This is a genomic window from Streptomyces sp. NPDC043427 (assembly GCF_056436655.1).
This window is the reverse complement of record NZ_JBWKCC010000018.1, coordinates 57672-115342: the sequence shown is the minus strand read 5'-3', so window position 1 is coordinate 115342 and position 57671 is coordinate 57672. Positions and strand designations below refer to the sequence as shown.

General features: G+C 70.5%; 41 protein-coding genes and 8 pseudogenes (2 of these 49 cut by a window edge). 23 read left to right on the top strand and 26 right to left on the bottom strand.

Annotated elements, in window-relative coordinates; all coding sequences use genetic code 11:
* From AC067M_RS26700 to AC067M_RS26675, 6 genes are all read left to right on the top strand, one after another.
* Nucleotides 1-1265, top strand: the 3' portion of a protein-coding gene (locus tag AC067M_RS26700) for an arabinofuranosidase catalytic domain-containing protein (protein WP_478699560.1). 163 nt of this gene lie to the left of the window's left edge; only the last 1265 of its 1428 coding nucleotides appear in the window; its start codon lies off the left edge, out of view; it ends in the stop codon at nt 1263-1265.
* A 111-nt stretch (nt 1266-1376) separates the two neighbouring features.
* Nucleotides 1377-1556: an RICIN domain-containing protein gene (locus AC067M_RS26695; RefSeq protein ID WP_478699559.1), complete on the top strand. Its 180-nt coding sequence runs from the start codon at nt 1377-1379 to the stop codon at nt 1554-1556.
* A 129-nt stretch (nt 1557-1685) separates the two neighbouring features.
* Nucleotides 1686-3515 carry an RICIN domain-containing protein gene (locus tag AC067M_RS26690; RefSeq protein ID WP_478699558.1) on the top strand — a complete coding sequence of 610 codons (1830 nt, stop codon included), beginning with the start codon at nt 1686-1688 and terminating at the stop codon, nt 3513-3515.
* 142 nt (nt 3516-3657) lie between these two features.
* A complete protein-coding gene (locus tag AC067M_RS26685) occupies nt 3658-6066 on the top strand; it encodes a ricin-type beta-trefoil lectin domain protein (RefSeq protein ID WP_478699557.1) in 2409 nt (802 codons plus the stop codon).
* 69 nt (nt 6067-6135) lie between these two features.
* Nucleotides 6136-8118 carry an alpha-L-fucosidase gene (locus AC067M_RS26680; RefSeq protein ID WP_478699556.1) on the top strand — a complete coding sequence of 661 codons (1983 nt, stop codon included), beginning with the start codon at nt 6136-6138 and terminating at the stop codon, nt 8116-8118.
* Between the two features lie 146 nt (nt 8119-8264).
* Nucleotides 8265-9584 carry an RICIN domain-containing protein gene (locus tag AC067M_RS26675; RefSeq protein ID WP_478699555.1) on the top strand — a complete coding sequence of 440 codons (1320 nt, stop codon included), beginning with the start codon at nt 8265-8267 and terminating at the stop codon, nt 9582-9584.
* Nucleotides 9585-9715: 131 nt separating this feature from the next.
* Here the strand turns inward: AC067M_RS26675 and AC067M_RS26670 are convergent, their stop codons facing one another.
* From AC067M_RS26670 to AC067M_RS26660, 3 genes and pseudogenes are all read right to left on the bottom strand, one after another.
* Complete coding sequence (locus tag AC067M_RS26670; protein ID WP_478699554.1) at nt 9716-10534, bottom strand: alpha/beta fold hydrolase; 819 nt, start codon at nt 10532-10534, stop codon at nt 9716-9718.
* A gap of 34 nt (nt 10535-10568) precedes the next feature.
* Complete coding sequence (locus AC067M_RS26665) at nt 10569-11021, bottom strand: LysR substrate-binding domain-containing protein (protein ID WP_478699553.1); 453 nt, start codon at nt 11019-11021, stop codon at nt 10569-10571.
* A 98-nt stretch (nt 11022-11119) separates the two neighbouring features.
* Nucleotides 11120-11641, bottom strand: a pseudogene (locus tag AC067M_RS26660) (fumarylacetoacetate hydrolase family protein); the annotation flags it as partial.
* Between AC067M_RS26660 and AC067M_RS26655 the strand changes: the two are divergent.
* From AC067M_RS26655 to AC067M_RS26635, 5 genes are all read left to right on the top strand, one after another.
* Nucleotides 11583-12101, top strand: coding sequence for a hypothetical protein (locus AC067M_RS26655; RefSeq protein WP_478699636.1), 519 nt, complete (start codon nt 11583-11585; stop codon nt 12099-12101). The pseudogene AC067M_RS26660 and the gene AC067M_RS26655 sit on opposite strands and share 59 nt — an antisense overlap.
* On the top strand, nt 12098-13096 hold the full coding sequence (locus AC067M_RS26650; protein ID WP_478699552.1) for an ABC transporter permease: 999 nt from the start codon (nt 12098-12100) through the stop codon (nt 13094-13096). The genes AC067M_RS26655 and AC067M_RS26650 overlap by 4 nt, the downstream gene beginning before the upstream one ends.
* 23 nt (nt 13097-13119) lie before the next feature.
* Entirely contained in the window at nt 13120-14817 is a 1698-nt protein-coding gene (locus tag AC067M_RS26645) for an amidohydrolase (RefSeq protein WP_478699551.1), read from the top strand.
* Nucleotides 14818-14906: 89 nt separating this feature from the next.
* Entirely contained in the window at nt 14907-15848 is a 942-nt protein-coding gene (locus tag AC067M_RS26640; protein ID WP_478699550.1) for an LLM class flavin-dependent oxidoreductase, read from the top strand.
* Nucleotides 15849-15958: 110 nt separating this feature from the next.
* The gene (locus AC067M_RS26635; protein ID WP_478699549.1) at nt 15959-16531 is read left to right on the top strand and encodes a MarR family winged helix-turn-helix transcriptional regulator; all 573 of its coding nucleotides are present in this window, start codon (nt 15959-15961) and stop codon (nt 16529-16531) included.
* A gap of 57 nt (nt 16532-16588) precedes the next feature.
* On the opposite strand, the gene AC067M_RS26630 is transcribed toward AC067M_RS26635, so the two are convergent.
* Entirely contained in the window at nt 16589-17302 is a 714-nt protein-coding gene (locus tag AC067M_RS26630) for a gamma-glutamyl-gamma-aminobutyrate hydrolase family protein (RefSeq protein WP_478699548.1), read from the bottom strand.
* Complete coding sequence (locus tag AC067M_RS26625; protein ID WP_478699547.1) at nt 17299-18789, bottom strand: aldehyde dehydrogenase; 1491 nt, start codon at nt 18787-18789, stop codon at nt 17299-17301. The genes AC067M_RS26630 and AC067M_RS26625 overlap by 4 nt, the downstream gene beginning before the upstream one ends.
* Before the next feature lie 115 nt (nt 18790-18904).
* Between AC067M_RS26625 and AC067M_RS26620 the strand changes: the two genes are divergently transcribed.
* A complete protein-coding gene (locus tag AC067M_RS26620) occupies nt 18905-19615 on the top strand; it encodes a type 1 glutamine amidotransferase (RefSeq protein WP_478699546.1) in 711 nt (236 codons plus the stop codon).
* A gap of 82 nt (nt 19616-19697) precedes the next feature.
* Here the strand turns inward: AC067M_RS26620 and AC067M_RS26615 are convergent, their stop codons facing one another.
* From AC067M_RS26615 to AC067M_RS26580, 8 genes are all read right to left on the bottom strand, one after another.
* Complete coding sequence (locus AC067M_RS26615) at nt 19698-21155, bottom strand: APC family permease (RefSeq protein ID WP_478699545.1); 1458 nt, start codon at nt 21153-21155, stop codon at nt 19698-19700.
* 178 nt (nt 21156-21333) lie between these two features.
* Nucleotides 21334-21972, bottom strand: a complete 639-nt coding sequence (locus tag AC067M_RS26610; protein WP_478699544.1) for a TetR/AcrR family transcriptional regulator — start codon at nt 21970-21972, stop codon at nt 21334-21336.
* Between the two features lie 103 nt (nt 21973-22075).
* On the bottom strand, nt 22076-22921 hold the full coding sequence (locus tag AC067M_RS26605; RefSeq protein ID WP_478699543.1) for a fumarylacetoacetate hydrolase family protein: 846 nt from the start codon (nt 22919-22921) through the stop codon (nt 22076-22078).
* A 22-nt stretch (nt 22922-22943) separates the two neighbouring features.
* The gene (locus tag AC067M_RS26600; RefSeq protein ID WP_478699542.1) at nt 22944-23888 is read right to left on the bottom strand and encodes a 3,4-dihydroxyphenylacetate 2,3-dioxygenase; all 945 of its coding nucleotides are present in this window, start codon (nt 23886-23888) and stop codon (nt 22944-22946) included.
* Nucleotides 23881-25341: an aldehyde dehydrogenase gene (locus AC067M_RS26595; RefSeq protein WP_478699541.1), complete on the bottom strand. Its 1461-nt coding sequence runs from the start codon at nt 25339-25341 to the stop codon at nt 23881-23883. Before AC067M_RS26595 ends, AC067M_RS26600 begins: the two co-directional genes overlap by 8 nt.
* Nucleotides 25342-25463: 122 nt before the next feature.
* Complete coding sequence (locus tag AC067M_RS26590) at nt 25464-26276, bottom strand: acetoacetate decarboxylase family protein (RefSeq protein WP_478699540.1); 813 nt, start codon at nt 26274-26276, stop codon at nt 25464-25466.
* A gap of 12 nt (nt 26277-26288) precedes the next feature.
* Nucleotides 26289-27497, bottom strand: a complete 1209-nt coding sequence (locus tag AC067M_RS26585; RefSeq protein WP_478699539.1) for an NAD(P)/FAD-dependent oxidoreductase — start codon at nt 27495-27497, stop codon at nt 26289-26291.
* Between the two features lie 5 nt (nt 27498-27502).
* Entirely contained in the window at nt 27503-27691 is a 189-nt protein-coding gene (locus tag AC067M_RS26580; protein WP_478699538.1) for a ferredoxin, read from the bottom strand.
* 361 nt (nt 27692-28052) lie between these two features.
* Between AC067M_RS26580 and AC067M_RS26575 the strand changes: the two genes are divergently transcribed.
* From AC067M_RS26575 to AC067M_RS26565, 3 genes and pseudogenes are all read left to right on the top strand, one after another.
* Nucleotides 28053-29366 carry a glutamine synthetase family protein gene (locus AC067M_RS26575; RefSeq protein ID WP_478699630.1) on the top strand — a complete coding sequence of 438 codons (1314 nt, stop codon included), beginning with the start codon at nt 28053-28055 and terminating at the stop codon, nt 29364-29366.
* Between the two features lie 67 nt (nt 29367-29433).
* Nucleotides 29434-30762 carry a cytochrome P450 gene (locus AC067M_RS26570; protein WP_478699537.1) on the top strand — a complete coding sequence of 443 codons (1329 nt, stop codon included), beginning with the start codon at nt 29434-29436 and terminating at the stop codon, nt 30760-30762.
* 195 nt (nt 30763-30957) lie between these two features.
* Nucleotides 30958-31269: pseudogene (locus AC067M_RS26565) on the top strand (transposase); the annotation flags it as partial.
* On the opposite strand, the pseudogene AC067M_RS26560 reads toward AC067M_RS26565, so the two are convergent.
* Both AC067M_RS26560 and AC067M_RS26555 read right to left on the bottom strand, forming a co-directional pair.
* Nucleotides 31264-31401, bottom strand: a pseudogene (locus AC067M_RS26560) (IS256 family transposase); the annotation flags it as partial. The pseudogenes AC067M_RS26565 and AC067M_RS26560 overlap by 6 nt on opposite strands.
* A 483-nt stretch (nt 31402-31884) precedes the next feature.
* Complete coding sequence (locus AC067M_RS26555) at nt 31885-33360, bottom strand: non-reducing end alpha-L-arabinofuranosidase family hydrolase (RefSeq protein WP_478699536.1); 1476 nt, start codon at nt 33358-33360, stop codon at nt 31885-31887.
* A 904-nt stretch (nt 33361-34264) separates the two neighbouring features.
* Here AC067M_RS26555 and AC067M_RS26550 point away from each other — a divergent pair.
* Both AC067M_RS26550 and AC067M_RS26545 read left to right on the top strand, forming a co-directional pair.
* Nucleotides 34265-35695: an endo-1,4-beta-xylanase gene (locus AC067M_RS26550; protein WP_478699535.1), complete on the top strand. Its 1431-nt coding sequence runs from the start codon at nt 34265-34267 to the stop codon at nt 35693-35695.
* 103 nt (nt 35696-35798) lie between these two features.
* A pseudogene (locus AC067M_RS26545) lies at nt 35799-35999 on the top strand (RICIN domain-containing protein); the annotation flags it as partial.
* Here AC067M_RS26545 and AC067M_RS26540 read toward each other — a convergent pair.
* From AC067M_RS26540 to AC067M_RS26530, 3 genes and pseudogenes are all read right to left on the bottom strand, one after another.
* Nucleotides 35976-36071, bottom strand: a pseudogene (locus AC067M_RS26540) (antibiotic acetyltransferase); the annotation flags it as partial. The pseudogenes AC067M_RS26545 and AC067M_RS26540 overlap by 24 nt on opposite strands.
* 52 nt (nt 36072-36123) lie before the next feature.
* Nucleotides 36124-36264 (bottom strand): annotated as a pseudogene (locus tag AC067M_RS26535) (IS630 family transposase); the annotation flags it as partial.
* 809 nt (nt 36265-37073) lie between these two features.
* Nucleotides 37074-38618: an MFS transporter gene (locus AC067M_RS26530; RefSeq protein WP_478699534.1), complete on the bottom strand. Its 1545-nt coding sequence runs from the start codon at nt 38616-38618 to the stop codon at nt 37074-37076.
* Nucleotides 38619-38769: 151 nt separating this feature from the next.
* Here AC067M_RS26530 and AC067M_RS26525 point away from each other — a divergent pair, with 151 nt between their 5' ends.
* Nucleotides 38770-39336 (top strand): TetR/AcrR family transcriptional regulator, encoded by a 567-nt coding sequence (locus AC067M_RS26525; protein WP_478699533.1) that lies wholly within the window; start codon nt 38770-38772, stop codon nt 39334-39336.
* A 332-nt stretch (nt 39337-39668) separates the two neighbouring features.
* On the opposite strand, the gene AC067M_RS26520 is transcribed toward AC067M_RS26525, so the two are convergent.
* From AC067M_RS26520 to xylB, 6 genes and pseudogenes are all read right to left on the bottom strand, one after another.
* Nucleotides 39669-40091, bottom strand: a complete 423-nt coding sequence (locus tag AC067M_RS26520; RefSeq protein ID WP_478699532.1) for a hypothetical protein — start codon at nt 40089-40091, stop codon at nt 39669-39671.
* A gap of 527 nt (nt 40092-40618) precedes the next feature.
* Complete coding sequence (gene exaC / locus AC067M_RS26515; RefSeq protein WP_478699531.1) at nt 40619-42142, bottom strand: acetaldehyde dehydrogenase ExaC; 1524 nt, start codon at nt 42140-42142, stop codon at nt 40619-40621.
* Between the two features lie 94 nt (nt 42143-42236).
* Complete coding sequence (locus tag AC067M_RS26510; protein ID WP_478699530.1) at nt 42237-43487, bottom strand: GAF domain-containing protein; 1251 nt, start codon at nt 43485-43487, stop codon at nt 42237-42239.
* 96 nt (nt 43488-43583) lie between these two features.
* Nucleotides 43584-44179, bottom strand: a pseudogene (locus AC067M_RS26505) (N-acetylmuramoyl-L-alanine amidase).
* 276 nt (nt 44180-44455) lie between these two features.
* Nucleotides 44456-45697: an ROK family protein gene (locus tag AC067M_RS26500; protein ID WP_478699529.1), complete on the bottom strand. Its 1242-nt coding sequence runs from the start codon at nt 45695-45697 to the stop codon at nt 44456-44458.
* Between the two features lie 13 nt (nt 45698-45710).
* Nucleotides 45711-47156 (bottom strand): xylulokinase, encoded by a 1446-nt coding sequence (gene xylB / locus AC067M_RS26495; protein WP_478699528.1) that lies wholly within the window; start codon nt 47154-47156, stop codon nt 45711-45713.
* 177 nt (nt 47157-47333) lie between these two features.
* On the opposite strand from xylB, the gene xylA reads away from it, so the two are divergent.
* The 3 genes and pseudogenes from xylA to AC067M_RS26480 all read left to right on the top strand — a co-directional run.
* Nucleotides 47334-48500 (top strand): xylose isomerase, encoded by a 1167-nt coding sequence (xylA, locus tag AC067M_RS26490; protein WP_478699527.1) that lies wholly within the window; start codon nt 47334-47336, stop codon nt 48498-48500.
* Nucleotides 48501-48650: 150 nt separating this feature from the next.
* Nucleotides 48651-49058, top strand: coding sequence for a hypothetical protein (locus tag AC067M_RS26485; protein WP_478699526.1), 408 nt, complete (start codon nt 48651-48653; stop codon nt 49056-49058).
* Nucleotides 49059-49096: 38 nt separating this feature from the next.
* Nucleotides 49097-49402 (top strand): annotated as a pseudogene (locus tag AC067M_RS26480) (maleylpyruvate isomerase N-terminal domain-containing protein); the annotation flags it as partial.
* A gap of 66 nt (nt 49403-49468) precedes the next feature.
* Here AC067M_RS26480 and AC067M_RS26475 read toward each other — a convergent pair.
* Both AC067M_RS26475 and AC067M_RS26470 read right to left on the bottom strand, forming a co-directional pair.
* On the bottom strand, nt 49469-50734 hold the full coding sequence (locus tag AC067M_RS26475; protein WP_478699525.1) for an SWF or SNF family helicase: 1266 nt from the start codon (nt 50732-50734) through the stop codon (nt 49469-49471).
* Complete coding sequence (locus AC067M_RS26470) at nt 50731-53742, bottom strand: SNF2-related protein (RefSeq protein WP_478699524.1); 3012 nt, start codon at nt 53740-53742, stop codon at nt 50731-50733. The genes AC067M_RS26475 and AC067M_RS26470 overlap by 4 nt, the downstream gene beginning before the upstream one ends.
* Nucleotides 53743-53967: 225 nt before the next feature.
* On the opposite strand from AC067M_RS26470, the gene AC067M_RS26465 reads away from it, so the two are divergent.
* A complete protein-coding gene (locus AC067M_RS26465) occupies nt 53968-54150 on the top strand; it encodes a hypothetical protein (RefSeq protein WP_478699523.1) in 183 nt (60 codons plus the stop codon).
* A 325-nt stretch (nt 54151-54475) separates the two neighbouring features.
* Nucleotides 54476-57671, top strand: the 5' portion of a protein-coding gene (locus tag AC067M_RS26460; RefSeq protein ID WP_478699522.1) for a hypothetical protein. 110 nt of this gene lie beyond the right edge of the window; the window shows 3196 of its 3306 coding nt (coding positions 1-3196); its start codon is at nt 54476-54478; the stop codon falls past the right edge of the window.

Sequence of the window (57671 nt, the reverse complement as noted above, 5' to 3'; positions counted from 1 at the left end):
ATCAGGCGTTCGAGTTCACGTCGTCGGGTGAGCTGAGGACGATGAGCGGCACCCGGTGTGTGGACGCCTACGACGACCGGACGGCTCCGGGAGCTTCGGCGGTCATCCGGTCGTGCGACGGACGGTCGACCCAGAGGTGGCGACAGAACTCCGACGGGTCCGTCACCGGTGTCGGGTCCGGCCTGTGCCTGGACGTCAACGGGGCGGGCACGGCCAACGGCACCGCGGTCATCCTGTGGACCTGCAACGGCCAGAGCAACCAGAAGTGGAGCACCCCGACACCTCCGCCTTCGCCCAGCGGGTCGGGCCCGTGCGACATCTACTCCGCGGGCGGTACGCCGTGCGTGGCCGCGCACAGCACGGTGCGGGCGCTCTACGGTTCGTACAACGGCGCCCTGTACCAGGTCAGGCGCTCCTCGGACAACGCCACCAGGGACATCGGCGTGCTGGCACCCGGTGGCTTCGCCGACGCGGCGGCACAGGACTCGTTCTGCGCGGGCACCTCGTGCGTGATCACGGCCGTCCGCGACCAGTCCGGGCACGGCAACGACCTGTGGTACCAGGGGTCGGCCCAGGTCCCGGGATCGACTCAGAGCAGCCCCGCGAAGGCGACCTCCGAGTCGCTGACCGCCGGGGGCACCAAGGCGTACTCGCTGTACATCAATCCCGGGAACAGCTACTGGCGGGACGGCCACCTGACGGGTGTGCCGACCGGTGCCGCACCCGAAGGGGCGTACATGGTCACCAGCGGCACCCACGTCAACAGTGGCTGCTGCTTCGACTACGGCAACAGCGAGACGACCAGGAAGGCCGACGCCGCCGGGGCGATGGACGCGATCAACTTCGGTACCCAGTGCTGGTTCGGCGGCTGCGCCGGCAGCGGTCCCTGGGTGCAGGCCGATCTCGAGTGGGGCCTGTACTCCGGCGGCAGCCAGTCCTGGAACACCAAACAGCGGGCTTTCCGCAGCAAGTTCGTCACCGCGATGCTGAAGAACAACGGGACGTCGAGGTTCGCCCTCAAGGGTGGCGACGCGCAGTCCGGTGGCCTGACCACCCTGTGGGACGGCGGGCTTCCCGGCGGATACAGCCCCATGAAGAAACAGGGAGCAATCATCCTGGGGAGCGGCGGCGACTGCTGCAAGCCGGGCGGCGGCGCCAACCTGAGCGCCGGCACCTTCTACGAAGGAGCGATCGTCGCCGGGTACCCCTCCGATGCGACCGACAACGCGGTGCAGGCCAACGTCACTGCAGCCGGCTACCGCTGAGCTCCTTTCCACGCGTGCGGGAGGGGTGATCCTCCCGCACACCCGAAGGACCGCCGCGGGACCTGTCCCGCCGCCATGCATGTGTTCTCCCACAACTCGGCCCAGGAGTCGATGAATCATGCCTGCAACGGCCAGCCCAACCAGCGGTGGAACCTCACCGCGGACGCCACCCTCACCAACGCCCGGTCCGGCCTGTGCCTGGACGTGACCGGCGCCGCCACCGCCAACGGCACCCCCGTCGAACTGTGGACCTGCAACGGGGGATCCCACCAGCGATGGTCACTGGGCTGACCCCCTTGACCCCCTGAGGGACCCGTCACCCGGCGCCGGGCGGCACCCGACCACCGCCCCGGCGCGTCACCGCACCCCACCGCATCACACGCGTCGCAGCGCAGCGGCGCCGAACCGCAGGAGGATCGGATGAGGACGAGAGCGAGACCCGGCCGTCTGGTACTTCTGGTCGGCACCGTCCTGGCACTCGTGCTGCCGCTGCTGTCGACGGCCGCGAGCCAGGCCGCCTCGGACAAGTCGCTGAGCGTGCACCTGGCGTCGACCCGCGGGCCGTCGACCGGCGTGGGGGAGGGGTTCCTCTACGGCTTCAGCGAAGACGGCAGCCGGCCTGCGGACCAGTTCATCCAGCCGCTGGGGATCAACGCGTTCCGCGGTGGTGGGTGGTTCTCCGGCGGTTGGATCAGGGACGGCTACCAGTACGGCTCGGCCACCCGGGCCGACGTCGACTCGATCATCGCGCAGGCGAAACGGCTCACCCGGCCGCCCTACCACGCGCAGTACCAGGTGCTGGTGAGCGACATCTACGGCGCGAACGGCGGCCAGCCGTCGAACACGAGGTACCCGTGCGACAACGGCGACTGCTCCAACTGGGTCAGCTTCATCGACTCCACGGTGGGAGCGCTGCAGGCTTCGGGGCTCACGTTCTCCTACGACATCTGGAACGAGCCGGACATCTCCGCCTTCTGGACCCGGGGGGTGAACAGCGCCCAGTACTTCCGGATGTGGGACACCGCCTACCGGGAGATCCGGCGCATCGCCCCCGGAGCGCAGATCGTCGGGCCGTCACTCGCGTTCACCCCGGAGCGCAACCCGGGTGAATGGCGGACCTGGCTCGCGCACGTGAAGGCGGCCGGGACGGTGCCGGACATGATCGCCAACCACAACGAGGGCGATGTCGACGACCCGGTCACCGTCGCGCGGAGCCTGAACAGCGCCCTGACCGCGGCGGGCATCGGTCCGCTGCCGCTGTCCTCGAACGAGTACCAGCCGGCCGACCGACAGACCGCCGGGGTGACAGCCTGGTACCTGGCCCGGTTCGCGCAGTCCGGATACACCAACGCGATGCGCGGCAACTGGGTGTGCTGCGTCACCCCGAACCTGACCGGAGTCCTGACCCAGAGCGGGGGGAGCTGGCAGCCGACCGGCAACTGGTGGGCGCTTCGGGACTACGCCGACATGACCGGCACCCTCGTGGACACCTCCGGCCAGGTCGGCTCGACGGCGATCTCGGCCTCCGAGGACTCCGCGAACAAGCGCGCGGTGGCGATCATCGGCGACTCGAACGGGTACACCGGCGCCGCGTCCGTGACCTTCGACGGGCTGTCGTCCGTGCCCTGGCTGGCGAACGCCGACAGCGTGCACGTCACCGTGCACCGTATCCCGGACCAGGCGCCGCTCGGAGCACCACAGACCGTGTACGACCAGAACGTGAGCACCGCCGGCGGCTCGATCACCGTGCCGTTCACGTTCCAGGGCGCGCACGACGCGTTCGCCGTCCATCTGACGCCGGCCTCGTCCGGCGGCGGCTTCCCGGACGGCTACCACCAACTCGTGGTCGCCAGCGACAACCTGTGCCTGGACGTGTACGGCAACTCCGGCAGCGCGGGTGCCGCGATCGACCAGTGGACCTGCAACGGGCAGGGCAACCAGCAGTTCCGGTTCGTGCCCGCCTCGGGCGGCTACGGCGAACTCCGGGCCCAGAACTCCGGCCTGGACGTGGCGGTGGCCGACAGTTCCACGGCGGCGGGCATCCCGGACATCGTCCAGCAGGCACCCGGCGCGGCGGCCAACAGCCTCTGGCTGCCCGTGCGGCAGTCCGACGGTTCCTACGCGTTCCAGAACAAGAACAGCGGTCTGTGCCTGGACGTCTACGGCGCCGGCGGCAACCTGGGGCAGCAACTGGACCAGTGGCAGTGCAAGAACAGGCCCGGCACGAACCAGGACTTCATCCTCCGCTGACGGCGGCTCCACGGACACCGGCCCGCGAGCGACCTCCGGCAACCGTGCAGCCACGGCCACCACGAGCAGCACAGCCATCGCGCCCATGGCCGGACCACCCCGGCGGCCACGGGACACCTCCGACCTGCGAAAGGAACCCACCGTGTCAGCATTCAGCCGGTTGTTCCGGCGCCTGCGCGCCTCGACGGCCGTGCTCGCGGGCCTCCTCCTGACCGCCGGCGGCATCGTGAGCACGGCCGCCGCGCCGGCCCAGGCCGCCACCTCCATCACGATCAACGGCGCGTCCGGCGGCCGGACCTTCGACGGCGTCGGCGCGATCAGCGGCGGGGGCGGCAACAGCAGACTCCTGATCGACTATCCCGAGCCCGAGCGCGGCCAGATCCTCGACTACCTGTTCCGGCCCGGCTACGGCGCCTCCCTGCAGATGCTCAAGGCCGAGATCGGCGGTGACACCAACTCCACCTCGGGGGCCGAGCCCAGTCACCAGCACACCCGGTCCGACCTGAACTGCAACCGGGGCTACGAGTGGTGGCTGATGGAGCAGGCCAAGGCACGCAACCCCGACATCAAGCTGAACGCGCTCGCCTGGGGCGCGCCCGGCTGGATCGGCGGCGGCAACTTCTGGTCCACCGACACCATCAACTATCTGCTCTCATGGCTGGGTTGCGCGAAACAGCACGGGCTGAGCATCGACTACCTCGGCGGATGGAACGAGCGAGGCTACAACGTCTCCTGGTACCAGCAGCTGCGCGGCGCGCTCAACAGCAACGGCTACGGCAACGTAAAGATCGTCGCGGCCGACTCGGACTGGTCCGTGGCGAACGACGTCAACTCCAACCAGGCGTTCGCCGCCGCGGTGAGCGTCATCGGCACCCACTACCCCTGCGGCTACCGGTCCTCCCAGACCAACTGCTCGGTGCCGTCGGCCGCCACATCGTCCGGCAAGCCGCTGTGGGCGAGCGAGAACGGCTCCGACGACTACAACGGGGGAGCGCAGGCCGTGGCCCGCGGCATCAACCGCGGATACATCGACGGACGGATGACCGCGTACTTCAACTGGCCGGTGGTCGCCGCGCTCACACCCAACCTGCCGTACCCCACCATGGGTCTCGCCCTGGCCTCGCAGCCGTGGTCCGGCTCCTACTCGATCGGCAAGAACGCCTGGGTGATGGCACACACCAGCCAGTTCACCGCCCCGGGGTGGCGGTACCTCGACGCCTCCAGCGGCTACATCGGCGGCAACCGCAACAACGGCAGCTACGTCTCGCTCAAGTCCACCAACAACTCCGACTACTCCACGGTCATCGAGACGATGGACGCCGGCAGCGCCCAGACGCTGAACTTCAACGTCACCGGGGGGCTGTCCACCAAAACCGTCCACGTCTGGTCCACCGACGTCAAATCCAACAACCCGGCCGACCACTTCGTGCACGCCACGGACATCACCCCGTCCGGCAGCGGTTTCAGCCTGACCGTACAGCCCGGCCACATGTACACCCTGACCACCACGACCGGACAGGGCAAGGGCACCGCCACCGGTCCCGGCCGGAGCGCACTGAAGCTGCCGTACAGCGACTCCTTCGACGGCTACGCCACCGGCACCGAGGCGAAGTACCTCATGGACTGGCAGGGCGCTTTCGAGGCGGTGGGCTGCGGCGGCGGCCGCGGCGGCAGGTGCGTGCGCCAGATGAGCCCGCAGAAGCCGATCACCTGGGACAAGCTGACCGATCCGCACGCCCTGCTCGGTGACGTGAGCTGGGGCAACTACACGGTCTCGTCGGACGTGATGCTCGAACAGCCCGGATACCTCGAACTGATCGGCCGTGCGGGCGGGCACGACTACGACCGTACCGGAGGGCAGAACGCCTACCGCCTGCGGGTGAGCGACACCGGGGCCTGGTCGATCCTGAACTCGAACACAGGCGGCACCGTCTCCACCCTGGCCCGGGGCACGACCGCCGCGCTCGGCACCAACCGGTGGCACACCCTGGGCCTCACCTTCTCCGGCACCACGATCACCGCGGTCATCGACGGTGCCACGGTCGGTTCCGCGAACGACAGCACCTGGGCGACTGGGCAGATCGGCTACGGGACCAGCCAGGGCGAGACGGCACAGTTCGACAACCTGTCCATCACCCCCGGCAGCGGCGGAAACGACGGCGGTACGACCGGCGCGATCGTCGGGGCCGCCTCCGGCCGGTGCGTGGACGTGCCGAACCAGTCGCACACGGCCGGCACCCAGGTGGCGCTGTGGGACTGCAACGGCGGCAGCAACCAGCAGTGGACCAACACCTCGGCCGGTGAGCTGCGGGTCTACGGCAGTGACTGCCTGGACGCCGCGGGCCAGGGCACCACGCCCGGCACCAAGGTGGACATCTGGAACTGCAGCGGCGGCAGCAACCAGAAGTGGACGCTCCACGCCGACGGCACCATCACCGGTGTCCAGTCCGGCCTGTGCCTGGACGCGACCGGAGCGGGAACCGCCAACGGCACCTTGCTGCAGCTGTGGACCTGCAACGGCAGCAGCAACCAGAAGTGGACGCGCGACTGATCCAGGTGACCGGCTGACGATCACCGACTCCCGTATCTCCTCCGTCATTCCCCGAGAGGCCCCCCATCCATGTCTTCCTCCTCCCTGCCGCTCAGCCGGCGCCGACTGCTGGCGGCGGCCGGCGCGGCCACTGCCTCCGGCCTGCTGCGGTTCGCCCCCGAGGCCGCCGCGACCGACGGCCCCGGAAGCTACACCCCGAGCTGGTCCTCCGTGGACCAGCACCCCCCGGCCCCGGCCTGGTTCCAGGACGCCAAGTTCGGCATCTACTACCACTGGGGCGCCTTCAGCGTTCCCGCGTTCGGGAACGAGTGGTATCCGCGCAACATGTACATCGGCGGCTCGGCCGAGAACAACCACCACAAGGCCACCTACGGCGACCCCTCGGTATGGCCGTACCACAACTTCATCGACGGCGCCCGCGACAAGGCCGGCAACCACGTGCAGTTCGCCCCCAAACTCGCCTCCCAGGGCGGCAGGTTCGACCCGGACGCCTGGGCGCGGCTGTTCAAGGCCGCGGGCGCCAAGTTCGCCGGCCCGGTCGCCGAGCACCATGACGGCTTCTCCATGTGGAACAGCCGCTCCAACCCGTGGAACTCGGTCCAGCACGGCCCAAGACTCGACCTCGTGGGGCTGCACGCGCAGGCCATCCGCGGGCAGGGGCTGAAGTTCATGGCCTCACTGCACCACGCCTACAACTTCACCGGCTACTACGACCACGTGCCGTCCCAGTCGGACCCGACGCTCCGCATCCTCTACGGCCAGCTGAGCTCGGCCGCGGAGAACAAGCTCTGGTACGACAAGCTGGTCGAGGTCATCGACGGCTACCAGCCGGACCTGGTCTGGCAGGACTTCAACCTGGGCCGGGTGGAGGAGTCCTACCGGCTCCAGTTCCTCGCGCACTACTACAACCAGGCGGTCGCGTGGAACAAGGACGTGGTCGCGACCTACAAGGACGGCCTCAACAACAAGGGTGAGGTCTTCGACTTCGAGCGCGGCGGCCCGGCAGGGCTGCTCACCCCCTACTGGCTGACCGACGACAGCATCTCCTCCTCCAGCTGGTGCTACACGGTGGGCATCGGCTACTACTCGACGCAGGCCATGCTCCACTCGCTGATCGACCGGGTCAGCAAGGGCGGCAGCATGCTGCTGAACATCGCTCCGATGGCCGACGGCACCATCCCCTCCGGGCAGCAGTCGATCCTGCTCGCCATGGGCGACTGGCTCGGCCGCTTCGGGGAGGCGGTCTACGCCACCCGCTCCTGGGCCAGTTATGGCGAGGGCCCCACCAAGATGGGCGGAGGCTCCTTCAGCGGGCCGGTGGCCGGCAAGCCGCAGGACATCCGGTTCACCCGCAGCCGGGACAACAAGGTCCTCTACGCCACCGCGCTGGGCTGGCAGGGCGGCACCATGCACATCACGACGCTGAACTCGAACCAGATCAACCTCAGCAGCCTGACAGGCGCTCAACTGCTGAACAACACGGCCGGCACCTACATCAACCTGCCCGCACCGACCCAGGATGCCTCCGGCCTGCACCTCACCATGCCCTCGTCCAACCCGCCGTTCAGCGCCCTGGCGTACACGGTCAAGCTCACCTTCTCCGGTGAGATCCCCGTCCTGGGCGCGCCGGGCGGCTCCACGACCTGGGTGAAGATCGCCAACGTGACCAGCGGACTGGTGCTCGACAGCGGGGGCAACGTCGCCTCCGGCTCCAACCTCAAGCAGTGGAACTACGACGGGAGCACCAACCTGCAGTGGCAGCTGATCGACCTCGGCAACGGCTACTACCGCATCATGAACCGCACCAACGGCATGGCCGCCGACAGTTGGGGCAACTCCGCCAACGGCGCTCCCGCCCGCCAGGAGGCGTGGAACGGCGGCAACAACCAGCAGTGGTCGCTCAACAGCCTCGGTGGCAACCGCTACCAGATCGTCAACCGGGGCACCGGCACCGCCCTTGACGGCAGCGGCAGCACCACGGCCGGCTCGACCACGGTGATGTGGACACCTAACTCCAGCACCAACAACGCATGGACCATCACCGGGGTCTGAACCGCCACAGCGGTCGCTACACACCGCAGGGCGGAGCTGCGTCGTGGTGTCACCGCCGCACACAGCCTCCGTACCCGGGCGACCGACACTCCCTGCCCATCCCTCGACTACGGAAGAAGGCGTGCATGAAACGCAAACCGCTCTTAATGTCCATCGCGGCTGCGGTAATTCTCATCCTGGCGGCTGCGGGCACCTCGTTCAGCAGCGGCCTCGGCCGACCCGCGTCGGCCACGACCACCAGCGCTGTCCGGGCGACCGCCGGCTGCGGCAAGGCCCCCGCGCTGACGAGTGGTACACACACGATTCAGAGCGGCGGCCAGACGCGCAGTTACATACTGCGGGTTCCTGCCGGCTACGACAGCAACCACCCCTACCGGCTGATCTTCGGTCTCCACTGGCGGGGCGGCACGGCCAACGACGTCGACTCGGGCGGAAGGGACGGGTACAACTGGTCCTACTACGGCCTCCGGCGCCTGGCGGACAACGCGAACAACAGCACGATCTTCGTCGCCCCCCAGGGCAACGGCAACGGCTGGGCCAACCCCGGTGGTCAGGACGTGGCCTTCGTCGACGCCATGGTCAGCCAGATCGAAGCAGCTCTGTGCGTCGACACCACCCAGTTGTTCGCCACCGGCTTCAGCTACGGCGGCGGGATGTCGTACGCCCTCGCCTGCTCCCGGGCGACGGTCTTCCGCGCGGTCGCGGTCTTCTCCGGCGCGAACCTCAGCGGGTGCAACGGCGGCACTCAGCCCATCGCCTACATGGGTCTGCACGGCCTGAGGGACAACGTGCTGCCCATCTCGGCAGGACGGGAACTGCGCGACACCTTCGTCCGGAACAACGGCTGCACCCGGCAGAACCCGCCCGAGCCGGCCAACGGTAGCCTGACGCACATCATCACCACCTACTCCGGATGCAGGTCCGGATACCCCGTCGTCTGGGCCGCGTACGACGGAGCGGGCCACGACCCCGGTCCCATAGACGGTTCCACCGGTTCCGGCTGGCGCACCTGGACGTCGGCAGCGGTGTGGCAGTTCTTCACACAGTTCGGCTCGAACCCGCAACCGCCACAGCCCTCCGACAGCCAGAAGATCATCGGCCAGCCGTCGGGGCGCTGCCTGGACATCAACAACTCCACCACGGCCAACGGCACGCAGGCACAACTGTGGGACTGCAACGGTGGCTCCAACCAACGGTGGACCCACACCGCCGCAAAGCAGCTGGTCGTCTACGGCAACAAGTGCCTGGGCGTCGGCCAGGCAGCGGGCAACGGCACCCCGGCGGCGATCTGGGACTGCAGCGGGCAGGCGGACCAGCAATGGAACGTCAATCCCGACGGCACGATCACAGCAGCGCAGTCGGGGCTCTGCCTGGACGCCAGCGGCCAGGGGACCGCCAACGGGACGAAAATCCAGCTGTGGAGTTGCTCGGGCGGTGCCAACCAGCGCTGGCGCCTGGAGAACTGACAAGCAGGGGCCAGGCACGGCACGGTGCGTGCCTGGCCCCGCAGAATTTCCCCCTCAGCGGCTGACGGTCACCGCTGCGCCGGCAGTCGGTGACCGTCCCGCATGCCTTGCCCGTATGGCACACGTCCGGACTACATCTCTGGCTGTGCGCCGCCGTTGAGGAATGCCGAAACCGTCGCGCTCGCCTCGGTTCGGCATTCCTCGAAGTAGGCGTGACGGGCGCCCGGGAAGACATGGGTGCGTGAGCCAGGGATGCGGGCGGCGAACAGGGCCACGTTGTCCGCCGGAGTGAGCCGGTCCTGGTCGCCGTGGAGGATCAGCGTCGGAGCGCCGATCGCGGGCAGCACGTCCCACGCGTCGTGCTGGTTGCTGGCAAGCAGGTGGCCGCGCCGTGCCTGTGGGGGCATGCCGGGGTCGCCGAGGGTGGTGTACGGGCCGGGGTGGCCGGCGCGCCAGGCGGGGGAGTACATCAGGTCGATCAACGCCTGCCGTGCGGCCTTCGGGTCGGACTGTGCCAGGGCCCGCCGCACCGAGGCGTCCCGTTCGACTGCGTACGGGCCGCCGGGGGAGGTGCAGCCCAGGACGAGCCGCCGCACCCGCTCAGGCCGGCCGACGGCGACCCATTGCGCGACCCGGCCCCCCATGGACGTGCCGTACACGTCGGCCCGTTCGATGCCCAACTCGTCGAGCACGGCGATCACGTCGTCGGCGAACTGCCGGGTGGAGTACCCGTCCCGGGGCTTGTCGCTGGCTCCCGTGCCCCGGTAGTCCATGGTGATCGTGCTCCGCGTCGCGTGGAAGTCCGTCCGTACGGCGTCCCACCAGTGGTGGTTGTTCGCCTGTCCGGCGAGGAGCATGAGAGGCGGTCCTTCGCCCTCCCGCTGGTAGGCCAGTGCGGTGCCGTCCTGGGCGCGGGCGAAAGCGTGCTGCCGTTGAGCCGTGTCGGTCATGGGAACTCCCGTCTCGGGCCGGGCATGTGCGATGTCACTCGCCCTGTGCCTGTGCCTGTGTCTGCGGCTGCGCGGAGGGCCATCTGCCCTGGTCCACGGCCGTGTTGATCTGCCGCACGAGCTCTCGTGCCACGATCTCCACAGCGGGCGGCGTCCGGCCGGACCACGGTGTGGCGAGCACGACCGACTGCCAGACCTCAGGCTCGCACAGCGGGGCGGCGCTCAGGGTGCCCTCGGCAACGCCCTCGGCGATGCCCACACCCGGCAGGACGGTCCAGCCGTGTCCGGCCAGGACGAGCTGTTTCTGCACCCGCAGGGAGTTGGTCTGGGCGACGACGTCCAGGGAGGCCCGGGCCCGCGCCGCGGCGGCGTCGATCAGGGCGCGCAGCGCATGGCCGGACGCAGGCATGACGAGCGGATGGGCCGCCACCTCGGCGAACGGCACGGGAAGATCGGCCCGCAGCCGGGCAGTCGGCGGAGCGACCACCCACAGGTGCTCCCTCACCAGCGGACGAGCGTTGAGCGACGGGGTGCTGTCCAGGTTGTACAGCGGAAGGGCCTTTCTGTCGTGCGTTGTTGCAGTTTCTCGGCGGACTGCAGGTCGCGGGCGGACCAGTCGTTGAAGATCGTGTAGCCGACGATGTGGTCGCGGGCCTGCTCGGGGGTCAGGTCCCGGCCCTCCTTGCCGATCACGGCGGCGACCTCGAGTTCGAAGTCGAGCACGTCCGACCCCGGCGGCACGGGGATGTCGTCGTGCGGCCCGTACATCGCGTAGGGATTGCCGAAGTAGAACGTCGGGGCCGCATACCACCGCTCCGGCACACCGGCGGACCCGTCCACGGACCGCCGTACGCCCTCCACGTGTTCCTCGAAGGTGACGAAGCCCCGCACGCTGGGCGGCTGGAGCGGAGGCAGCAGCCGTACGTCGGAGACGTCGGGACCGGCCAGGGCGTCGAGTTTCCCGGTGCCCGCGTCGAGCAGTTGGGGCAGGCCGCCCCCTTCGGTGAGCAGTCCGGTCAGGCAGTGGACACCGGGCAGGGGGCGGAGCGTGCCGTCCTCGGCGACGACGGCCACATGGTCCCAGGACAACGCGCTGCTGCCGACCATCCGTCCGCTCGCCCGGCGGGGGGTGCGGGCACTGTTCGCCGAGCGGCGGGTCTTCGACACGCTGTCCCGGGCGGTCGGGCTGCGGCCCGCCCGGCCGCGGCTGTCGGCGGCCGCCTTCTCCGGTGGCAACCAGCAGAAACTCGTCCTGGGCCGGTGGATCAACGACGCTCGCCGTGTCGACGTCCTGCTCCTCGACGAGCCCACCCAGGGTGTCGACGTGGGCGCCCGGCAGGAGATCTACGAGGTCGTCTCCGCACTCGCCTCCCGGCGAGGAACAGCCGTGCTGTTCGCCTCCAGTGACCCGGAGGAGGTCGTCGCGCTCGCCCACCGCTGCCTGATCGTCTCCCAGGGCAGGATCACCGGCGAACTGAGCGGCGCCCAACTCACCGAAGCCGCCCTGCTGTCGGCCGTCCACGACGCCGACGGAACCACCACCATGCACTCGGAAGGAGCGGCATGACCACCGCGACCACCGCCCCCGCCCGCCGCCCGGCACCGAGCCTCCGCGTCTTGGCCGGAGGCGGACTGAATACCCTGCGACGGCACCCCCTGCTCGTCGTCCTCGCCCTCATGGTGCTGGTCTTCCAACTGACCACCGGCAGTTTCCTTGACCCCGGCAACCTGCGCGGGATCGCCACCGACGCGGCCACCCTCGCCATCGTGGCCGTACCGCTCGCCCTGCTCGTCATCAGCGGATACCTCGACCTCTCGGTCGGCTCCACGCTGGCGCTGGGCGGACTGGTGGCCGGCTGGCTCGCCGGGCAGCAACACCAGTCGCCCGTCGTCGCCGTACTGGGCGCACTGACCGTGGGCGCGACGGTGGGCGCCGTGAACGGCATCCTGTGCTGCTACCTCGGGCTGTCCGCCTTCATCGTGACCCTGGGCATGCTGACGGCGGTGCGCGGACTGGCTCAACAGCTCTTCCCGCTGCCGCTGAGCAGCTTCGGGTCCGGATTCGCCTGGCTCGGCGGATCGCGGATCGCCGGCATCGATGCGCCGGTCGTCATCGCCGCGCTCGTTCTCGTGGCGGGCGCGCTGTTCCTGGCGCTGACCCCGTCCGGGCGGCACGTCTTCGCCATCGGCGTCAACCGGGAGGCCGCCTACCTCTCCGGCATCCACATTCGCCGGACACCGTTCGCGCTGTTCGTCGGCACGGGCGTCGCGGCGGCGCTGGCCGGGGCGATCAAGGCGTCGGTGCTGGACAGCGTGGTCGCCGGGACGTCGGGGGCAGGATTCGAACTGACCGTGCTCACCGCCGTACTCCTGGGCGGGGTCGCACTCACCGGCGGCTCCGGTTCGATCCTCGGGGTGCTGCTCGGCGTGCTCTTCCTGGGCTGTCTCCAGAACGGGCTGACCCTGCTGAGCGTGCCGACGTTCTGGCAGCAGATGGCCCAGGGCACCGCCCTGGTGGCGGGCGCGGCACTCGCCTACTTCGGTCCGCGGCTGACGCGATGACCCCCCATCCCGAGAGGACCCACATGAACGACAGCACCCCCTCCCTCATCCTGACCGGCGGACAGGTCCTGACCGTCGACGGTGACTTCACCGTGGCCGAAGGCGTGGCCGTGCACGGCCGGGACATCGTCGCGGTCGGCAGCGACCGCGAGATGCGCGCCCTGGCGGGACCGGGCACCCGGGTCGTCGAACTCGCCGGCCGGAGCGTCCTGCCGGGGATCAACGACTCCCATCTGCACGGGGCGGCGTACGGCATGACCAAGCCGCCCTTCGCCCTGGACGTCGGCCATCCGACGGTCGGCTCGATCGCCGACATCGCCGCCACCGTGGAGCGGGCGGTCAGCGTGGCCCGGCCCGGCGAGTGGATCGTCGGGCTGGGCTGGGACGCCGGCTATCTGGCGGAGTGCCTGGCCGACCCCCGGCGCTTCCCGCACCGCCTCGACCTGGACGCGGTGGCGCCGGACAACCCGGTCTGTCTGACCCACTTCTCCTCACACCTCGTCTGGGTCAACAGCGCCGCGCTGCGCCGCTGCGGCATCGGCCCGGCCGGCGCGCCACCAGCCGGCGGCGTCATCGACACCGACCCTGGCGGGGAACCCACGGGCATCCTGCGGGAGGCGGCGCAGGAGCTCGTCCAGGCGGACCTGCCCTCGCCGACCATCGCGCAACGCCGTCAGGCCATCCAGGGCGTGGTACGGGAACTGCACTCCCGCGGCATCACCAGCTACACCGAGCCCGGTCTCGGCCCGGGCGGCGCCACGTCCTTCTTCGGCGGGCTGAGCACCGACAACTGGACCGCCTACGTCGACCTCGCCGCGAGCGGCGACCTCCAGGCCCGAGTCAGCGTCCTCCTCCTGCCCGCGCCGATGGGCGGCTCGGCCGACGACGTGCGTAAGGGCCTGGCCGAGCTGCGCCGGCCGGCCTCCGCCGACCCACGCCTCCTGAACGCCATCGGCGTCAAGATCTTCGCCGACGGGGTGCCGCCCGACCGGACGGCCTGGATGCGTGAACCGTACGCCGACGGAGGCCACGGCGCGCTGTGCGTGCACGGCGAGAGCCCCACGCTGCAGGTCGACGAACTGTTCGAGATGATCCATGTCGCCCACGAGGCGGGCTTCCAGCTCGGCGTGCACGTCACCGGTGACCTGGCCATCGACACGGTGGTCGACGCCTTCCTCGCGGCGGACGCGGCCGTGCCCCGCCCGGATGCCCGGCACTACGTCATCCACGGCGACTTCGTCGGCGCGGACAGCCTCGCCAAGCTGGCCTCGCACGGCTACGGCGTCAACATGAACCCGGCCATCAAGTGGACCATCTCCGACCTGATGGACGAGGTGGTCGGCACCGAGCGCTCCGCGTACCAGTGGCCCGTACGGTCTGCCGTCGAGGCCGGGGTCACCGTCTGCGCCAGCTCCGATGCGCCGATCACCGAGCCCGACTGGCGGCAGGGCGTGGCCGCGATGATGCTGCGCGAGTCGAAGGCCAGCGGCCGGCCGAGCGGGCCAAAACAGTGCGTGTCGCTCGCCGAGGCCCTGCGCGCCTACACGGTCAGTCCGGCCCGTCAGGACTTCGCTGAGGACTGGAAGGGGTCCATCGAGGTCGGCAAGGTCGCGGACCTGTGCGTGCTGGACCGCCCGCTGCTGGACCTGGACCCGCACGCGATCACGGACGCCCAGGTGGATCTGACGGTGTTCGACGGGCGCGTCGTCCACGAGCGCTGAGGACCAGGCCGGTGCACGAACGCCCCTCCGAGCAGGGGCACATGACATGCCGGCGCCCTCACGGCCGCCGCGAGCGAAGGATGCCCACGATGACCGACACACCCCGCATGTTGCTCGTCCTCAGCGAGAACTGGACCCTCACCGGCGGCCGGGCCGACCTGCCCGCCGCCGTGCGGTGGGCCCGCGAGGCCGAGGACGCCGGATTCGACTCCGTCATGGTCAGCGAACACATCGTGCTGGGTCCGGACGCGGCCGCCCACGGCATCATGGGCAATCCCCACGACTACGCCCTTCCGGGAAACCAGGACCCGTACACCCCCTGGCCCCATTCGCTGCTGCTGCTCGCCGCCATCGCCTCCGTCACCGAGCGGCTGCGCCTGGCCGCCGCCGCGGTACTGGCACCTCTGCGTCATCCGCTGCTCATGGCGCGGGAGTTGGGCACCCTGGACCTGATCAGCGAAGGGCGGCTGCTGGTGCAGCCCACGGTCAGCTGGAGCAAGGACGAGTACGACGCCCTCGGAGTACCCTTCGGAAAGCGGGGCCGGCTGCTCGACGAGCACCTGGAGGTCTGGGCGAAGGCCTGGGGGCCGTCCCCGATCTCGCACGACAGCGAGCACTACCCGTTCCGCGACGTCTACTTCGAGCCCAAGGCCTTCCGTTCCGAGGGGCCGAGGCTGTGGTTCGGCGGTCAACGCCTGCACGGCCCCGTGCTGCGCAGGCTCGTCCGGTACGGTCACGGCTTCCACCCGCTGGGTCGGCCGGCACCGCAGGACATGCAGGTGCTCAAGGACGCCCTGGCCGCGGCCGGCCGGGACATCGCCGAGCTGGAGATGATCGGCGGCACCCAGGCCACGTTCCCCGACGACCACTCGACGGCGGACCTCGGCGCGGCGCTCGCGAGTATCCCGGAGCAGCTGGGGCAGGGCTTCACCACGTTCTGCGTCAAGCCGAACCAGTTCATCGACGATCCGAACGCGATCGGCGTGTTCTGCCGTGACGTGATGCGCCGCGTGGAGGCGCTCACTGCCTGAAGCGGGCTTGCCTCGCGGGGAGCGGACTCTCGGTCGGTCTGTCCTTCCGTACAATTTGAGTCCGAACAACATCCGCGACCCACGCATCCCGTGGCCGAAGGAGTGTGCCCATGCCGGGCCAGCGATCCATCGCCGAAGCCGAGAAGCTGGCCGAGGCCAAGCTCGGCGGCATTCCGCTGCGCCGGGAGCAGATGGCCGTCGTCGCCAACATCTACCGCGCCGCCTCGGCGGTCCGGCAGCATCTGGAGAACTCCGTACTGCGCGGGGCGGACCTGACCTGGACGGCGTTCGTCGTGCTCTGGGTGGTCTGGGTGTGGGGCGAGTCGGAGACCCGGCACGTCGCGGAGGAGGCCGGGATCTCCAAGGGCACGCTCACCGGGGTCGCGCGGACGCTGGAGCGACGGGGTCTGCTGCGGCGGGCCGGTCATCCGTCCGACGGCAGGCTGGTGCTGCTCAGCCTGACCGACGAGGGCGAGGCGCTGATGCGGCGGCTGTTCCCGGCCTTCAACGAGGAGGAGGCCTTCGTCGCGGGCCGGCTCAGCGACGAGGAGTGCCGGAGCGTCGCGGAGGGGCTGCGCCGGGTTGTGCGCCAGGTGGAGGAAGAGGGCGAGGAGCGCCGTGTCGCTCTCCTTGACGGCGCCGAGCCCGCACCCCGCCGCAGCGGACGCCGCGCGAAGGCCTGAAACCCGCCCGAACGCGGTGCCGCCGGGCGCCGGTTGCCCCCGTCCACGCCAACTCCGTCAGCGTCTGTCGCGGGCGGCCCGTACAAGGGCGTCGAAGAGCCCCTGCTGAGCGGGGTCCTCATGGGCGGTGTCCTCGGGGTGCCACTGCACGGCCGTGAACCACCCGTGGCCGCCCGGGAGTTCGACGCCTTCCACCGTGCCGTCGGCGGCGCGCGCGGTGACCTCCAATCCCGTGCCGGGGCGGTCGATCCGCTGGTGGTGGTAGCAGGAGACGTCCGTCTTCTCCATGCCGGTGGCCTGTCCCAGCAGGGTGCCGCGTCGGATCGCCACTGGGTGCACGACGTTCCGGTGTTCCCGCTCGGGGCCGCCCATGTCCTGTTCCAGGGTGCCGCCGAGGGAGACGTTCACGACCTGCAGGCCACGGCAGACCGCCAGCATCGGCAGGCCCGAGTTCAGTGCCTGGCGGGCGACTTCGAGGTCGAAGGCGTCCTGAAGGTCGTCGACGTCGTAGACGCTGTCGTGGGTGTCGGCAGCGCCGTACCGGTGGGGGGCGAGGTCTCCGCCGCCGGGGAGCAGGACCCCGTCGAAGCGGGCGAGCCTGGCGGCGACCTCGCTGTCCGCCGGGTGGATGCTCGTCGGTTCGCCGCCGGCCCGCCACACGGCCTCGATCAGGGCGCGGGCGTTGACCTCGGCGGCGTATCGCAGGGCGGAGGTCGTGGCGGAGAAGCGGGCGGGGATCGCGATCAGGGGACGCAGAGCGGTGTGGGTCACAGCTGGATCCAGGTGGTCTTGATCTCGGTGTACTTCTCCAGGGCGTGGACGGACTTGTCGCGGCCGTTTCCGGACTGCTTCATGCCGCCGAAGGGGACGGTCAGGTCGCCCTCCTCGTAGCAGTTGACCCAGACCGTGCCCGCCTTCAACGCCCGGGAGACCGTGTGCGCGGTGGACAGGTCGGAGGTCCACAGGCCGGCGGCGAGGCCGTACTCGGTGGCGTTGGCGAGCCGTACCGCCTCGTCCAGGTCGTCGAAGGCGAGCACGGACAGGACGGGACCGAAGATCTCCTCGCGGGCCAGTCGCATACCAGGATCGACGCCGTCGAAGACGGTCGGTTCCAGGTACGTGCCTCCCGAGCCCGTGAGGATGCGCTCGCCGCCGGTGCGCAGCCGGGCGCCTTCCTCCCGCCCAGTGCCGATGTGGTCCAGGACGCGGCCGAGGTGGCTCTCGCCGACCAGCGCGCCCATCTCGGTGGCGGGGTCGAGAGGGTCGCCCACGCGCAGTTCGCGTGCCCTGGTCACGACGGCCTCCGTGACACGTTCGGCGATCGAGGAGTGCACCAGCAGCCGGGAGGGAGCCGTGCACATCTCGCCCTGGTTGAAGAAGATGCCCCAGGCGGCGGTGGCGGCGGCCCGGTCCAGGTCGGGGGCGTCGGGAAGAATGATGTTGGGCGACTTGCCCCCGAGTTCCAGCCAGACGCGCTTGAGGTTGGAGTCGGCGGCGTAGTGCAGGAAGTGGCGGCCGACGGCGGTGGAGCCGGTGAAGGCCAGCACATCGACGTCGGGGTGCAGCCCGATCGCCCGTCCGGCCACCGGCCCCTTGCCGTTGACCACGTTGAGCACACCCGGCGGCAGCCCGGCCTCGGTCGCGATCCGCGCCAGCAGCAGCGCGGACAGCGGTGAGTTCTCCGACGGCTTCAGGACGACGGTGCACCCGGCCGCGAGGGCCGGGGCCACCTTCCAGCCCGCCAGCGTCAGAGGAAAGTTCCACGGCACCACCGCGCCGACCACACCGGTCGGCTCCCGGGTGACGAGCGCGAGGGCGTCGGGGGCGGTGTGCGGGGACTCGTCGGTGAGCTTGTCGGGCAGCTGCCCGTACCAGCGGAACGTGGTGATGGTCGCGCGCAGTTCGATTTCGTACGCGTCCGTGACGGGCTTGCCCATTTCCAGGCTGACGGCCAGGGCGAGTTCCTCCCGCCGCTCCTCCAGCAGCTCGGCGACCCGTACCAGAACCCGGCCCCGCTCGGCGGGCGCCAGGCGTGGCCACGGCCCGGTGTCGAAGGCCTGGCGGGCGGCCGCCACCGCCGCGTCCACCTCGGGGGCGCCCCCGTCGGCGATCCGCGCCAGTACGCGGCCGTCCCGGGGCGAGACGGCCGGAAAGGTCGCTCCTGCGCCGGGTTCGTCGTCGCCGTCGATGTGATGGGCGCCGGACACTTCCAGGACCTTGGCCCGGCGCAGCCACTCGTCATGGGCGATGTCCAGCATGTGTGGCCTCCAGAAAGACATTTGAAGTCAAACGATATGATCGATGGTGAGGCCGCCACAAGGGGCCATGGGAGCCGTTCAGGCAGGTCCAGGGGACCGGGAAGGAGTGCTCGTCGTGCGCGCACTCGTCATTCAGCACGACCACGTGACGGAGCCGGGTCTGGTCGGTGCCCGGCTCGCGGAGCGCGGATACGACCTCACGGCCGTGACCGTCGTGCCCGAGGGGTGCCACCACGCACCGGACGTGACCTTCGACTTTCCCGATGCCGGGGACTGGGACCTGATCGTGTCGCTCGGCGCTCCCTGGTCGGTCTACGACGAGACGGCGGTGGGCGGCTGGATCGACGGCGAGCTGGCCCTGTTGCGCAAGGCTCACCACCTCGCCGTCCCCGTGCTCGGCGTCTGCTTCGGCGCTCAGGCGCTCACCACCGCCCTCGGTGGGTCCGTCGAGGCGTCCCCACGCCCCGAGATCGGCTGGACGGAGGTGGATACGCACGAACCCTCCCTGATGGGCCCCGGGCCTTGGCTCCAGTGGCACTACGACCGCTGCGTCCTGCCGCCCGAGGCCGAGGTCGTCGCCCGCAACGAGGTGTGTGTGCAGGCGTTCCGGTCCGGACGGAGTCTGGGGGTGCAGTTCCATCCGGAGATCACCACGCGGATGCTGAGCGGCTGGCTCGCGCTGGGCGGTGCGGAACAGTGCGTGCGACAGGGCCTGGACCCCGACGAGCTGCTCGCCCGCAGCCGTGCCATGGAACCGGCTGCTCGTGCGAACGCCCGCCACCTCGTCGACGGCTTCCTCGGCCGGGTGGCATATGTAGCCGACTGAGGGCTCGCGGGCCGGCGTCGTCCCCGCCGGCCCTCGCCCAGCCGCGACGGACGATGCCCGTCAGCCGTCAGCGGTCCTGTCGTCAGCCGTCGGGGGTCGCCCTGCCGCGGGTGAGCCGGGCCGCGGCCACTCCCGCGAGCAGGACCACCGGGACGGTCAGTTCCAGCCAGACGGCCGTACTCCGTTCCCCGCCGATGAGTGTCGTGAAGTTCTCGACGACGAGCCACATCGCGCCGACGATGCCGAGGGCGCCCAGGGCGGGGGCGATCAGGGTGTTCCAGGGCCGGGTGTCCAGGCGTACCCGGCGGAAGAAGGCGAGCACGGAGACCGAGGTCAGGAAGTACAGCAGCATGATCCCCAGGACGGCCACTCCGCTGCCCCACGAGAACAGGGTCAGTACCGGGTCCTTGCCGGTCAGCGCGAACGGGACGACGAGGAGAACGGCGACGGCCGTCTGGACCCAGCCCGCCACGCCGGGGGAGTGGTGGCGGTTGATCGACGTCAGCCGGCGGGGCAGCAGCCCGTCGCGGCTGAGGGAGAACAGATAGCGGTTGGCGGAGTTGTGGAAGGCGAGGATGCCCGCGAACAGGGAGGTGGCCAGGAGGAAGGGCAGGACGTCGTTCACCCAGCCACCGAACTGGTCCGCGATCGGCGCGAAGACGAAGGCCGTCGAGTCCCCGCTCTCCAGTGCCCGGCCGGCGGCCGCGGTCGCCTTCGAGGGGCCGTGAGCGGAGATCAGCATCCAGGAGGTGAAGGCGAAGAAGCCGGTGACGAGTGCGACGGCCAGGTAGGTGGCCCGCGGCACCGTCCTGCGTGGCTCGCGCGCCTCCTCGCCGTAGATCGCGGTGGCCTCGAAGCCGACCATCGAGGCCACCGCGAACATCAGCGCCACGCCCGGCGCCCCCTTCAGGGCTGCTCCCGGCGAGAACGACTGAGTGAACCCGAGGCCCTCGGGTCCGCCGCCCTTGAAGAAGGTGACCAGGGCGAAGACGGCCAGGATGCTGAACTCTGCCAGGACCAGGACCGCCAGCAGCCTGGCGCCCATCTCGATCCCCGAGGCCCCCAGGATCTGGACGACCGCCATCGTGACCACCGCGCACAGCCACCAGGGCACGTCCGCCCCCGCGTGGTCCGCCAGCAGGCCGCTCACGGTCGCCCCGTACAGGCCGTACATGGCGGCCTGGATCGCACAGTAGGCGAACAGCGCGATCCCGGCGCTCCCGGTGCCGAGAGGACGGCCGAGGCCCTTGCCGATGTACGTGTAGAAGGCGCCGGCGTTCACCACGTGGCGGCCCATGGCCACGAAGCCGACCGAGAACAGCAGGGTGATCACGCCGGCCGCCACGTAGGCGGCAGGGGTGCCGGGGCCGTTGCCGATGGCGACGGATATGGGGACGGAGCCCGCGATGCCGGTGAGCGGCGCCTGGGCGGAGAGGACGAAGAAGAGGATGCCCAGAACGCCGAGGGAGTTGGGCTTGAGCTTGCCTGCGGTGGAGGCGCCGGCCGCGGTCTGGTTGTCGACCGCTGTCTGACTGTCCACTCGGATCACCTGCCAGGGAAGGGGAGGGTCGTTTCGGGCCAAACGAGTTGCCTCATGGTGGGCGGGAACTATCCGTTTGGCAAGGGGTTGGGTGAGGATTCCCCGGACGACCGCACGGCGCGAGAGAGAGACCCTGGACCACAGACGTCCAGGGTCGCGGCAGAGCCGGGTCCGGGAGTCAGCCGTCGGTGTGCGAGCCGGATTCCCGACCGGTGGAATCGGGGGCCTGGAGCAACCGGAGCAGATGACGAAGCTCCTCGACGGCCGAGTCCGTGACCCCGGGCTCGCCGAAGACGAGCTGGTGCAGCACGAGCCCGTCCAGGGCGGCGAAGACCAGCCGGGTCAGGGGGTGACCGGCGTCGCGGGGGAGGATCCGGGACAGTTCGCGCTCGGTGGCGTCGAAGTAGCCGTCGTACAACGCCCGGATCTGCGGCAGCAGTTCGGGCCGGCGTCGCGCCTCCAGCAGGAGCTCGTACTGGAAGGCCTGTATGTCCGGATCGGCCGTGACCATCTCGGACAGTCCGGCCGAGAAGTCGGCGACCTCGCCGGTTCCGGGTTCGAGGGCGCTGGTGTTCAGCGAGGTGCGGATCGCGTGCGCGAGGGCCTCCTCGATCAGCGCGTCCCGTGAGCCGAAGTGGTGGACCACCAGCCCGTGCGTGGCGCCCGCTTCCTGCGCGACGGCCCGGTAGGTGAGCTTGCGCAGTCCGCCGCGGGCCACGACCCGCACGGCGGCGTTGAGCAGGGCCTCCCGGCCCTCCCCGTAGCCCATGCGCCGCCGTGGCTCTGGGCCATCGGGGAGCGGCGCGGACTCGGTCATGGCAGCGACCCTACCTGCCCCTCCGCGCACCGAGGACGGCACCGCCGTGTCGCACGGGCCCGCCTCCTCGCCGCGCCCCGGCACGGTGCCGCGCCGCGTCCGCTCATCGCCGGGGCGGACGGATCCCACGGAACTCCCAGTCGCCGCCGAGCGCCGTGGACAGCACCTCCTCGGACTCGGTGGGCTGGGCGCCGACGTCGGTGCGGATGGGGGTGGGGCCGGTGACGATGTGGTTGGTGAGCCTGCCGAGCCCCTCGACCTCGACCTCGACGACATCACCGGGCTGGACGGGCCGGGAGTTGGCCGGCGTCCCGGACAGCAGTACGTCGCCGGGATACAGGGTGATGGTGCGGGCGATGTCGGCGACGAGGTAGTGCATGTCCCAGGTCATCTCGTCGGTCGAGCCGTCCTGCACGACCTCGCCGTTGACGTAGGTCCGCAGCCGCTTGCCGTGGAAGTCCCAGTCGGTGACCAGGCCGGGGCCGAGCGGGCAGAGGGTGTCGGAGCCCTTGACGCGGAGCATGGAGCCGGCGTCGGTGTCGCGGAAGTCGTGCAGGCCGTAGTCGTTGGCGACGGTGTAGCCCGAGATGTACTCGCCTGCCTCGGCCGGGGAGATGTTGCGGGCGGTCTTGCCGATGACGATGGCGACCTCGCCCTCGTAGTTGAGCCACCTGCAGCCCTCGGGGCGGACGACGGCGCCCTTGTGGGAGTTGAGGGCGGAGGTCGGCTTGTGGAAGTAGGTGGGTGTGTCGGGGAGGTCGATGCCGAACTCGTCCACGCGGCTACGGTGGTTGAGGTGGACGGCGATCACCTTGGAAGGGACGACCGGGGGCAGATGGTGCGCCTCCTCGATCTTCACGCGGCGGCCGTCCCCGGCGGCGAGTTCTTCGCCCTCGACGGTGACCTGGACGACGGCGCCGTCCAGGAGGATGCGGCGGTACTCGGGCATGGCGGGCCTCTTTCGGGGGCGTCTAGTCGCGGCTGTGCGGGGTGCGGGGCGACGGGGGCGTGGGGAGACCGGTGCCGGTCCACCCGTCCGCGGGGCGGTCGAACCAGAGGTGGACCTGGCCGGTGCCGACGGAGTTCTCGTACTCCCCGTACTGCCGGGCCTTCGCGGTGCACGCCTGCTCGCCGAGAGCGCCGGCCATCATCAGGTAGTGGAAGAACTTCGCCTCGGGCTTGTACTTCCAGAACTCGTCCATGGTGGCGAGCACCTTGTCGTGGCGCCCCTCCTTGAACCAGGCGATGCGCTCGTAGTCGGCCTCGCGGGCCTCGGGCGTGCGGATGTGGACCGGGTCGCTGGCCTCGTGGTCGCGGATTTCGCGCAGGGGCCAGAAGGTGTGCGAGAGCGCGCCGGAGGCGATCAGCAGCACACGGCGGCCGGGGGTGGCGGCGATGCCGTCGGCCAGCGCGCGGCCCAGGCGCAGGTGGTCCTCCATGTCGCCGGTCTGGCAGACCCCGATGGCGACCCACCGCTTGTCGGGCAGGCCCTCGCCGAGGAACTTCCAGAGGTTGATGGTGGCGTAGTAGATCGGCAGGTAGTCGTCCTCGATCGGGGTGATCCAGGTGCCGTGCCGGTCGGCGAACGAGGCGATGTTGTGGGCGAGTTCGGGGTCGCCGGGAAAGTCGTACGGCATGCGGCACATGCCGCGCGGCAGTTCCTCGGAGGTGAACAGACCGGCGCGGCGGGCCTGCGCGGTGACGACGAACTCGACGGTGGTGGCCCAGTGGGAGTCGAGGACGACGACGGTGTCGTAGTCGTCGGCGGCATCGCGTTCGAAGACCTCCCTGCGGAGCTGGTGGAGGCCGGTGACGAGGGTGATCTCCTTGCCCTCGTTGAGCTCCAGGCGGTCCGCCTCGGGCAGCACGATGGTGGGGACGTGGGCGAGCAGGCCCGCCCCGACGATTTCACCCATGGTCCTGCCATCCCTTCGGGGCGGTGACGGTGTTCTTGAGGTCGCAGTAGAAGTCGAAGCTCCAGTTACCGCCCTCGCGCCCGACGCCGGAGAGACGGGAGCCGCCGAAGGGTGCCTGGAGGTCGCGTACGAAGAAGCAGTTGACCCAGACGGTCCCGGCGACGAGCCGGGCGGTGACGCGCTCGGCGCGGTCGCGGTCGCCGGTGGCGACGGTGGCGGCCAGACCGAACCGGGTGTCGTTGGCGAGCCGGACGCCCTCCTCCTCGGTGGCGAAGGTCTGGAGGGTGAGCACCGGTCCGAAGACCTCCTCCTGCACGATCTCGCTGTCCTGGGCGACATCGGTGAGGAGTGTCGGCGCGTAGTACCTGCCGTCCGCGGGGTGGCCGCCGATGACGGCTCGGGCTCCGGCCTCGATCGCCCGCCGCACGAAGCTGTCGATCTTCTCCAGCTGGCGGGGGTGGATGGTGGGGCCGATGTCGGTGGCCTCGTCGCGCGGGTCGCCCTGGGTGAGCCGGGCGGCCTTCTCGACGAACCGGCGGGTGAACTCCTCGGCGATCGACTCCTGGACCAGGATGCGGGTCGCGGCGAGGCAGACCTGCCCGGCGTTGTCGTACTGCTCGACGGCGAGATCGACGGCCAGCTCGAGATCCGCGTCGGCGAAGACCAACAGGGGTGACTTGCCGCCGAGTTCGAGGCTCAGCGGGGTCAGGTTGGCGGCGGCCGACGCGGCGATCCGCCGCGCTGTCGGCACGGAACCGGTGAAGCTGATCCGGCGTACGTCCGGGTGGGAGGTGAGCGCGTCGCCGATCTCCGAGCCGTAGCCCTGCACCACGTTGAGGACACCGGCCGGCAGTCCGGCCGCCGCCGCGATGTCGGCGAGGAGCGACGCGGTGAGCGGCGACCACTCGGCGGGCTTGAGGACCACGGTGTTGCCGGCGGCGAGGGCGGGCGCGACCTTCCAGGTGGCCAGCATCAGCGGGGCGTTCCACGGGGTGATCAGTACGGACGGACCCGCCGGGTCCCAGCTGACGTGGTTGCGGTGACCGCGGGTCTCGAAGTCCTCGTGCTCCAGCGTGAGCAGCCAGTCGGCGAAGAAGCGGAAGTTGTGGGCGACGCGGGGCATGACGCCGCGGCGGTGGGAGCGGAGCAGGGCGCCGTTGTCGGTGGTCTCGACGACGGCGAGCTCTTCGAGACGCTTCTCGACGCCGTCGGCGACTGCGTGCAGGATGCGGGCGCGTTCGGCCCGGGGGGTGGCGGCCCAGGCGGGGAAGGCGGCCTTGGCGGCGGCGACGGCGGCGGCGGCCTCGGCCGGAGTACCCCGCGAGATCTCACCGAGGACGCTGCCGTCGATCGGTGAGACGTCCGTGAAGGTGTCCCCGGAGGCGACCCGCCGGCCACCGATCCAGTGCCGGGTGTCGACGGAGACTCCGGCGACGGTGATCTTGTCAGGCATCAGAAGAGTTCCTTTTGTACGAGGGAAGGGTGACCCACCTGGAGGCGCGGGGCTGGATCAGATCCGCGGCTTCGCCGCGCGGGCGCGAGCCGGCACGACGAACCCGCGGCCGACCGCCGGCCTCACTCGGCAGCCGCGCCGGAGGTACCGGCCTCCAGCAGTCGACCGCCGTCCCACACCACCCCGACCTGCCGGTAGTACGCGGCGATCGGCTCCCGGATCTCCAGCCGGGCCAATTCCTCGGTGGGTGCCTCGAAAAGCTCCAGCTCGGCATCACCGACCCACGCCTGCCCGGCCTCGAAGGCCGCCGCCCCCGTCTCGATCAGCTCGTCCAGAGCAAGCCCCTTGCCCTTCTCGATGGACGGCAGCCACCGGTGATGCGCCATGGGATGGGCGTTGACGAACCCGTTCGTCTCCGACGGCTCCCGCAGCGTCACCACGGCCTGGGCGAGACGCCGGTCGGCCGCGGCCAGCGTGGCCCCGAAACGCGCCCCCGCCGCGATCCGCGGAGCGGGTCCGTAGGGGTGCGGACGCGTCTGATGGATCGACCCGAGCTTCTTCGGATAGCCCTGGTGCAGCCCGCGCGCGATCGCGAAGTCCTTGTCGACCCAGATGTACACACAGCGCGAGTAGGTCTGCCCGCGGAACGAGCAGCGCACGACGGCGAAGGCCTCCTTGTACTGGGAGCGCACCGGATCCAGGAGCTCCTCCCGGGACCCCGAGCAGGACTGCCAGTCGGCCCAGATCAAGGCCACCGCACCGGGGTCCTCCTCGGCCAACTCAAGTGACTCCGGCAGCAGTTCACGCACCCGCGCGGGATCGGTGCGGTACTCGACGGTGACCAGGTCACCGGAGTAGTGCCACGGCGGCGAGGGAATCAGCGACGAGGTGCCCGTCGCCGTCTTGGGGTGGAAATAACCGCGGAGGGTGGTCATGGCCGAGACTCCTTACGAGGTGAGCGCGGGCTGCTTCAACAGCTGGGCGCGGTAACGGGCGGCGCTCGTGGCGACGGCGTGGCCGCCGAGCGCGACGACCCCGGTCAGCCGTCCGTCGACGTGGTAGCCGACCAGGACGTCCCCCTCCGGATCGCCGTCGAGGACGCGGACGTCGTTTAGACCGAGGACGGGTGCCCCGAAGGACTGCAGCCGGAAGTCGTGCTGGTCGCTCCAGAAGGTGGGCAGCGGGGTGAAGGGAGCCAACTCCTTTTCCCTTCCGTGGAGATGGGCGACGAGGGCCTTCGCGGCGTGCTTGGCCGTGTCGGTCGGGATCGACCAGTGCTCGACCCGGCGCGGTACGCCGTCGTAGCGGGCGTTGGGGAAACGCGCCACGTCACCGACCGCAATCACCTCCGGCCGCCCCCCGACCCGCAGCTGCTCGTCCGTGAGTACGCCGTCGGACAGGTCGAGCCCGTTGCCCTCCAGCCACTCGACGTTGGCGACCGAGCCGACGGACTCGACCACGACGTCGGCGGGCAGCACGGCTCCGTCGGCGAGGCGCACGCCGGTGACCCGGTCCTCGCCCTCGAAGCCGGTCACGCCGACGCCGAGCGCGAACCGCACCCCGCGCTCCTCGTGCCGCCGCAGCAGGGCGCGGGCGAGGAGCGGACCGAGCGGCCCGACCATGGGCAGCGGCAGCGGGTCGACGACCGTCACCTCGGCGACACCGAGCCCGACAGCGGTGGCGGCGACCTCGCAGCCGATGAAGCCGGCACCGACCACGACCACCCGGGCGCCGGGCCGGGTCAGTTCGTCCCGCAGGCGCTGGGCGTCGGCGAGCGTACGGACCGTATGGCGGCCGGTCAGGGGCCCCGGGCAGGGCAGCCGCCGGGGTCGCACGCCGGTGGCGACGACTAGTCCGTCGTACGAGACCGTCGAGCCGTCGTCGAGTTCGACCGTCCGCTCGGCGAGCCGGGCCGCGACGACCTTCGTGCCCAGGAGCCACTCCACGTCCTCCGCCGCGACCTTGGGCGTGAAGGCCAGCGACGCGAACGGCGCCCTGCCGGCCAGTACTTCCTTGGACAGCGGTGGCCGGTTGTACGGCATGTGGGGCTCGTCTCCGACGACCGTGACGGCGCCGGTCCAGCCCGCCGCGCGCAGCTGTTCGGCGGCCCGCAGGCCGCCCAGGGAGGCTCCGGCGACCAGAATGCGTGCGGTCACTGTGCTCAGTCCTCGATCCGGATGGCCTGGAGCGGGCACACGTCGGCGGCCTCCTCGACCTCGTCGCGCAGGGCGTCGTCCGGGTCGGGGACGTAGGCGAGGTGGCCGTCGTCGTCCATCGAGAAGACGTCCGGGGCCGCGAAGACGCACTGGCCGTGGTCCTGGCACTTGTTCATGTCGACGACGACCTTCATGGCCGTTCCTCCAGAGGGTGAGGGCGTCGGAGCAGGGCGAAGGGGGTGGGGAGGGGCCCGGCCGGAGTGACCGGGCCTCTCGGCCAAAGGGGTGCGATGGAGCTGCACCCCTAGCTCGTTTGGCTTCAAACAACATAGGAAGTGGCAGGGTCCTGGTCAATACCTGTCCAGGTGGATAAATTTTCTGGAGTGCCCCTTGCGGGAAGGCGAGCACCCTCCATACCGTTCGGAGTCAAACGACTGCTTTCGGAGTTCCTTCCCGCCCCCGCACTCCGGCTCTCGCGTCGTCCTCCCGCCACCCACCCCATCCGCCCGAGGAGAATCGGTGAGCGCTCACGACAGCCCAGACATCCGCCGGCACATGGAGCGGCTCGCCGCCGACGGCATCGACGTGGTTCGGGTGACCTACCCCGACCTCCTCGGCACCGAGCGCGCCCGTGACGTGCTGCTCGAGGAGCTGCCCCGCGCCATGGACCACGGGCTCGCCTTCTGCCGGGCCGTCTACCACACCAGCCCGCAGGGCGACGTCGTCCCGGTCGGCGGCGGCCTGGACGCCGGACTGCCGGACATCACCGTGCGACCCGATCTCGACACGCTGGCCGCACTGCCGTGGGAGCCGGGCGTCGCCACGTGTCTCGCGGACGTCGTCGACCCGGCCACCGGATCGCCGGCACCCGAGTCACCGCGCGACCTCCTGCGGGGCGTCCTCGCCCGGTGCCGGGAACTGAACCTGCGGCCGGTCGTCGGACCCGAGCTGGAGTACTTCCTGTGCGAGCCGGATCCCGCCGGAGGCTGGCGCCGGTACGGACGGGAGGCGGGTGTCGTCTACACGGCAGGGCTGCGCGCCGACCCCGACAACCACCTCCTGCGCACACTGCGGCACGTCCGGGACCTGAACCTCGGTGTGCTCAGCGGCAACCACGAGTTCGACGGCGGACAGTTCGAGATCAACCTGCTGCACTCAGAGGCGCTGTCGGCCGCCGACCGGGCCTTCCGCTTCAAGGCCGCCGTCAAGGAGCTGGCCCGCGGGGAAGGCCGTCTCGCCACCTTCATGGCCAAGCCCTTCAACGACGCCGGCGGCTCCGGCTTCCACATCCACCTCTCGTGCGAGGACGCCGCAGGCCGCAACGCCTTCGACGACCCCGCGGGCGCCTACGGCCTCTCGGCCGAGGCTCGGCACGCCGTCGCCGGCATCCTCGCGCACGCACCCGCCCTCGCCGCGCTGGCCAACCCGACGGTCAACTCGTACAAACGCTTCGGCCCCGACACCCTCGCCCCCTGGCTGGTCGACTGGGGCCTGGACAACCGCAGCGCCATGGTCCGCATCCCGCCCGAGCGCGGCTCCGGTGCCCGGCTGGAACTCAGGCTGGGGGATGCGGGCGCCAACCCCTACCTGCTGATCGCCGGAACCCTCGCCGCGGCCTTGCTCGGCATCGGGGCGGGCGAGGAGCCGCCGGCCCCGCTGGAGGGCTATGGCTACGACACCGGCAAGTCGGCCGTACTGCCCATGAGCCTGTCCGCCGCGCTCGACGCGCTGGAGGCGGACACCGCCCTGACCGACCTGCTCGGCAAGGCCTTCACCACGTCTTTCCTCACCTACAAGCGGGACGAGGTCGAGCGCTTCGGGCGACACGTCACCGACTGGGAGTTCACCGAGTACGCCCACCACCTGTAGGCCGGACGCCCCCTTCGACAGCCCAGCCAGTTCCTCAAGGCTCGAGCCCGCCCAGGAGTTCCCACCCATGACCAGCCCCGCCACGCCCGCCACCACGTCCACGACTCCCACCACGGGCGCCGAGCTGCGCGCCGCCCTCGCCGAGCCACTCCCGATCGAACAGGTGAACCTCGCCGACCTCGACCACTTCGCGGACGGCACCACGCCCTGGCGCATGTTCCACACCCTGCGCCACCAGGACCCCGTCCACTGGCAGCCCGAGGAGGCCCCCAACTCCGGGTTCTGGGCCGTGACCCGGCACGCCGACATCGCCCGTGTCGACCGCGACGCCGAGACCTTCACCTCCACCCGGTTCGTCAACCTCGAAGAGGTCGACGACGACCAGATCAAGAAGCGGGCCTCCATCCTGGAGCTGGACGGCGTCCGCCACCGCGCGCTGCGCAGCGTGATCCAGAGGCAGTTCGGGGCGGCCGTCATCAACAGCTACGGCGACTTCCTACGAGGCCTGACGGCCAAGACCCTGGACGCGGCCCTCACCAAGGGCAGCTTCGATTTCGTCGAGGAGGTCTCCGCCGACTTCCCCATCAACGTCCTCGCCCGACTCCTCGACGTACCGGCCGAGGACAACCAGCAGCTCATCGACTGGGGCAACCGGATCATCGGCAACACCGACCCCGACTACGCCGACGTGCTGCTGAACAGCGAGGAGAGCGAGAAGTACCGCGACCTGCCGTTCCGCTCGCCGGCCTCCCTGGAGGTCTTCGAGTACGGGCGGGAACTGGCCCGGCAGCGACGCGGTGGCGACGGGAACGACCTCGTCTCCAAACTCGTCAACACCACCCCACGAGACGGAGTCCCGCTCTCCGCCCAGGACTTCGACAACTACTTCCTGCTCCTGGTCGTGGCCGGCAACGAGACCACCCGGCACACCATCACCCACTCGATGCTGGCCCTCCTCCAGCACCCCGATCAGCTCGCCCGCCTCCAGGAGGACCCCTCCCTGATCCCCACGGCCGTCGAGGAGTTCCTGCGCTGGGCCTCACCCGTCTACCACTTCCGCCGCACCGCGACCCGGGACGTCGAACTCGGCGGCAAGCGGGTCAAGGAAGGCGACAAGGTCGTCATGTGGTTCGCCTCCGGCAACCGCGACGAGGAGGTCTTCGGCAACCCGTACGACTTCGACGTCGCCCGGCAGCACAACGACCACGTCACCTTCGGCAAGGGCGGCCCGCACCTGTGCCTGGGCAACCTGCTCGCCCGCACCGAGATCCGCATTATGTTCGAGGAACTCATCCCGCGCCTGGCAAGCATCCGTCTGGCCGGCGACGTGCCCCGCGTGCGCTCGAACTTCGTCAACGGCATCAAGAAACTGCCCGTCGAGGTCACCCTCGCCTGAGCGGGTGCCCGTCGGGAGCGCCGAGTCACAGAATGTGTCCGGCTTCAGTGACCGCCATGCCAAGCTGCTGAAGCTCTGGCTCGCCCACCGCGTGCCATGGCGCGCGTGTCGAACAGATCGAGCCCGAGATCGCGCGGCACCCATGCCACGCCGCTCGTAATGGCGCAGGGCCTGGATGTTCACCCCGGCTGCCTCGGTGACCTGCAGAAGGGTTCCGGGGAGATGGTCGCCGCGACCATCCGCACGATCTTCGCGCAGACGACCGCCGAGGCCGTCCGCACCCGGCTGAGCGTGATGGCCGACATGATCGGACGGCATTTCCCTCGGGTCAAGACCATGCTGCTGGACGGCGCGACGGATATCACCGCGTTCGCGGACTTCCCACCGGCCCACTGGAAGAAGATCTGGAACTCCAACGCGCTGGAGCGGCTGAACCGGGAGATCAAACGGCGGGCCGACGTCGTCCATGTCTTCCCCGGCCCTGCCGCCCTCGACCGGCTCGGCGCCGATCTTTGTGGTGGCCTCGGCCTGGATCAGTTCCTGCAGCAGCCGTTCGGCGACCTCGCGGACGAGTTCAAGACCATCCGCCGAACGTAGTGACTCAAGCAGGCGAAGTAGGTCATGCTGGGACAAGGCCACCGTGCACCCCCTGGGGTCGAACTGCCCGTTCACTCCGGACAGTTGCACGGTGGCCTGCCAGTTGAGCAGGGAGCAGTCACCGGCAGACGGTGCACCCAAGGGAGCAGAACCCGCACACTCAACCGCGGAGATCCCCTACACCACACAGCGGGACGCCACCCAGCTGTGCGCGGCGAAGGGCGCCTGACGGACATCTGCCCAGGTCAGGCGCCCTTTCTTCGGTGTCCAGAAAAAGCTCAGCTTCTTCGGCGAGTACGACACCAGCAGGTTCTTCGTCTGCTGGTGGTACAGGCGTCACGCGTTGCTGACCTGCGTAAAGCGTGGCCACGTTTGGCTCGTTGGAGCCGTCGGCCCGGGAACGTCCGGATACCCCACGCTCCGTCGCCGTATGAGCGCTGACTTGTCGCGTGACCCGGGCGGGCTCGGTCTTCCGCCGAGCCCGCCGCGCCGGCTCCCTACCAGAGCCGGACTCGTGTCACGCCCTCAGCGCCGCAGTGTCAGCAGACCCGGACGGTAGGGCCATTGGCCGTAGTCGCCGCCGGAGTTGGGGTTGCGTCCCTGGTAGAGGAACTGCAGGTTGCAGGGATCGACGGTGAAGGTCTGATCGGCGCTGGTGCGGATCAGTTCGCCATGGCTGATGTCGTTGGTCCAGGTGGCGCCGCTGTTGGCCTTGCCGGCGAAGGGGTTGCTCTCGGTCGCGGCCTGGGGTGTCCATGAGCCGTTCAGACTGGTGGCCGTGAACGAGCGGAAGTAGCGGCCCTGCGAGCCCCTCGCCTCGACGATCATGAGGTAGCGGTTCTGGCCCTGTAGTTTGTAGACCTGCGGGGCTTCGAACAGGTTGTCCGCCGTATCGCTCATGATCGTTGTGTAGGCCGAGCCGAAACTGCTCGGGAAGTTCCCGATCGGCATGCTGGCCCGGTAGATCTTGCCGTTGTCACCGGCGAAGAACAGGTACATGTTCGTGCCGTCAGCGATGAGCGTCTGGTCGATGGGTCCTGTTCCGGAGCCGGTGATGCTTCCGGAGAAGAGCACCTGCTGGGATGACCAGCCATTGGGGTTGGTGGGGTCGCTCGATGTTCGGTAGGAGAAAGCGCTCCCGCCGCCCCACTGGTAGGCGAGCACCCAGATGTTCTTCGGCGCGAAGTAGAAGAGCGTGGGCGCGACGGTGGAAGCCGACATTGTGTTCTGGCTGGCCGAGGTCATCTCCGGCCAGTTGGTGAACAGGCCGAAGTTCATCGAACCCCAGCCCGTTCCCGGTCCCGCGCCGTGCGTCGTCGCATAGACGAGATGCTTGCCGTTGTAGGGGGCGACGGTGAAGTCCTTGAGCGAGGCCCATCCAGCCTTGGGCTGCGCCAGCGCGCCGGTTGATGTCCAGCGGTATGTCGACGGAAGATCGCACGGGCCTGGGTTGTCGCCGCCGACCTTGACGAGCTGCCACTGCTGGTTGGTGCCGCCCCAGTCGTCGTACTGGACGATGTTCGCGTTGTCGGCGGTGGAGGCGCCTTGTACTTCGAGGGCCTTGTTGCTGTGGCGCGAGATGAACCTCACGTAGCCGTCCGGGCTGTCGGCCAGCCGCCACTGCTGGTTGGTGGCGTTCATGTCGGCCCACTGGACGATCGAGCCGCCGTTCACGGTGGACCAGTTGTGGACGTCCAGCACCTTGCCCGAGTGGCGGGACTTGATGCGGTAGTAGCCGCCCCCGGAATCGACGAACTGCCACTGCTGCTGGTTCTGATCGTTCCTGGTCCACTGGGTGATGCGGGCGCCGTCGCCGGTCGCCATGTTGTAGACGTCCAGGGCCTTGCCGCTGTTCCGGTTGACCAGCACATACGAGGCGTTGGAGTCTACGGTCGCCGCGCCGGCGGGCTGGGCACCGAGGAAGGCAGCCACGAGCAGCAAGGGCGCAAGGATGGCGAGTAAGCGTCTTGGACGGACCGGGGACGGGTGGCGAAACCACATCAGAGGGCCTCCTTTGGGTGGCGGGGGTGAGGTGACCTCGATGAACCGCGGAAAGACGTGCCGAGGGCAGGGACAATCACGAAACGTTTCGAAGAATTTCCGAATGCTTTGACGCCACAAGCTAGGAACCGGGGGCCCACTGGTCAAGGTCTGTCGCTGATCTGTCCACAAACAGCACCTCCCGTTTGGGCTTGACAAGCTGTCGCGTCGACCGGAAACACTCCGGAGTTCGCGATACAGCTCGCCAGTCCAAGGCGTCCGCGCGAGGAGAGAAGTCGAGCAAGCGGCGTCCGCACACTCGTCCCGGCCCCGGCCCTACAGCATCCGCCGACGGCGGCGTCGGGGGTTCGCCGTCCGGCTCGCCGGGATTCCGGAAGTTTCGGGCGAGGAACGAAAACTTTCTCTGCGAGGAGTATTGACGATCCATCGTCAATGCCTCAATCATCCCTGTCTGAGAACCGGCCATGGTTCGAGATATCGAACCATGGCGACCACTGAGCAATCTGTGCTGCACGGCAGATCCACGCCCAGCTGCACGACAGATCCGCGCACCAAAGTACCTGCGCCACCCCGTTTCGTTTTCCGGTGAGGTTCGCAGCAGCGCATCCTGGCTCTTCGCGCAGTTGGAGAGGTACGCGACGCCGCGTGGCGGTCCCCCGGCTGAGCCGCGATGGAGTACCCCCATGCCTGTGTCGAAACACCGCCGCCGCCCGCCGTACGTCACCCGACGGCCGACCGGGTGCCGTCCGTGCCGGGTGAGATCGTCCTGGTCCCATGACCGTGGTGTCCGGTGATTCCGTGCTGCCCGGGTTCCGGCCCGCCCCGTCCGTCTGCCGAGTGGGAGCGGACGACGCATTCCCCTGCGCTTCAGTCCTTCCGTGATTTCTACCTTGGAGGCACAGCCATGGGCTCGTATGCCCTTCCCAGATCCGTTATCCGCCGGAAGATCCGCGGCCTGCTGTTGGCGCTGGTCGTCGGCGTCCTCGGTACGGTCGCCACACTGGTCGCTCCGCCGACCGCACACGCCGCCGAGAACACGCTCGGCGCCGCGGCGGCGCAGAGCGGCCGCTACTTCGGCACCGCCATCGCCTCGGGCAGGCTGGGCGACTCGGCGTACACGACGATCGCGGGCCGTGAGTTCAACATGGTGACGCCCGAGAACGAGATGAAGATCGACGCCACCGAACCGCAGCGGGGCCAGTTCAACTTCACCGCCGGTGACCGCGTCTACAACTGGGCGGTGCAGAACGGCAAGAAGGTGCGCGGCCACACCCTGGCCTGGTACGCCCAGCAGCCCGGCTGGATGCAGAACCTCAGCGGCAGCACGCTGCGCCAGGCGATGATCGGCCACATCAACGGCGTGATGGCCCACTACAAGGGCAAGATCGCCCAATGGGACGTCGTGAACGAGGCCTTCGCCGACGGCGGTTCGGGAGCCCGGCGCGACTCCAACCTGCAACGCACCGGCAACGACTGGATCGAGGTCGCCTTCCGCACCGCGCGCGCCGCCGACCCGGCCGCCAAGCTCTGCTACAACGACTACAACGTCGAGGACTGGACCTGGGCCAAAACCCAGGCCATGTACTCCATGGTCCGAGACTTCAAGCAGCGCGGCGTACCGATCGACTGCGTCGGCTTCCAGTCGCACTTCAACAGCGGCAGCCCCTACAACAGCAACTTCCGCACCACCCTGCAGAACTTCGCCGCCCTCGGCGTCGACGTGGCCATCACCGAACTCGACATCCAGGGCGCCCCGGCCAACACCTACGCCAACGTGACCAACGACTGCCTGGCCGTGCCGCGCTGCCTCGGCATCACCGTCTGGGGTGTGCGCGACACCGACTCCTGGCGATCGGAGCAGACACCGCTGCTGTTCAACGGCAACGGCAGCAAGAAGCCCGCCTACACCGCCGTCCTCAACGCACTCAACGGCGGCACCTCCACGCCCCCTTCGGACGGCGGAACGATCAAGGGGGTCGGTTCGGGCCGCTGCCTGGACGTGCCCGGCAGCAGTACCACCGACGGCACCCAGCTCCAGCTGTGGGACTGCCACAACGGCACCAACCAGCAGTGGACGTACACCGCCGCCGGCGAGCTCAGGGTCTACGGCAACAAGTGCCTGGACGCCGCCGGCACCGGCACCGGCACCAAAGTCCAGATCTACAGCTGCTGGGGCGGCGACAACCAGAAATGGCGCCTCAACTCCGACGGATCCATCGTCGGCGTCCAGTCCGGCCTCTGCCTCGACGCCGCCGCAGGCGGCACCGCCAACGGCACCCTGATCCAGCTCTACTCCTGCTCGAACAGCAGCAACCAACGCTGGACCCGCACCTGATGGGATGGCCTGCCACAGACGAAAGGGTGAATCGATGAAGACCCACGGTGCGGCTTCGCCCGCCCCTCCACGAAGACATCGCTGATGGTCCCGGGTCGCCGCCGTGGTGGCGGCGACCCTCGCGATCGGCATGCTCGCCGCGGTGAATCCGGCGCCCGCCGAGGCGGCGACGGTGGACACCAATGCCTGGTATGTCCTGGTCAATCGCAACAGCGGCAAGGCGCTGGACGTCTCTGGCGCGTCCACCGCCGACGGCGCGAGGGTCAGCCAGTGGACGCGCAACGACGGAGCCAACCAGCAGTGGCTTGAGCAGAACCACGCGCGGGTGCTCGGGCATCGGGTGGAGCACGGTGGGGTCAGCTGGAACGGGCGGCATCGTGGAGGCGGTTCCTCTCTAGTGCTCTGACCGCATAGGTTCGCCGGGTTGTTCAGGCTGCGGCTTTGAGGGGGCGTCCGCCCCAGCGGAAGCCCTTCTCGCTTCGGATACGGGCGCGTTCCTTGCGTTCGGCGGTCAGGACGTCGCGGTGGCGGGCGTTGGCGTTGCACCAGCGCAGTAGGCGTGTCATTGCGGAGCCGGTGCGGGTGAAACGGGAACGTCTTCCGGTTTCCCGAACCAGTACTGGCACGCCCTCAAACCCAGGTCGTTGATTTGACCGCGAGATTATGCGCCGCTTCTATGAGCTTGGTGCCCTGCTCTTCCGTAGGAGCCCCTGCGGCAATTCCCTCCGCCGAATCTTAGTACGCGTTACTGGTGGCTGTACCTGCTTGAAGCAGCTTGTCAATGTCTTCCCCCCGCCCATCTGGGCGGTCCAATGCCCGCCAACTGCCGACAATGCGCCGCATTGCCACTCCGGCGTCCGTCAACTCAGTTGCCGTCGTGTTAAGTAGCTCCTCCGTCCAGGTATCAGCGGCGTTCAGTTCGTCCACGGCGTTTTCCGCATTTACCAAATGAGTACCCGCACTGGGCCCCTTGCCCTCGCACTGGCTCAAGAAAAACGCCAGAATCCCGACCGCGGCCGACACCGTGCCGAGCCACCAGCCGATATGAGCCCGCAGCTTGCTCTGACGAGGCTCCTCTGGTGGCTCTGGTGGCCTCGCTGAGGGTTCAGGCGACTCCCCTGAAGGGTCAAAGGCCATGCAGCCCTCCAAGAAATCGGGCCAACTCGACGCCCTCTGAACAGCCGTCAAACCGATAGGACATCGACGCATAAGCGGGCATAGCCCTAGCCTGCATCAAAGCTGATCCAGCCGCATCTGCGCCGCACGCCGACGAGACGCTGCCCTCGTGCCCTTACCGCGGCGAGAGCGCACCGGGCCACCCATCCCTACCGACAACCCGGCGAACCTATGCGGTCACGGCACTGGGGGACCTGGGGCGTCATCCTGGTGTGTGCTGGGAGGGGTCCCGCTGGAGGCTCCTCCAGCGGGACCCCTCCCAGCCGAGGCGGTTGTTGTTGTCAACGCTGTTCGCGGATGCCACGTTCGAGGTGGTGACCGCATCTGGATCGGTGGAGCGTTGCGGCGCCACCGAGCCTTCCGCCGGCTTGGCCCTCGCCAGCCACAGGCCGGTGAACACGGCGGTGGCCAGGGTGATGGCGCCAGCCGCGACGAAGGCGCTGTTGAGGCCGGTCTCGAAGGAGGCGCCGCCGGATTGCCGGGTGCGGACGACAGCTCCGAGTACCGCCACGCCGAGCACCGCGCCGATCTGCCGGGTGGTGCTGCTGATGCCTGATGCCAGGCCGCCTTCCTGCGGGTTGACTGCTTGGATGGCGGCTCCCGTCAGTGGGGACATGGTCAGGGCGAAGCCGGTGCCGACGACTCCCAGCCGCCACCACACGTTCCCGTAGCCGGTGTCGGCGTGCACCATGCCGAGCGCCAGCAGTCCCAGGCCGGCCAGGACCAGGCCGGTGGTAACCACGATTCGGAAGCCGTACCGGGCGGCGAGCCGGCCCGCGTACGGGCTGACGATCACCATGGCGAGGGATACCGGCAGGGTCTGCAGGCCGGCGCGCAGGATCGAGCTGCCCTGGACGTACACGAAGAACTGGGAGAAGAAGAACGACGAACCCATGAGCGCGAACCCCACCACGATCATGGCGGTGTTGGACACGGCGAACAGGCGCTGCCGGAACAGCCGCAGCGGCAGCATCGGCGCGGAACGACGCGCTTCGACGGCGACGAAGGCGGCGAGGAGGATCACCGCGGCGGTGAAGCTGCCCAGGATCACCGGCGAAGTCCAGCCGCGGGCACCACCCTCGATCAGCCCGTAGGTCAGCACCCCCACCCCCAGAACGGACAGCACCGTCCCCGGGACATCGATCGCGGGGGCGCTCGGATTGCGGGTCTCTTCAAGGCTGCGCAGACCGACCAGCAGAAGGACCACGCCGATGGGCAGATTCACCAGGAAGATGGCGGGCCAGCCGAAGGCATCCGTCAGCACGCCGCCGGCCACGGGGCCTGCGGCCAGACCGATTCCGCTGAATCCGGCCCACATCCCGATCGCCTTGATTCGTTCTTGCGGCGCGGGGTAGGCGGCGACGAGCAGGGCGAGCGAGGCAGGGCTCAGCGCCGCGGCCCCGATGCCCTGCAGCACCCGGCCGGCGATAAGCCAGCCGAGCGAGGGCGCGAGGCTGCACAGCAGCGACGCGGCGGTGAACACCGCCACGCCGGTCAGGTACACCCGCTTGCGGCCGAACCGGTCGGCGAAGACACCGCCGGACAGCAGCAGCATGGCGACCAGCAGTACGTACGCGTCGACGATCCATTGCAGACCGGTCAGCTGAGTGTGCAGCCGGTGCTGCATATCGGGCAGCGCCGCTCCAACAATCGTGTTGTCGAGCAGGACCATGAACTGGCCCAGGCAGGTCACCGTGAGCAGCACAGGGTTCGATCGACTGCCTGCGGTCGCATGCGATGCAGCCATGGGGATCCCCCTCAATCGGTAGTTGCGCCCGGTCGCGGTCGACGCGGGTGGCGATACAGCTGAGCGCTCTAAAGCAGTCAGTGACTGCGTTAGGTGACTATAAGGAGGGTCGTCTCGCAAACGCAAGTCACGACTGCGTTAAGGTGGGGGCATGAACGAGCGACAGCGAGCCCGGCGGCCCGGCGGGCGCAGCGCCCGCGTCGGCGCGCAAGTGCACCAGGCCGTCACCGAACTGATCAGTGAGCGCGGCTACGGCAACTTCACCGTCGGCGAGGTCGCAGCGCGCGCAGGCGTAGCCGACAGCAGCATCTACCGCCGGTGGGGCAACCTGGAAACCCTGCTCACCGACGTGGCGCTCACCCGCCTCAACACGCAGTCGCCGATGCCCGACACCGGGAGCCTGGCTGGCGACCTGCGCACTTACGCGGCCCAAGTGGCCCGCGAGATCACCGGACCCGACGGTCCAGCGGTGCTGTACCTGGCCGTCGCCCTGTCGAGCAGCGGTCAGCAGGGCCTGCAGGCTGGTGCCGACCTCCGCGCCGAGCGCACCCGCCAACTGCAGTCCATGCTCGATCGCGCCCGCGACCGTGGCGAGCACGCACCCGACGCGTTCGACGTGCTGGACCACATCCTGGCCCCGATGTATATCCGCGTCCTGTTCGGCATGGGCCCGCTCACCCCGGACTACATCGACGGGCTGGTCGACCGATTGCTGTGACCTCAACCCGGTTCCCGCGATCAGCCTTCGGACGCGGTGCCAGGGCTCCGTGAGGTGCTCGCCGACACGCGCCCGGCCAGCTCAGGCATCCGGCCCTTGGCTGGCTCACGCGGCCTGGCTGAATCCGTCGGTCGGCGGGCCGTCGCCGCGGATCGGGGTGAAGTCGACATCCAGGTGCGGGTTGTAGGCGTTGAGTTCGTCGGCGGCTTTCGGACTCCAAGATCATCCCGTGCGGGTTTCTGGCGTATCTGGGTCATTCCCCTTGTAGCGGCGCGGGGCGACTCAACTCTCGTAGCGCTGGACGGTGCTCCACCGCGCGGGATGCCAGCAGCTCAGTGGCCCCGGTCTGGGTGTGGCTGTGTGGGCAGGGCCCGGACCGGAGGATTGGGCCGGGACCGCGCGTGGAGGAGCTGTCGGTTGTGCGTGGTCAGTTGGTTGACGACGCGGACGAGGTGTTCGACGTCCGTCCGCAGCTGGGCGAGTTCGGTGGCGTCCTTGGCGCGGAGCTCATTCAGTCTGCCGATCTGCTGGCGCACGCGGATCTCGGAGTCCGGCGTCTGTCCGCTCGCCCTCACTTGCGCGTAAAAGTCGTTCTTGAGGTCGAGGTGGCGCTGGGTGAGCGCGTTGCGCGGTACGCCGGCTTCCTGGGCCAGGGCGACGATGGTCAGCGCGCCGGTGGAGTGCTGCGCGGTTCCCTGCAGGATGCGGTCCATGGCCGCGCGGATATGGTCGCGTTCGTCGGGTGCGGGGCTCATGCGGTGCCGTCCTGGAGGGTCTTCGGCGGCATGTACTACGCGGCAATGCGGCCTGCGGAGGTCATCCATCTTCGGCTCGGACAGTGCCATCTGCCCGACTCCGGATGGGGGATGCTCAACCTTTCGGGTGGCGTCGTCACCGCAGGCAAAGAGTGGACGGACGGCGGCTCGGTACGAGGTGCACTCCCTCAAGCGCCGCGCGGCTACCGCGACCCGGCCTGTGCCCATCCCACCGCAGTTCGTACGCATGCTCCGCGCACACATGGAACGCTTCGGCGTGGCGCCGGACGGCCGACTGTTCCGGAACCAGGCCGGCAACCACGTGGACGCAGCTGCATATGGCACAACGTGGCACGGGCACGGAAGTGTCGGGGTTTGGTCCGTGACTGGTCCGGCAGCACTGGTCAGGAGCGGGACATCGGTGGCAGGAACTAGGAGTTATGGCGTAAGTCGGTCCTTGCTCTGGGCGGGCCGAGAGGAAGCGCCTGGCGGGCAAAAGCCCAGCTCAGGCGCCTTTTTTCGTGCCTCTAGAAGAAGCCCAGCTTCTTCGGCGAATACGACACCAGAAGGTTCTTCGTCTGCTGGTAGTGCTCGAGCATCATCTTGTGTGTCTCCCGGCCGATTCCCGACTGCTTGTAGCCGCCGAAGGCGGCATGTGCCGGATAGGCGTGGTAGCAGTTGGTCCACACGCGGCCCGCCTGGATGGAGCGGCCCGCTCGGTAGGCGGTGTTGATGTCGCGGGTCCACACACCCGCGCCGAGGCCGTACGACGTGTCGTTGGCGATCTTGACGGCGTCGTCGAAGTCGTCGAAGGAGGTCACGGAGACCACCGGTCCGAAGATCTCCTCCTGGAAGATCCGCATGCGGTTGTCGCCCTCGAAGATGGTCGGCTGAACGTAGTAGCCGCCCTTCAACTCACCGTCCTGTTCGAGGCGTTCACCGCCGGTGAGGACCTTGGCGCCCTCCTCGCGGCCGATGTCCAGGTACGACAGGATCTTCGCCAGCTGCTCACCGGAGGCCTGCGCGCCGATCATCGTGTCGGTGTCGAGGGGGTGACCGGGCTTGATCAGCTCGGTGCGGGCCACGGCCGCCTGGAGGAAGTCGCCGTAGTTGCCGCGCTGGATCAGCCCGCGGGACGGGCACGTACACACCTCGCCCTGGTTGAGCGCGAACATGGTGAAGCCCTCGAGGGCCTTGTCGCGCAGGTCGTCGTCCTTCTCCCACACGTCGTCGAAGAAGATGTTCGGCGACTTGCCGCCGAGCTCCAGCGTGACCGGCTTGAGGTTCTCTGCGGCGTACTGCATGATCAGCCGCCCCGTCGACGTCTCGCCCGTGAAGGCGACCTTCGCCACTCGCGGACTGGACGCGAGCGGCTTTCCGGCCTCCGGGCCGAAGCCGTTGACGATGTTCACCACGCCCGGCGGGAGCAGATCCGCGACCAGGCTCATCCAGTAGTGGATGGACACCGGCGTCTGCTCGGCGGGCTTGAGGACGACCGCGTTGCCCGCCGCTATCGCCGGGGCGAGCTTCCAGGCCGCCATCAGGATGGGGAAGTTCCACGGGATGATCTGCGCGACGACACCGAGCGGCTCGTGGAAGTGGTACGCCACCGTGTCGTCGTCGACCTCGCCCAGTGATCCCTCCTGTGCGCGGATCGCGCCCGCGAAGTAGCGGAAGTGGTCGATGGCGAGCGGGATGTCGGCAGCCAGCGTCTCCCGGACCGGCTTGCCGTTCTCCCAGCTCTCGGCGACCGCCAGCGCCTCCAGGTTCGCCTCCATGCGGTCGGCGATCCTGAGGAGGACGTCCGAGCGCTCGGAGGCGGACTTGCGGCCCCAGCCCGGTGCCGCCGCGTGCGCCGCGTCGAGCGCCGCTTCCACGTCCTCCGCCGTACCGCGCGCGACCTCGGTGAAGGGCTGCCCGTTCACCGGGCTCGGGTTCTCGAAGTACTGTCCGCGGGCCGGGGGAACGTACTCGCCGCCTATGAAGTGGTCGTAGCGCGCCTGGTAGGAGACGATCGCGCCCTCCGTGCCGGGCGCCGCGTAACGGGTCATGCGGGTCTGCCTCCTTCAGCAGCGCTGCCCGCCGTTGGGCAGCTCTCGGCGGCGAGGCTAGGGACACGGACGTTGCAACCAGGTTGCGTCGCCGTCAGGGTGCCGCCAGCTCGGCCTCCAGGGTGGTCAGCCGGGACCGTACCGTCGCCGTCGGCCGTACCGCCGCCAGCGCTCGCCACACCTCGACGTCGTCCTCACCCCACGGCGCGTGCGCCCAGTCCGCCAACAGGTCGGGATCACGGCGGGCTATGAGCGCGGCCCGCAGCCCATCGGCGAGGAGGCCACGGATCCGTGCCACGGCAGGCGCCCGGGAGGCGGGCAGCAGGGGCCCCGCGTACGCCGCCGCGGCCGCCGTCACCGCCCCGGCCGCCAGACGCCGCTCCACGACGGTGAGGTCCGACTCGACCGGCACGGTGAGCCGGTACGGCCGCGAGGCCAGCAGTCCCGGGCCGAGGACCCCGCGCAGCCGGGCCAGTTCGGCGCGCAGGGTCACCGGCGTCACCGACTCGTCCTCGTACAACGCGCACAGCAGCTCGTCGCCGGTCAGCCCCTCCGGATGGCGGGACAGCAGCACCACGATCTCGCTGTGCCTGCGGCTGAGCCGGATCTTGTGGCCGCCGAAGAGGAGCAGCGCCTCGTCGCGGCCCAGCACCGTCAGTTCGGGCGCGTCAACGGCGGGCGGCTCCGGGGCGAGCAGCGCGAGGTGAGCCTCCGCGGCGCGCGCCACGGCCTGGACGAAGCCCAGGCTGTGCGGATGCGCCAGACCGTCCCCGCCGGTGACGTCGATAGCGCCGAGCACCCGCCCGGTCCGCGGATCGTGCACCGGCGCCGCCGCGCACGTCCAGGGCTGCACCCGGCGGATGAAGTGCTCGGCGGTGAACACCTGCACCGGGCGATCGACGGCGACCGCCGTACCGGGAGCGTTCGTCCCGACCGCGGACTCCGCCCACCGCGCGCCCGGGACGAAGTTCATCCGCCCTGCCTGCCGCCGTGTCGCGTGGTGACCCTCCACCCACAGCAGTCGGCCGTGTGCGTCGCACACCGCGAGCAGATGTGCGCCGTCGGCGGCGAACGTACCCATGAGCTCCCGGAACAGCGGCATCACCCGCGCCAACGGATGCTCGGCGCGCACGGCGTCGAGGTCACCGTCCGCGATCTCCACGCTCGCGGTACCGTCCGGCCCAACGCCGGCCCGCGCGGAACGCCGCCACGAGGCGGCCACCACCGAACGCACCGGCCGCGGCACGGTGCCCGCCTCGGTGAACGTCTCGTGCGCGCCACGGAGGACCCGCGTACGTTCGGCGGGGTCGGCCCCGGGCTCCAGGGCCACCCAGGGATCGGACAACTCGGCCTCCCTCACGGCGATGCGGCTGGGGACATCGTTACGCCGGGTGCCCGCGCCGACAACCGTTTCGGCCGGCCTCCCCCATCCCGGGCACGGTCAGGCGAAGTTGACCATCCTCAGATAGCGCACCCAGTCCCAGAGCGGCCCGGGGTCGGTGTGGTCGCTACCAGGCACCTCATAGTGCCCGATGATGTGCTCCCGGTCCTTGGGGATGCCGTATCTGTCGCAGACCCAGGCTGTGAGTCTCGCCGACTGCTCGTACAGGGCGTCGGTGAAGCAGGCGGGCTGATCCACCCATCCCTCGTGCTCGATGCCGATGCTGCGCGTGTTGTGGTCCCAGTTGCCCGCGTGCCAGGCGACGTCGGTCTCCCGCACGCACTGCGCCACGTACCCGTCGACGGACCGCATCACATAGTGCGCGGACACCCTCTTGTCGGGGTCCTGGAAGATGGACAGGGCCTCGGAGTAGGTGGTCTGCGTGACGTGGATGCGACGCGGTCGACGGTGTAGTCCGCGGGACGCTCCGCCGGGGTGTAATTCGAGAGGGTCGCCGGCTGCCACTCGGCGAGGGGGTAGTCGACCGCCGTCTGCGCGCCGGCCCGGGTGCCACTGAGCAACGCGTACGGCACGGCGGCGAGGGCCGCGCCCTTCAGGAGCCGTCGCCTGCTGGGAAGCGGCCTGGCTCGTTCCATGGAGGGTCCCTTCGGTGCTGGGGGGAGGCAAGGGTGGAGGTCACGCACGGAGACGGGAACCGGGATATCCGGGACCGGACGGTCGAAATGCTGGGGTCACTCATCACATGGGGCTCCGTTCTGCGCACAGCAGGCGCGTCTCGTGTGCATCACGGTACGGCGCTCCCCGATCATGCAGACGGGAGCGGCGCGTTTACGTGGACAGCCACCGGCTTGTGGACAACTCGCCCACTCGAATGGGTGATTCCGGTTTCCTCGCCGCTTTTTGACGGCTGATCAGGCCCGCTCCGCGACCGCCGCCGGATCGTCCAGCACGGCCCGCACGACCGAGTGCGCGGCCCCCAGCAGTGGCCCCTCGGGGCCCAGTCGCGACACCGACACCGGACAGGCCGGCCCCGCCGTGCGCCGCGCCAGCTCGTCGCGCAGGGCCGGCAGCAGCCAGGGCGCGAGTCCGGCCAGCGCACCGCCGAGCACGACGCTCTCGGGGTCCAGCAGGTTCACCGCCCCGGTCAGTGCGATGCCGAGCGCCGTCCCGGCCTCGTGCAGAGCACGCCGTACGTCCTCGTCGCCGTCGGTGGCACGCCCCGCCAGCAGCCCGACGCGGTCCTCGCCCAGCTCCAGACCGGCGGCGCGCAGCACCGCCTCCTCACCGGCGTACTGCTCCAGGCAGCCGCGCCCGCCGCACGCGCACTCCGGCCCGTCGGGCCGCACCGGCACATGGCCCAACTCGCCCGCGAACCCCCGGGTTCCGCGCAGCAGCCCACCGTCCACGACCACCGCCGCACCGATACCGATCTCGGCCGACACGTGCAGAAAGTCTTGAGGGGTGTCCTCGCCGAGCCAGAGTTCGGCGAGCCCGCCGAAGTTGGCCTCGTTGTCCACCGTCAGCGGAAACTCCACGGGCAGCAGGGCACCGATATCGGTGTCGTGCCAGTCGAGGTTCGGGGCGCGTACGACGGTCCGGGCGTCGCGCGCCACCAGACCCGGCACGGCCACGGCCAGCCCGGCCGGCCACAGGCCCTCCCGGTCCGCCTCGGTGACGACCTGGCGCACCAGGTCGGTGAGCTCCCCGATCACGGGTTCCGGGGTGCGGCCGCGGTTCGTGCCGTGCCGCACGGCGCGCGCCCGCACCTTTCCGCGCAGGTCGACCGCGCAGACCGCGAGGTGGTCGACGCCGATCTCGGCGCCGATCCCGGCGGGGCCGTGCCCGCTGACCGTCAGGGCCGATCCCGGGCGGCCCACTCTTCCGGGCCGTGCCGGTCCCGGGCGACCCACCCTGCCGGGCCGCTCGGGACCCAGCTCCTCCAGGAGGCCGGAGCGTATGAGCTCGTCGACGAGGGTGGAGACCGCCGCCCGGGTCAGCCCGATGCGGGAGGCGACCGCGGCACGGGAGAGCGACCCCTCGGCGCTGACGGCGTGCATCACCCGGGCCAGGTTGCGGCGGCGCATGCCCTGCTGGGTGTCGGGCAGGGCGCGTCCGGGACCGGCCGAGTTGTTCTCGTGCAGCGGTGCGGTCATGCCTGTCGAGTCCTCAGTGGGCGTCCGTGCTCCGCTCCAGCAGCGGGGCCGCGTCGGAGAGTACCCCGGCGATCCTGGCCAGCGTCGCCTCGTCCCGCTCCACGGGGCCCAGGACCGGTCCCTGGGCGGTGTTCCAGCGCCGGGCGACGGCGGCCGGGTCCTCGCCGGTCAGCAGGCCGGCGGCCTGGGCCGCGGCGCCGAGCGCGACCAGCTCCTTGGCCTCCGGGACCTGGACGGGGCGCCCGGACAGCCGCCGTACGGTCTGCTGCCAGGCCGTTCCGCGGGCGCCGCCGCCGATCAGAAGCAGCGGGGCCGAACGGTCCGCGTCCTCGTCGAGGACCAGGTCGAGCGCACCGAGCAGCGAGTGGACGGCGCCGTCATAGGCGGCCTGCAGGAGCTGGCCCGCGGTGGTGTCGTGGCGCAAGCCGTGCAGGAGTCCCGAGGCGCTCGGCAGGTTCGGGGTGCGTTCGCCGTCGAGGTACGGCAACAGGGTGACGTCGGTGGTCGGCTCCACGGCCTCGCGGTCCAGGCCCAGCAGAGTGGCGACGCGGTCCACGGCGAGCGTGCAGTTCAGGGTGCAGGCCAGCGGCAGCCAGTCGCCGTGGGCGTCCGCGAAGCCCGCCACCGTGCCGGTCGGGTCGGCGGGGCGCCGCGTCGACACGGCGTACACCGTGCCCGAGGTGCCCAGGCTCAGCACTGGCGTACCGGGACGCAGTCCCAGGCCCAGCGCGGCCGCCGCGTTGTCGCCGGTGCCGGGGGCCACCAGGGTGCCCTTGGCGAACGGCAGGTCGTGGCTGTCGCGGACGGTGCCCGCCACCTCGCCGGGCCGCACCACCCGGGGCAGCAGCGCCGGATCGAGCCCCACATGGGCGAGGGTCTCCGCGTCGTACGACTCCGTCCCGGACGCCCACCAGCCCGTGCCGGAGGCATCGCCGCGGTCGGTCGTGCCCTGACCGGTGAGGCGCTCGGTCAGGTAGTCGTGGGGGAGACGTACCGCCCTGGTCGCGCGGACCGCCTCCGGCTCGTGCTCGGCCAGCCAGGCCCACTTCGTGACGGTGAAGGACGCGCCGGGCACGCTTCCCGTGCGGTCGGCCCAGGCCTTCGGGCCGCCCAGCTCCTCGATCAGCCGGCGTGCCTGCGGCGCCGAACGCACGTCGTTCCACAGCAGCGCCGGACGCACGGGCTCACCCCGCTCGTCGAGGGTGACGAGACCGTGCTGCTGCCCGCCGATCGACACCGCGGCGGCCTCGTGCGCCGCGTCACCGCACTGGCGCAGCGCCTCGCACAGGGCGTCCCACCACTGGCGCGGGTCGCTCTCCCGGCCGGCCCCGGAGGACACGGTGTGCGGTGCCTGACCGCTCGCGACGACCTGTCCGGTGGCCGCGTCGACGACGAGCACCTTGGTGGACTGGGTGGACGAGTCCACGCCGACGACGAGCGGACCCTCGGCTGCTGACATCGGGCTCTCCCTTTTTCCGCGGCTCCGCAGGCTCTGACCTGCTTGTTCTTCGCCCGTCCCGGGTCGCGACGACACGGAACCCACCCCTCGGGGACATCTTGTCCCTTCCCAGAGCTGCGTCGGCATACTAATTTGTAAACGGCCATGACGAAATAGTCAGCAGCAAGGAGCCGCGGCATGAGCTACCAGCCCACCCCCGAGGACAGGTTCACCTTCGGCCTGTGGACCGTCGGCTGGCAGGGAAGGGACCCGTTCGGCGACGCCACCCGCCGCGCCCTCGACCCCGTCGAGACGGTGCAGCGCCTGGCCGAACTCGGCGCGTACGGTGTGACCTTCCACGACGACGACCTGATTCCCTTCGGCTCCTCGGACGCCGAGCGCGAATCGCACATCAAGCGCTTCCGTCAGGCCCTCGACACGACCGGCATGACCGTCCCGATGGCCACCACCAACCTGTTCACGCATCCCGTGTTCAAGGACGGCGCGTTCACCGCAAACGACCGCGACGTGCGCCGCTACGCCCTGCGCAAGACGATCCGCAACATCGACCTGGCGGTGGAACTGGGCGCGAAGACGTACGTCGCCTGGGGCGGCCGCGAGGGCGCCGAGTCCGGCGCCGCCAAGGACGTGCGCGTCGCGCTCGACCGCATGAAGGAGGCCTTCGACCTCCTCGGCGAGTACGTCACCTCCCAGGGCTACGACCTGCGCTTCGCCATCGAGCCGAAGCCGAACGAGCCGCGCGGCGACATCCTCCTGCCCACCGTCGGCCACGCGCTCGCGTTCATCGAGCGCCTGGAGCGCCCCGAGCTCTACGGCGTCAACCCCGAGGTGGGCCACGAGCAGATGGCCGGGCTCAACTTCCCCCACGGCATCGCGCAGGCCCTGTGGTCGGGCAAGCTCTTCCACATCGACCTCAACGGCCAGTCCGGCATCAAGTACGACCAGGACCTGCGCTTCGGCGCCGGCGATCTGCGCTCGGCGTTCTGGCTGGTCGACCTGCTGGAGAGCGCCGGGTACGACGGCCCGCGCCACTTCGACTTCAAGCCGCCGCGGACCGAGGACCTCGACGGTGTGTGGGCGTCGGCCGCGGGCTGCATGCGCAACTACCTCATCCTGAAGGAGCGGGCGGCGGCCTTCCGCGCCGACCCGGAGGTCCAGGAGGCCCTGCGTGCCTCCCGCTTGGACGAGCTGGCGCAGGCCACCGCTGCGGACGGCCTGCAGGCGCTGCTCGCCGACCGCACGGCCTTCGAGGAGTTCGACGTGGAGGCGGCCGCCGCGCGCGGGATGGCGTTTGAGCAGCTCGACCAGCTGGCCATGGACCACCTCCTGGGTGTGCGCGGCTGAACGCACACGCGCCTGGCCTGCTGCGCGCGTGGACGGCGGTGATAGATCCCCGCGTGGAATGCTCCGGAATCATGCGATCCATGGCATGAGTCCGTATCAACTCCCGCGCGGGGGTCGCCCCGTGACCGATTCGAGGCGACTCTGGGCGGTATGGCCATGCCGCCCGTACCGCCCCAGCCGCCCGGACCGCCGCATGACATGCCGCCTCCGGGCGGCTTCGGACCGCCCACCCCGGGCTACAACCCCGGTGGTGGTCCGCGAAGGCGCCCGAACCCCCTCTTCATCCTGCTCGCGGTCCTCGTGGCCGTCGCAGCCGTCGCCGCCGTGGTGCTGATGGTCTCCGGCGGCGACTCCCCGGACGGCAAACCGTCCGGGGAGAGCAGCACGAGCCCCAGCGGCTCGGCCGACCCTTCGTTCAGCATCCCCAGCGAGTTGCCCAGCAGGCTGCCGAGCCGGATCCCCTCCCTGCCGTCGCAGTTCCCCACCGAACTGCCGAGTGGGGTGCCGAGCGATCTTGAGTCACTGTTGCCGTCGTTGGACGACCTCCTGCCTGACTGATCGTTTCAAAATGAGGGCACCGCGTCGTTGAGGGCACGCGCGCGCGTGCCCGCCGTGCCCGCCGTGCCCGCCGTGCCCGCCGTGCGGGCCGGGTCGGCTGTGGAAATGGAACGGCCGTTGCCCGGGCCGCCGAGTCGACGGAGCGGTTGCTGAGCGCGCTGCGCGAGGCCGGCCCGGACGCCGGTTGCTGGACGTGGTGGGGTGCTTCGGAGTCGCCGCAGACGTCCGGTGCCGTCGCCCGACACCAGCTCCAGGAGGCCGCGGTGCACACCTACGACGCCCAGATCACCGCGGGCGCCCCGCAGCCGCTGCCGGACGAGGCGGTGCTCGACGGTGTCGACGAGGCGGGGCGTCGTTCGTAGCGGATGCGGAGCCGTTTCGCCGAGGAGCATCCTCCACTTCCGTCTCTGTCAGAGCCCCTCGTCCTCACGACCGGTCTCCAGCGAGGCCAGCGCCGCCGCCGGATCCATGGCAGGCCCTCCCGCGGGCAACCAGCGCCCCCGCTCCTTGCGGTACGGCCACCAGCGGCCGTCCCTGCCGAGGCGCAGCTGCTGGGGCGCACCGACGACCGTCCACCGGTTGCCCCGTGCCCGCAGCGGCGGCTGTTCGTCCTGCTCCCAGGCCCCGTCCAGGGCGGCACGCGCGCGTGCCAGTGTCTCCCCCTGGACCGGCCACTCCTCCTCGAGAACCGACAGCGCGACCGCGCCCCCGTGCCGCCAGGCCCGTACGGCCGCGGTCAACTCCTCCTGGCCGCGCCCCGACCCCTCGGCCAGCCGGTCCGCCACGGCCCCCTCGGGGGCGCCCGCGGCGAGGCGGACGGCGTCCTGGGCGGCCGTCAGCTCGGGCTCGAACGGAGGCTGTTGCGCCCGGAGCGCCTCGGCGAGCAGGCGATGTGCCTCCGCGGCGGTCCGGGCCGCCAGGAACTCCAGCGCGGCCGGATCGACCCCAGGCGCGGGCCGCGCCTCCGTGTCCAGCGACTGTGGCACGCCGGGTTCGTCGGGCAGCGCGGGCAGGCCGGGCAGTGGCGGCAGGATCTCACCGGTCGCGTACGCCTCGTCCGCGTCCACCCCATCCGCCCCTACCCGCGCCTCGGGAAGCGCCGGGCCCCCACGGCCCTGGAGGTCGTCCAGGACCGCCCGTTCACCGCGGCCCCGCATCAGCAGCAGAATGAACGGGTCCTGGTCGAGCAGGCGCGCCACCTGATAGCAGAGCGCCGCCGTGTGCCCGCAATGGTCCCAGGCGCCGCAGGCGCACTCCGGTTCCAGATCACCCATGCCGGGCAGCAGGTCGATGCCCGCGTTCGCAGCGTCCTCGACCAGGTGAGGCGGCATCTCACGGTCCAGGAGCGCCGCCACGTGTCCGGACCGCTGCACGGCCATGTCCAGGAATCGGTCCCACTGCTCGTCGGACAACTCGTCCAACAGGACGTCGGCGCGGTGCGTGGAGCGGTCACGGTCCTGTACGACGGCCGTGATCCGTCCCGGCCGCACCGACACCGCGCCCACGGCGCCCGCGCGGGCGAGACCGCGGCCGGTCTTCACCTGCTGCCCGTCCAGCGCCCCCTCCTCCAGCGCCTTCAGCCAGGCCCGGCCCCACCACGTCTGGGCGAAGCCCTGCCCGCGCGCGGGCGGCAACGCGGCGAACGTCCGCTCCGTCCCACTGCCGTACCCGTTCATCGGTTCCCCCCTCGCAGCTCGACCAGATCGGCGAGTTCCGTGTCCGTCAGTTCGGTCAGCGCGGCCTCACCCGAGCCCAGCACCGCGTCGGCCAGCCGCTGTTTTCGGCTCAGCATGTCCGCGATGCGGTCCTCGATCGTGCCCTCGGCGATCAGCCGGTGCACCTGCACGGGCCGGGTCTGGCCGATGCGGTACGCGCGGTCGGTGGCCTGCGCCTCGACCGCCGGGTTCCACCAGCGGTCGTAGTGCACGACGTGCTCGGCCCGGGTGAGGTTCAGCCCTGTTCCGGCGGCCTTCAACGACAACAGGAACACCGGCACCTCGCCGTCCTGGAAGCGCCTCACCAACTCCTCACGCCCGGCGACCGGCGTCCCTCCGTGCAGGAACTGCGAGGGCACACCACGGGCCGCGAGATGCCGTTCGATGAGGCGTGCCATGCGCACGTACTGCGTGAAGACCAGAACACCCGCCCCCTCGGAGAGGATCGTGTCGAGCAGCTCGTCCAGCAACTCCAGCTTTCCCGAGCGCCCGGGAACCCTCGGCCGCTCCTCCTTGAGGAACTGCGCCGGGTGGTTGCAGATCTGCTTCAGACCCGTCAGCAGCTTCACGATCAGCCCGCGGCGCGCCATGTCGTCGGCGGCCGAGATCTCCGCGAGCGTCTCGCGCACCAGGGCCTCGTACAGGCCCGTCTGTTCCCTGGTGAGCGAGACCGGGTGATCGGTCTCGGTCTTGGGCGGCAGTTCCGGGGCGATCCCCGGATCCGACTTGCGGCGGCGGAGCAGGAACGGCCCTACGAGTCTGGCGAGCCGCTCGGCGGCGGCCGGGTCGTGGCCGCCCTCGACGGCCTGCGCGTACCGCGTCCGGAAGGCGCCTAGCCGGCCCAGCAGGCCCGGAGTCGTCCAGTCGAGGATCGCCCACAGCTCCGAGAGGTTGTTCTCCACCGGCGTGCCGGTCAGCGCCACGCGGGCGCGTGCGCCGATGGAACGCAGCTCCCGCGCGGTGGACGAGTACGGGTTCTTCACATGCTGGGCCTCGTCCGCCACGACCAGCCCCCACGGCACCTCGGCGAGCCGCCGAGCGTCCAGGCGCATCGTGCCGTACGTGGTGAGTACGAACTCCCCGTCGGCCACCGCCGCCAGGTCCCGTCGCTGTCCGTGGAAGCGGCGCACGGGCGTTCCTGGTGCGAACCTCTCGATCTCGCGCTTCCAGTTGCCCATCAGTGACGTCGGACAGACGACGAGGGTCGGGCCGGCGGTCGACGGATCGGTCTGGCGGTGCAGATGCAGGGCGATCAGTGTGATCGTCTTCCCGAGTCCCATGTCGTCGGCGAGGCAGCAGCCCAGCCCCAGGGACGTCATTCCGGCCAGCCAGCTCAGGCCCCGCCGCTGGTAGTCCCGCAGCGTGGCGGCGAGCGCAGCGGGCGGACCGACCGGCTCCTGCGCCTCAGGATTCGCGATCCGCTCGCGCAGGGCCGCCAGCCAGCCCGTCGCCTGTACGTCGACCCGGCGGCCGTCCACCTCGGCGGAGCCTGTGAGAGCGGCACTGAGCGCGTCGACTGGCGTGACCTTGCGATCCTGCTGAGCATGAGCGTGAGCGCGACGCACTTCCCGAGGATCGATCAGGACCCACTGGTCACGCAGCCGTACGACCGGGCGGTTGGCCTCGGCGAGGCGGTCCAGCTCCTCGCGCGTAAGTCGCTGGTCGCCCAGTGCGAACCACCAGTCGAAGGCCAGCAGGGCGTCCGCGGACAGGAACGACGGCATGTCCGAGGTGACCTTCTCCGGCCCCGCCCCGTCGTCCGGCGGACCGACCACCGCCCGGGCGGTCAGTTCACGGGTGAGGCCCCTGGGCCAGTGCACGTCCACTCCGGCACCGGCAAGCGCTCGGGTGCCCTCTCCGAGGAGCTCGGTGACCTCCTCGTCGGCGAGGTCGACGGCGTCCGGCACGGTCGCCGAGAGCAGAGGGGTGAGCGCAGGCCAGGCCCGGGCCGCGCGGCGCAGGGCACGCAGAGCGTCCATCCGCGCGCCCGGGCCGAACGCCGCGCTCGTCGCGCCGGAGTCGGTCCACACCTCGGAGGCGTCCGCGACGAGCGCGGGGTCGTTCAGGCTGTGCACCTGGAGTACGGCCCGGAACGTGACAGCGGTGTCGTCGGGCTCGGCGGTGTCGAGGCCGGTCGCCTTGGAGTCGGACGGGTCGGTACCCGCCACCTTGGTCCCGGCCAGGCCCGCGCCAGGCGCATCAGTATGGGTCAGGCCCGTACCAGCCACCTCCGCACCGCCCAGGCCGACACCGGTCACCTCGACCCTGAGGGAGATCCGTACGCCCGCGTCATGGCCCGCGGCGACATCGGCGGCCCAGGCGCGCTGCTCGGGCAGGTGCTGCGGTTCCTGCGCGGCGTAGGCCGGCCCGCCCGTCACGAGGGACGCGGCGGGGGAGCGCGGCAGGACGTCGGCCACCGCGTCGAGGAAGGCCCGCACCAAGAGTTCCGGGTCGGGCAGCCGCAGCGGCACGGTGTCGTCCACGGGCACGGCGTGCGCCTCGGGCGGCATCGCGGCGGCGAGCTCGCGGACGCGCTCGATGTCGTCCGTGCCCAGCGGGCCCACGCGCCAGGCGTCATGGTCACTCGCCGACAGCCCCGGCAGCAACAGCCCGCGCGCCACGAAGTGCAGGGCCAGTACGGCGGCGGAGCCCCAGAACGCGGTGGCGCGGTGTCCGTGTGCGTCGGCACGCGTGCGCGTGAGGACGGGCAGGGCCGCGCGCACCGGCAGCAGCAGGGCGGGGACACGCACCGCCTCGACGCCGTCGCCGCCGGGCAGGGCGACGACCAGTTCCTCGACGGATGCCGTCGCGAGTGGCGGGGGAGCGCCCCCGCCGGGGCACCAGAAGGCGACGCTGCCGGTACGGGCCGGATCGCCGGGCACGAACACGGCGCAGCAACGGACCAGTTCGGAGATCTCGGACGGTGTTGCCTCGGGAACCCACTCCGTGGTGATGAGCCCGCTCCTCAAATTTGACTACTCGGGTCGAAGTCGCCGAGGATACAGCATTCAGGCGGCCCACCTCGATCGATCTGATTGTGGTGTAGGTCACTTCTGTCGGTAGGCTGGAGCTCACTCAGGGACATGTGAGGGGTGTGTATCAGGGGCGTCTCAGGGTCGCGGTTCGGAACTGTGGGAAGTGCGGGCCCGTTTTCAGAACAGAGAGCGGCAATGGCCGCGAAGGAGGCGACGCACATGTCGAAGAACGCGAAGATCGCCGCAGGGGGAGTGGCGGTCGGGCTCCTACTGTTGATCTGGTTGCCCTGGTGGGCCGCGCTCCTGATAGTCCTGGGAGTTCCTGTGGCCGCCTATCTCACCCTGGACCCCTCGCAGAGGCGCAGGCTGCGGCGGATGAGCCGCAAGGAACTCGGCCGCTGAGGCGCCGCCGTCCCGGCGGGACCACCGCTCAGCGTGCCCGAGTCGACCACGCCACCGTCCGCGGGCCCAGCCCGTACGGCCCGCGGGCGGCATGGCGCCGCACTCCACCGCTCCGATCCGGGAAATTGCTTTGCGTCCAGGGGCGACCGCACACCACCATGGCCCCCATGACGTATGGAAAGGAGGCCCAGCGACTCCACGGTGAGCGCTGATGGCCCGACACGAGGCGTCCCCGACGCCGTCCCGACAGCCCCAGAACTCGCCGGCGCCCCTGACGCCCGCCTGGCTGAGGGCTCGCTTCGATCGCCTGCCGTACCCGGCACGCATGAGCGCCCTGGCGCACTACGCCCGCACCCTCACCCCGAACGCCTACACAACCCTGCACCACGCCCTCGACACGGGTGACTCGGACGACCGGCACACCGCCTTGTTCCTCGCGGTCGCGCGGCGCGACCTGCGACGGGTGACAGCGGTCCTCGACGACCCGGTGCTCGGCCACCGCGCACGCTCGGCCGCCATCCGGTTGCCCGTCCCCGAGCAGGCGCTGGAGCGCCTGGCGCTGAGCGACATCAGGGCGACGCGCCGCGACACCTACCGACTCCTCAGACTGAGCCGCCGCCACGCGCTCGCCGCCAGACTGCTGCCCCTCGTCCACGAACGCCACGGTGCCCGGGAAGCGGCCGCGCTCCTGCCCGCATGCCCAGCCGACACCGTGACCGCCTGGCTGCCGCGCGTCGAGCCGACGCCCGGCACCCTCAACTCCCTGGCCCGCTCGGCACCGCACGCGCTGGCCGCACACCTCGCAGCCGCACACGAAACGTGCCCGCGACCGGATGCGTACGGATTCGTCCGCCGGAACCGCGCCGTGGCGTCGGTCGCCGCACGCCGCGATCCCGATGCGGCACTCGTCCTGCTGGAACGGGCCCCCGGCCTGCTCACCCCACACGGAGTTCTCGCGGCGCTCCACCGACCCGCCGAAGCACTGGCCATCCTGCGCACTCCTCACCCCGACCCCGACGGTCACCCCCGAGAACGCCGGGTCCCCGCCGGACCGTTGCCGCCGTCACTGCGGCGGGTGCTGCGCGGCCTGCCGGAGCCGGACCTCGTGGACCTCGCACGCCACTGCTCCGCCGCGGGGAGCCGGGTGCGCGGTCCCGGCCGCCACGAAGTGACCCCTGACGGGCTGCTGAGCCTCCTCCCGCCCGCCGACCGGCGACGCGTCGTCGAGAAGAACACGACCGGTGGCGGGCGGCTGCGCGGGGCACCGGTCTCCGTCCTGACCGCACTCGAACCGTCCGACCGGGCGGCCCTGATCCTTCCCTGGCTGGAGGCGAACCGAGGCAGTCCGTGGTCCACGGCTCGACTGGCCTCGGCGCTTCCCCTCGCCGAGGGCGAACCTCTGCTGAGGCGGCTCGCCGACGAGCACCGCGTGCACCTGCGCGCCTTGGCCTGGCCCGCCCTCCTGGCCTGCGCCGAACTCGAAGGCGACCCGGACGGGTTCGCCCGGATCGCCGCCGACTGCGAGCGGGCGTGGCACGACCGGGACGAAGTGCGCGGGGCGACACTCCAACAACTCGCCGGCACGGCACCCCACCTCCTCGCCGCGCTGCCCGAGAGCGTGCTGCGTGACGCCGTCCTCAACGCGCTCCAGTCACGCGACTCGACGACCGGCACGCTCGGCGCCACCGAACTGCTCCTACGCCGCGTCGTCGAGCGGGCCGCCGCGACCGGCGACCGGCAACGCGCGGCGTACGCCGTCGGACTGCTCGGCGAACTCGTCACCGCCCCGCGGTACACGCCAACGCCGACCGCCCTGAACGTAGAGGAGGCGACGGCTCGTGCCATCTGGGAGGCGACGTCCGCGGCGGCACTGCGCCGACCAGAGGTGACCACGGCACTCGCGGAGCTCCTCGGCCCCCATCTGACCGCGCTGCCGGACCTCGATGCCGAGGCGCGACGCGTCGCCGTCGAGCACGACGACCCGCGCCTCGCGACCCGTGCCGCTGCGGCCTGGGTGCGGCCGGCGAGGCTGCGTGAACAGCGCTGCGCCGAACTGATCGCACTGGACCCGACCTTCGCCACGGTGCCCGTCGTCCTGCGGACCGTCACCACCAGGCGGACCGACCTGCTCGATCCCCTCCTCGACGCCGCCCGCGACACTTTCCCAGGCCGCCTGCGCACCCGAGCCACCCCGTGGACACCGAAGGTCCGCCCAGGGGTGACCGGCCGGTGGCTCCCGCGTCAGCGGGCCGCATGGGGTGAACACCACGCGCGCGTGGCCGTGGACGAGGCGGCCTCGCTGCACACCCGTACCGACGCGGCACAGCTCGTGAGAGACCTGGTACGACTCGAGGAGCTGGCCCGGGAGGCACCGCAGCCCGTGGCAGCGGCGGCCCTCACAGCCCTCGGTGAGGCCGCGGCGCGGCAGGACGGGATATCGGGGGCCGTACCGCGCCGAGCGGCTGTACGCGACCTGCTGCTGAGGCACGCGGGCACCGGCGGCGTCCGTGGTCGTGCCGCGATGGCGGCGATCCGCCGACTGCTGGAACGACTGCCCGACGGCGACGCCGTGCCCCTCCTGGCACCGGTGGCGTCCGCGCCCGACGCACCGGTGGGCACGCGCAAGGAAGCCGCCCGCGCCCTGGCCGACCTCCCGGGCGACGACGCCTTCGAGGCACTCCTCGCCGCCTGGGACGCACCGCGTCAACATCCTGATGTACGGGCCGTGCTGGCCCCTGCGCTCCTCGCCGGGATCGACAGGCCCGGGGTGGCGGGGCGTGTCCAGCGGTTCGTGCACGAGGCCGCCGTCCGCGAGGCGGTCGTGCACGCGCGCGTGCACCCCGTGTCCGACCCCCGGCGGAAGCCCGGTAGGGACTTCCTCGTGCGGCTCGTCGAGGAGGGCGACGAGGACACCGTCGTCGCCGCGTGCCAGGCGCTCCCGGCCTGGCTGGTGCCCGACGCGAGCGACGCGATCAGCGCACTCGTCGGCGCCGTGGTGGCCCCGGCGAGCCCTCGCAAGGTGTGGGAGACAGCGGCGTGTCAGCTGGCCCGTCTCCCGGCGGGGCCGGTCGTCGAGGCAGCCGTACGCGGCGCCTTCGCGGCCTTGGGCGAGCGCGCCCGCGCGGGGGAGCCAGAGGTGCGGGTCGACGCGCTGCGGCGACTGCACGGGTGCGCGCAGGCCGTGCACCCCGGTGTCGGAGGCGGGAAGGGGCTGCCCCTCCTGGACGTGCTGGCCGACACCCTCGACGCCGTCGGACTGCACGCCGACGCCGCGTGCCTCAGCTGGGACCTGGCCATGGACTCCGTACGCCGTGGACGGCACGCGGAACACCGGTGGGAGAGGCTCGTGCGACTGTGCGAGGCGGGGCCCGGGCGCCTGCCGGGGTCGCTCCATGTGTCCATGGACCTCGACCGACCAGGCGTGCCCGCCGCCGCACTCGCCGCGGCGCGCGCTCTGCGGGCCCGCGGAACCTCCGTGTCCGGTCTGCTCGCGCTCGCCCTCGTGCGGGCCGGAGGTCAGG

Bases quoted from the DNA above. Each gene is read 5' to 3' on its own strand.
- AC067M_RS26670 (WP_478699554.1), bottom strand. From the start codon at position 10,534: ATGACCGACACGGCTCAACGGCAGCACGCTTTCGCCCGCGCCCAGGAC.
- AC067M_RS26555 (WP_478699536.1), bottom strand. From the start codon at position 33,360: ATGTGGTTTCGCCACCCGTCCCCGGTCCGTCCAAGACGCTTACTCGCC.
- AC067M_RS26675 (WP_478699555.1), top strand. From the start codon at position 8,265: ATGTCCATCGCGGCTGCGGTAATTCTCATCCTGGCGGCTGCGGGCACC.
- AC067M_RS26465 (WP_478699523.1), top strand. From the start codon at position 53,968: ATGTCGAAGAACGCGAAGATCGCCGCAGGGGGAGTGGCGGTCGGGCTC.
- AC067M_RS26640 (WP_478699550.1), top strand. From the start codon at position 14,907: ATGACCGACACACCCCGCATGTTGCTCGTCCTCAGCGAGAACTGGACC.
- AC067M_RS26575 (WP_478699630.1), top strand. From the start codon at position 28,053: ATGGAGCGGCTCGCCGCCGACGGCATCGACGTGGTTCGGGTGACCTAC.
- AC067M_RS26595 (WP_478699541.1), bottom strand. From the start codon at position 25,341: ATGCCTGACAAGATCACCGTCGCCGGAGTCTCCGTCGACACCCGGCAC.
- AC067M_RS26475 (WP_478699525.1), bottom strand. From the start codon at position 50,734: ATGAACGGGTACGGCAGTGGGACGGAGCGGACGTTCGCCGCGTTGCCG.
- AC067M_RS26645 (WP_478699551.1), top strand. From the start codon at position 13,120: ATGAACGACAGCACCCCCTCCCTCATCCTGACCGGCGGACAGGTCCTG.
- exaC (WP_478699531.1), bottom strand. From the start codon at position 42,142: ATGACCCGTTACGCGGCGCCCGGCACGGAGGGCGCGATCGTCTCCTAC.
- AC067M_RS26525 (WP_478699533.1), top strand. From the start codon at position 38,770: ATGAACGAGCGACAGCGAGCCCGGCGGCCCGGCGGGCGCAGCGCCCGC.
- AC067M_RS26550 (WP_478699535.1), top strand. From the start codon at position 34,265: ATGGGCTCGTATGCCCTTCCCAGATCCGTTATCCGCCGGAAGATCCGC.
- AC067M_RS26530 (WP_478699534.1), bottom strand. From the start codon at position 38,618: ATGGCTGCATCGCATGCGACCGCAGGCAGTCGATCGAACCCTGTGCTG.
- AC067M_RS26635 (WP_478699549.1), top strand. From the start codon at position 15,959: ATGCCGGGCCAGCGATCCATCGCCGAAGCCGAGAAGCTGGCCGAGGCC.
- AC067M_RS26485 (WP_478699526.1), top strand. From the start codon at position 48,651: ATGGCCATGCCGCCCGTACCGCCCCAGCCGCCCGGACCGCCGCATGAC.
- AC067M_RS26690 (WP_478699558.1), top strand. From the start codon at position 1,686: ATGAGGACGAGAGCGAGACCCGGCCGTCTGGTACTTCTGGTCGGCACC.
- xylA (WP_478699527.1), top strand. From the start codon at position 47,334: ATGAGCTACCAGCCCACCCCCGAGGACAGGTTCACCTTCGGCCTGTGG.
- AC067M_RS26625 (WP_478699547.1), bottom strand. From the start codon at position 18,789: ATGCTGGACATCGCCCATGACGAGTGGCTGCGCCGGGCCAAGGTCCTG.
- AC067M_RS26500 (WP_478699529.1), bottom strand. From the start codon at position 45,697: ATGACCGCACCGCTGCACGAGAACAACTCGGCCGGTCCCGGACGCGCC.
- AC067M_RS26570 (WP_478699537.1), top strand. From the start codon at position 29,434: ATGACCAGCCCCGCCACGCCCGCCACCACGTCCACGACTCCCACCACG.
- AC067M_RS26605 (WP_478699543.1), bottom strand. From the start codon at position 22,921: ATGCCCGAGTACCGCCGCATCCTCCTGGACGGCGCCGTCGTCCAGGTC.
- AC067M_RS26680 (WP_478699556.1), top strand. From the start codon at position 6,136: ATGTCTTCCTCCTCCCTGCCGCTCAGCCGGCGCCGACTGCTGGCGGCG.
- AC067M_RS26520 (WP_478699532.1), bottom strand. From the start codon at position 40,091: ATGAGCCCCGCACCCGACGAACGCGACCATATCCGCGCGGCCATGGAC.
- xylB (WP_478699528.1), bottom strand. From the start codon at position 47,156: ATGTCAGCAGCCGAGGGTCCGCTCGTCGTCGGCGTGGACTCGTCCACC.
- AC067M_RS26580 (WP_478699538.1), bottom strand. From the start codon at position 27,691: ATGAAGGTCGTCGTCGACATGAACAAGTGCCAGGACCACGGCCAGTGC.
- AC067M_RS26695 (WP_478699559.1), top strand. From the start codon at position 1,377: ATGAATCATGCCTGCAACGGCCAGCCCAACCAGCGGTGGAACCTCACC.
- AC067M_RS26610 (WP_478699544.1), bottom strand. From the start codon at position 21,972: ATGACCGAGTCCGCGCCGCTCCCCGATGGCCCAGAGCCACGGCGGCGC.
- AC067M_RS26600 (WP_478699542.1), bottom strand. From the start codon at position 23,888: ATGGGTGAAATCGTCGGGGCGGGCCTGCTCGCCCACGTCCCCACCATC.
- AC067M_RS26590 (WP_478699540.1), bottom strand. From the start codon at position 26,276: ATGACCACCCTCCGCGGTTATTTCCACCCCAAGACGGCGACGGGCACC.
- AC067M_RS26650 (WP_478699552.1), top strand. From the start codon at position 12,098: ATGACCACCGCGACCACCGCCCCCGCCCGCCGCCCGGCACCGAGCCTC.